The sequence below is a fragment of the Flavobacterium restrictum genome (assembly GCF_007097245.1).
Classification (GTDB): Bacteria; Bacteroidota; Bacteroidia; order Flavobacteriales; family Flavobacteriaceae; genus Flavobacterium; species Flavobacterium restrictum.
Genome location: NZ_VJZT01000008.1, coordinates 115344 through 165598 on the forward strand (window position 1 = coordinate 115344; position 50255 = coordinate 165598).

Annotated in this window: 38 protein-coding genes and 3 pseudogenes (1 of these 41 only partly in view); 25 read left to right on the plus strand and 16 right to left on the minus strand. The window is 36.7% G+C overall.

Annotated elements, in window-relative coordinates; genetic code table 11:
- The 14 genes from FNW21_RS09300 to FNW21_RS09365 form a co-directional block, all read left to right on the plus strand.
- Window positions 1-601: the 3' end of a PAS domain-containing hybrid sensor histidine kinase/response regulator gene (locus tag FNW21_RS09300; RefSeq protein ID WP_144256467.1), read on the plus strand. Its footprint begins 3185 nt before the window's first position; only the last 601 of its 3786 coding nucleotides appear in the window; its start codon lies off the left edge, out of view; the stop codon is at window positions 599-601.
- Between the two features lie 175 nt (window positions 602-776).
- Window positions 777-1211 carry a response regulator gene (locus FNW21_RS09305; RefSeq protein ID WP_144256468.1) on the plus strand — a complete coding sequence of 145 codons (435 nt, stop codon included), beginning with the start codon at window positions 777-779 and terminating at the stop codon, window positions 1209-1211.
- 18 nt (window positions 1212-1229) lie between these two features.
- Window positions 1230-1958: a polysaccharide biosynthesis/export family protein gene (locus FNW21_RS09310; RefSeq protein ID WP_144256469.1), complete on the plus strand. Its 729-nt coding sequence runs from the start codon at window positions 1230-1232 to the stop codon at window positions 1956-1958.
- Window positions 1959-1969: 11 nt separating this feature from the next.
- A complete protein-coding gene (locus tag FNW21_RS09315; protein ID WP_144256470.1) occupies window positions 1970-4126 on the plus strand; it encodes a GumC family protein in 2157 nt (718 codons plus the stop codon).
- Between the two features lie 6 nt (window positions 4127-4132).
- On the plus strand, window positions 4133-5362 hold the full coding sequence (locus tag FNW21_RS09320) for a lipopolysaccharide biosynthesis protein (protein WP_144256471.1): 1230 nt from the start codon (window positions 4133-4135) through the stop codon (window positions 5360-5362).
- The gene (locus tag FNW21_RS09325; RefSeq protein WP_144256472.1) at window positions 5353-6468 is read left to right on the plus strand and encodes a glycosyltransferase family 4 protein; all 1116 of its coding nucleotides are present in this window, start codon (window positions 5353-5355) and stop codon (window positions 6466-6468) included. Before FNW21_RS09320 ends, FNW21_RS09325 begins: the two co-directional genes overlap by 10 nt.
- Complete coding sequence (locus FNW21_RS09330) at window positions 6468-7757, plus strand: O-antigen ligase family protein (protein ID WP_144256473.1); 1290 nt, start codon at window positions 6468-6470, stop codon at window positions 7755-7757. The genes FNW21_RS09325 and FNW21_RS09330 overlap by 1 nt, the downstream gene beginning before the upstream one ends.
- Before the next feature lie 131 nt (window positions 7758-7888).
- On the plus strand, window positions 7889-10252 hold the full coding sequence (locus FNW21_RS09335) for a hypothetical protein (RefSeq protein WP_144256474.1): 2364 nt from the start codon (window positions 7889-7891) through the stop codon (window positions 10250-10252).
- The gene (locus FNW21_RS09340; RefSeq protein ID WP_144256475.1) at window positions 10249-10944 is read left to right on the plus strand and encodes an acyltransferase; all 696 of its coding nucleotides are present in this window, start codon (window positions 10249-10251) and stop codon (window positions 10942-10944) included. Before FNW21_RS09335 ends, FNW21_RS09340 begins: the two co-directional genes overlap by 4 nt.
- Entirely contained in the window at window positions 10937-12178 is a 1242-nt protein-coding gene (locus tag FNW21_RS09345) for a glycosyltransferase family 4 protein (protein ID WP_144256476.1), read from the plus strand. Before FNW21_RS09340 ends, FNW21_RS09345 begins: the two co-directional genes overlap by 8 nt.
- The gene (locus FNW21_RS09350; protein WP_144256477.1) at window positions 12166-13236 is read left to right on the plus strand and encodes a glycosyltransferase family 4 protein; all 1071 of its coding nucleotides are present in this window, start codon (window positions 12166-12168) and stop codon (window positions 13234-13236) included. The genes FNW21_RS09345 and FNW21_RS09350 overlap by 13 nt, the downstream gene beginning before the upstream one ends.
- 120 nt (window positions 13237-13356) lie before the next feature.
- Window positions 13357-14568, plus strand: a complete 1212-nt coding sequence (locus FNW21_RS09355) for a DUF1972 domain-containing protein (protein WP_144256478.1) — start codon at window positions 13357-13359, stop codon at window positions 14566-14568.
- Window positions 14569-14571: 3 nt separating this feature from the next.
- The gene (locus FNW21_RS09360) at window positions 14572-15651 is read left to right on the plus strand and encodes a glycosyltransferase family 4 protein (RefSeq protein WP_144256479.1); all 1080 of its coding nucleotides are present in this window, start codon (window positions 14572-14574) and stop codon (window positions 15649-15651) included.
- Window positions 15652-15854: 203 nt separating this feature from the next.
- Window positions 15855-16433, plus strand: coding sequence for a hypothetical protein (locus FNW21_RS09365; protein WP_144256480.1), 579 nt, complete (start codon window positions 15855-15857; stop codon window positions 16431-16433).
- Between the two features lie 11 nt (window positions 16434-16444).
- Here FNW21_RS09365 and FNW21_RS09370 read toward each other — a convergent pair whose 3' ends face one another.
- The 5 genes and pseudogenes from FNW21_RS09370 to ruvC form a co-directional block, all read right to left on the minus strand.
- A complete protein-coding gene (locus FNW21_RS09370) occupies window positions 16445-16807 on the minus strand; it encodes an MmcQ/YjbR family DNA-binding protein (protein ID WP_144256481.1) in 363 nt (120 codons plus the stop codon).
- A gap of 105 nt (window positions 16808-16912) precedes the next feature.
- Entirely contained in the window at window positions 16913-17674 is a 762-nt protein-coding gene (locus FNW21_RS09375; RefSeq protein WP_144256482.1) for a cyclase family protein, read from the minus strand.
- 111 nt (window positions 17675-17785) lie between these two features.
- Window positions 17786-18163 (minus strand): annotated as a pseudogene (locus tag FNW21_RS09380) (GxxExxY protein).
- A gap of 50 nt (window positions 18164-18213) precedes the next feature.
- Complete coding sequence (gene hemW, locus FNW21_RS09385; protein WP_144256483.1) at window positions 18214-19383, minus strand: radical SAM family heme chaperone HemW; 1170 nt, start codon at window positions 19381-19383, stop codon at window positions 18214-18216.
- Window positions 19380-19934 (minus strand): crossover junction endodeoxyribonuclease RuvC, encoded by a 555-nt coding sequence (ruvC, locus tag FNW21_RS09390; RefSeq protein ID WP_144256484.1) that lies wholly within the window; start codon window positions 19932-19934, stop codon window positions 19380-19382. Before ruvC ends, hemW begins: the two co-directional genes overlap by 4 nt.
- Window positions 19935-20035: 101 nt before the next feature.
- On the opposite strand from ruvC, the gene FNW21_RS09395 reads away from it, so the two are divergent.
- Both FNW21_RS09395 and FNW21_RS09400 read left to right on the plus strand, forming a co-directional pair.
- A complete protein-coding gene (locus FNW21_RS09395; protein WP_144256485.1) occupies window positions 20036-20983 on the plus strand; it encodes a hypothetical protein in 948 nt (315 codons plus the stop codon).
- Window positions 20984-20992: 9 nt separating this feature from the next.
- Window positions 20993-22099: a glycosyltransferase family 2 protein gene (locus FNW21_RS09400; RefSeq protein ID WP_144256486.1), complete on the plus strand. Its 1107-nt coding sequence runs from the start codon at window positions 20993-20995 to the stop codon at window positions 22097-22099.
- Here FNW21_RS09400 and FNW21_RS09405 read toward each other — a convergent pair.
- Both FNW21_RS09405 and FNW21_RS16330 read right to left on the minus strand, forming a co-directional pair.
- A complete protein-coding gene (locus tag FNW21_RS09405) occupies window positions 22092-22805 on the minus strand; it encodes a DUF4184 family protein (RefSeq protein ID WP_144256487.1) in 714 nt (237 codons plus the stop codon). The genes FNW21_RS09400 and FNW21_RS09405 overlap by 8 nt on opposite strands.
- A gap of 3 nt (window positions 22806-22808) precedes the next feature.
- On the minus strand, window positions 22809-23291 hold the full coding sequence (locus FNW21_RS16330; protein ID WP_185963912.1) for a hypothetical protein: 483 nt from the start codon (window positions 23289-23291) through the stop codon (window positions 22809-22811).
- Window positions 23292-23374: 83 nt separating this feature from the next.
- Between FNW21_RS16330 and FNW21_RS09415 the strand changes: the two genes are divergently transcribed.
- Window positions 23375-23875: a DUF456 domain-containing protein gene (locus FNW21_RS09415; RefSeq protein ID WP_144256488.1), complete on the plus strand. Its 501-nt coding sequence runs from the start codon at window positions 23375-23377 to the stop codon at window positions 23873-23875.
- 139 nt (window positions 23876-24014) lie between these two features.
- On the opposite strand, the pseudogene FNW21_RS09420 reads toward FNW21_RS09415, so the two are convergent.
- The 5 genes and pseudogenes from FNW21_RS09420 to FNW21_RS09440 form a co-directional block, all read right to left on the minus strand.
- Window positions 24015-24254: pseudogene (locus FNW21_RS09420) on the minus strand (hypothetical protein); the annotation flags it as partial.
- Window positions 24255-24263: 9 nt separating this feature from the next.
- Complete coding sequence (gene darG / locus FNW21_RS09425) at window positions 24264-25301, minus strand: type II toxin-antitoxin system antitoxin DNA ADP-ribosyl glycohydrolase DarG (protein WP_144256490.1); 1038 nt, start codon at window positions 25299-25301, stop codon at window positions 24264-24266.
- Between the two features lie 12 nt (window positions 25302-25313).
- Window positions 25314-25970, minus strand: a complete 657-nt coding sequence (gene darT / locus FNW21_RS09430; RefSeq protein WP_144256491.1) for a type II toxin-antitoxin system toxin DNA ADP-ribosyl transferase DarT — start codon at window positions 25968-25970, stop codon at window positions 25314-25316.
- A 181-nt stretch (window positions 25971-26151) separates the two neighbouring features.
- A complete protein-coding gene (mfd, locus tag FNW21_RS09435) occupies window positions 26152-29520 on the minus strand; it encodes a transcription-repair coupling factor (RefSeq protein ID WP_144256492.1) in 3369 nt (1122 codons plus the stop codon).
- Complete coding sequence (locus FNW21_RS09440; protein ID WP_144256493.1) at window positions 29513-30115, minus strand: hypothetical protein; 603 nt, start codon at window positions 30113-30115, stop codon at window positions 29513-29515. Before FNW21_RS09440 ends, mfd begins: the two co-directional genes overlap by 8 nt.
- Before the next feature lie 486 nt (window positions 30116-30601).
- On the opposite strand from FNW21_RS09440, the gene FNW21_RS09445 reads away from it, so the two are divergent.
- The 3 genes and pseudogenes from FNW21_RS09445 to FNW21_RS16530 all read left to right on the plus strand — a co-directional run bounded on the left by FNW21_RS09445 (window position 30602) and on the right by FNW21_RS16530 (window position 35433).
- On the plus strand, window positions 30602-31540 hold the full coding sequence (locus tag FNW21_RS09445) for an L-threonine 3-dehydrogenase (RefSeq protein WP_144256494.1): 939 nt from the start codon (window positions 30602-30604) through the stop codon (window positions 31538-31540).
- Between the two features lie 79 nt (window positions 31541-31619).
- Complete coding sequence (locus FNW21_RS09450; protein ID WP_144256495.1) at window positions 31620-33365, plus strand: DUF885 domain-containing protein; 1746 nt, start codon at window positions 31620-31622, stop codon at window positions 33363-33365.
- A gap of 505 nt (window positions 33366-33870) precedes the next feature.
- A pseudogene (locus FNW21_RS16530) lies at window positions 33871-35433 on the plus strand (M3 family metallopeptidase).
- Window positions 35434-35589: 156 nt separating this feature from the next.
- On the opposite strand, the gene FNW21_RS09465 reads toward FNW21_RS16530, so the two are convergent.
- The 3 genes from FNW21_RS09465 to FNW21_RS09475 form a co-directional block, all read right to left on the minus strand.
- Window positions 35590-36027, minus strand: a complete 438-nt coding sequence (locus tag FNW21_RS09465) for a hypothetical protein (protein ID WP_144256498.1) — start codon at window positions 36025-36027, stop codon at window positions 35590-35592.
- Window positions 36028-36291: 264 nt separating this feature from the next.
- Window positions 36292-37221: a bifunctional riboflavin kinase/FAD synthetase gene (locus tag FNW21_RS09470; RefSeq protein WP_144256499.1), complete on the minus strand. Its 930-nt coding sequence runs from the start codon at window positions 37219-37221 to the stop codon at window positions 36292-36294.
- Between the two features lie 36 nt (window positions 37222-37257).
- The gene (locus FNW21_RS09475; RefSeq protein WP_144256500.1) at window positions 37258-37440 is read right to left on the minus strand and encodes a hypothetical protein; all 183 of its coding nucleotides are present in this window, start codon (window positions 37438-37440) and stop codon (window positions 37258-37260) included.
- On the opposite strand from FNW21_RS09475, the gene FNW21_RS09480 reads away from it, so the two are divergent.
- Window positions 37439-40102: a zinc-dependent metalloprotease gene (locus tag FNW21_RS09480; protein ID WP_144256501.1), complete on the plus strand. Its 2664-nt coding sequence runs from the start codon at window positions 37439-37441 to the stop codon at window positions 40100-40102. The genes FNW21_RS09475 and FNW21_RS09480 overlap by 2 nt on opposite strands.
- Window positions 40103-40357: 255 nt before the next feature.
- On the opposite strand, the gene FNW21_RS09485 is transcribed toward FNW21_RS09480, so the two are convergent.
- A complete protein-coding gene (locus FNW21_RS09485) occupies window positions 40358-41041 on the minus strand; it encodes a hypothetical protein (RefSeq protein ID WP_144256502.1) in 684 nt (227 codons plus the stop codon).
- 117 nt (window positions 41042-41158) lie between these two features.
- Between FNW21_RS09485 and FNW21_RS09490 the strand changes: the two genes are divergently transcribed.
- From FNW21_RS09490 to FNW21_RS09505, 4 genes are all read left to right on the plus strand, one after another.
- Window positions 41159-41395 (plus strand): hypothetical protein, encoded by a 237-nt coding sequence (locus FNW21_RS09490; protein ID WP_144256503.1) that lies wholly within the window; start codon window positions 41159-41161, stop codon window positions 41393-41395.
- Between the two features lie 217 nt (window positions 41396-41612).
- Window positions 41613-43304, plus strand: a complete 1692-nt coding sequence (locus FNW21_RS09495) for a T9SS type A sorting domain-containing protein (RefSeq protein ID WP_144256504.1) — start codon at window positions 41613-41615, stop codon at window positions 43302-43304.
- A 12-nt stretch (window positions 43305-43316) separates the two neighbouring features.
- Entirely contained in the window at window positions 43317-46757 is a 3441-nt protein-coding gene (locus tag FNW21_RS09500) for an RHS repeat domain-containing protein (RefSeq protein ID WP_235889615.1), read from the plus strand.
- An 82-nt stretch (window positions 46758-46839) separates the two neighbouring features.
- The coding region (locus FNW21_RS09505; protein WP_221932060.1) for a DUF6443 domain-containing protein at window positions 46840-50255 on the plus strand (3416 nt) is incomplete at its 3' end.

Below are 50255 nucleotides of genomic sequence, written 5' to 3' on the forward strand. Positions count from 1 at the left end.
CGAAATTTTGAAAAAACAAAATTTTGACATCATTTTAATGGACATACAAATGCCTGAAATGGATGGTTTTGAAGCCACCAGAATTATCCGAAACGAATTTAAACTGACCACGCCCATCATTGCATTAACCGCAAACGCCTTCAAAAGTGAAACCGAAAAATGCAAACAAGCAGGTATGGATGATTATGTAACCAAACCCTTTGATGAAATTGTACTCCTAGAAACCATTGCAAAACACACGGTTAATAAAATCGTGATTCCAACCCAAAAGAGCAAAATCATTCAAAATAATAAAAACTACAACCTCAACACGCTTCATAATTTGAGCCGCGGAAACGATGAATTCGTAAAAAAAATGCTCACTATTTTTGTAGAACAAACCACCGATACAATTGCAAAAACAACATTGGCCATTGCCAACAATAATTTTATCGAAGTAAGCAGACTCATTCATAAAATAAAACCGAGTGTAGCAAGTTTAGGCATAAACAGCATACAAACCGAAATAAAAACACTCGAAAAAGTAGCCTTAACAGCTCCGAGTAAAGAACAAATACTAACGCTTTTTATTCCTATAAAAACATGTTGGAGGAAGTTGTAGCGCAGCTCCATGCAGAGGAACTCCATCCATAGCAAGTGACTCTACTCATTTTTCTGGAAATATCTTCCAAAAAATGGAAAAAAAATCAAATTAAAAATTTTGTAAAATACTGATTGTCAAATAATTAATTTATTGGCTTGACTTTGGATTACCTGTTATCAAAATAATTTATAACATGGAAAATCAAAATCAATTTAAATTTTTTATCGTAGACGATGATATTTTTTGTGCCAATGTGTACGAACAATACCTTCTTAATTTGAAATACAATGACATTACCTATTTCAGTAACGGTAGAGACTGCTTACACAATCTAGATCAAAATCCCGACATCATTTTTCTAGACCACAACATGGATGATCTTTCTGGATTTGAAGTCCTAAAAAAAATAAAGCGGTACAATCCAAACATTTATGTAGTCATGGTTTCTGGCCAAGACAATATAAAAACTGCTGTGGATGCTCTGAAATATGGGGCTTTTGATTATGTCATAAAAGATAATACTGTATGTGATAAAATGACGCTTATCATTAACAAAATTATCAAAGTGAAAGCAGCCCTCAAAAAATCGAATCCCAATATGGTGCAACGATTACTTTCATTATTTTAATCTTTTTCAAACTACAACATGAAAACAATTTTGAAAACGACCCTACTATTACTCCTATTTGCTTCTTGCAAGACACAAAACCTATTAGTAAGCAAAACCGAAATCATTGACAAAACAGCCTTTATGTACAATGCTGATTATCAATATAAAATAAGAAAAAATGACAAAATTTCGCTATCCGTTTGGGGCGAAGACAACTTGAGTGTAGGCTCTATTTATGGCATTTACAATTCGAATGAAGTTTACGGAAAATGGCTAATGGTCGATGCAAATGGCACTATCGAAGTTCCCAAAATAGGCACGACACTAGCACTCAACAAAACCGTTCCAGAACTCAAAGCAGAACTCAAAACAGCACTCAAAAAATGGCTTGTGAATCCCATTATTGATGTAAAAATTCTAAATAAAGAAGTCACCATTTTAGGCGAAGTACGAAATCCAAACACCATTACCATAGACAAAGATTATGTTACCTTACTAGAAATGATTAGTAAAACGGGAGGTTTTGACTTTTATGCCAATCTAAAATCTATCAAAATATTGCGTCAAGAAGGCGAAAACGTAATCGTTACCAACATCAATTTGACCGTTGCCGATGCTATTTTGAATACCAATATTCAGCTTCATCCTAGTGATATTGTCATCGTTCCATCCAAGAAAAATAAAGAGTTCGATAAGCGAATTGCAACCATAATCCCATTGACTACCACCATCAGTGCGGCGGCAATTATCATGGGTTTATTTTAAAAACAACAGCTATGAACGAAAACATACGATTACTCAAACCCTTATTTAGAGGATTTCCAATCATCATTTTGGTCATGATTTTGTCCGTTTTAGGTGCCAAAAAATACCTAAATTATGTTACTCCAATGTATGAAAGCACCGCTAAATTAAAGCTAGCCGATGTGCAAGAAGGAGTTCCGAGCGCTAACCTTTTCAAAGATTTGGATGTATTTGCATCCGCTAATAAAATTGCTACCGAAATTGAAGTTTTAAAATCCGCTACTTTGATGCACAAAACCCTTGCTGAATTGCCTTTTGACAAAGAAATTTACCGCAAAGGCGATGTGCAATCCGTAGAGTTATTTGGTAATTCTCCAATTCTAATCGAAGGTACTTTTCAATCTGAAAAAGCATTAGACAAACGCTATGGTTTGCAAGTTATTTCTAGAAAAGAATACTTGTTTTTTTATCCAAATTCCAAGCAAGCCATCAAGAACACCTTTGGAAAACCCTTGTCAATTCAGGGCGGGAAACTGCTTATCACTTTGAACGAACCTTTTATTCAAAGCAAAAAAGAGCTTAAAATTATCGATTCCTATGCGTTCGAATTTTTGAGTGAACAAAAAATAATGGATAAAATCAACACCAATCTTGATATTGTCCCTGTTGATAAAGATGTGCCAGTAATCCGAATTAACCTTAAAAGTAACGTGCCGGAAAAAGCAGCTCTTTTTGTCAACAAGCTTGCCCAAATGTACATACAGGATTATATCGAAAGCAAATTTAAAGCAGCCAATATTACGGTAGATTTTTTGAAGGAAGAAATAACTAGCTCGAACAAAAAACTTTCGGCTTCTGAAGATAACATTCAAAATTTTCGTGACGACAAAAAAATAGTCAATATTCAGCAAGAAACCGAAACAGATTTGCGTAAAATTTCGCAACTAAAAATCGAGCAATCGAACATTAAAATGAACCTGAATGCGATTAAAGACTTGAATAAATATATCGCAGCTGGCAAAACCAATTACCTAGAATTAGCACCAAATTTTGAGGCTTTTACCGATTTGCTTTCGACAGAAATGGTCAAGAATATGAAAAAATTACAGTCCGATAAAAAAGATTTGTTATTGACCTACACGCCCGAAAACGAAAAAGTAAAAATCATCGATTCCAAGATAAAAGACCTAGCCGACTATCAAGTAGAAAGCATCAAAAACACCGAAAGAAATTTACAATTAAAATACAACGACCTTTCAAGCGATATTTCTGAATCCGAAAAAGTATTCATTGGCTTGCCTGAAAAAGAAAAAAAGTTGGAAATTTTAAATAGAGAATTCAATCTCTACGAGAAAAATTACAATTTCTTGAACGAAAAAAGAATCGATGCCGAAATTGCTAAAGCTGCCAAAATTGCTTTTCATAAAGTAATTACACCTGCCGAAATATCCAAAACGCCCGTTTCGCCCATTCGTGCTATCATTATTGTTGTCTCGGCTGTACTCGGATTGTTTGGTTCCATTTTGCTAATTTATGTAGTGCATTTTGCAAAAGCAAAAGTAAATGACGTGTTCACTATCGAAAAAAACAGCACCATTCCTGTCGCTATTGCAACTCCGTTTATCAAAAATGATCAAAAAATAAAGGAAAATTTCCTAAAAGAAGCCATGCAAATGGAACTAAAAGGAATGATTCAGGAACAAAGCATACTCGTGATTAGCTCACCAGACAATGCCCGAGAACACCGTTTTCATGCGCAAAACCTAGCTCTTGCTTTTAAAAATCAGGGCCGTAACGTTTTGGTTATTGATGCCACAGGACAGTTAGAAAACCAGTTTGATGCCAATGCGTATTTTGATTATTCGGATCCTAAATATTTGAGTTACACCAAGACGGTTTTCCAAAAGGAAATCAACGAAAAAATGAAAAATTTCGAGTTGTGTATTGTACACAATCAAGCCTTGAAGGACGATAAGTTAGCCTTGCTTTTTATGAGTTTGGCAACACAAAATATAATGGTCATCGACAGCCGAAAAACTGCCGAAAAAACCATTTTGACCATCGAATTAGTTAAGGATGAATACCAATTTCAAAATGTTTGGTTCGTGTTGAACAAATCGGGTTACAATCCTAGTTTATGGGCATTGGCCAAAAAGTTTTGGAACAAAAAAACAATTAAAAACGCCTAATCAATTATGAATCGCATCCAGAAAATACTGTTTTCTCCTTCCTTCTTGGTTCTCGCGGATCAAGTAATTTGTAGCGGAACCAATTTTTTTTTGACATTGGTTTTGGCTCAAAAACTGGATATCAAAAATTTTGGACTGTTTGCTACACTTGTGCTTTTAAGCTATTTGGCCATGAGCATAAGCAATGCTTTGTTGATTCAGCCTTTTCAAGTTGCTATTGCAAAAATTACACAAAAAAAGGAATACCAAGTGTCATTATTCCTTGGACTAATGGCTTTGCTGCTTTTATTCATGTTGTCAGTGAAGTCGTTAGTCCTTTTTTTACCAAAAACCAATGTGTATGTTTTACAATCTAATGCTATTATTTGTTATATTCTTGGCTTTTTGATCAATGATTTTTTTAGAAAATTATTCTTGGGTTTGTCCAAAATCAAAAGTGCCTTTGTCATGGATGTGCTTTTTACCGCTCTCCTGTGTATTGCTTTTGTGGGCAAACAAAAACTGCAATTGCATGAAGTACTTTGGATTATTGGTCTAGCCAACATGGCAACTTCTTTGCCAGGAATACTATTTATTGTTCGCAATTATACCAGACCTGTTTGCTGGAAACAATTTGCCGCTGCTCATTTTGCACAAGGCAAATGGCTCTTTAGCGTTGCGCTTTTACAATGGTGTTCGAGTAACTTTTTTGTATTGGTATCTGGAATTTATTTAGGAATCGAAGCACTTGGCGCCTTGCGTTTGGTACAATCTTTTTTTGGGGTAATCAATATTGGCTTACAAACGGTCGAAAATTATTACCTCCCAAAAGTGGCGCAACTGTATGCAGATAGTGCTTCCAAAGCCAAAAAATACTTGTTGGAAATTACCACTATTGGTGCCGTTTTTTTTAGTATAATACTCGTTATTTTATTTGTTTTTTCGGATCGAATTATCGTTTTGGCTGGAGGATTAAAATATCAAAATTACGGCTATGTGGTAAAAATTATGTCCGTTTTATACTTCTTTATTTTTTTGAGTTACCCCGTTCGCATTGCCATCCGAATATTAGTTTTAAATAAAATTTTCTTCTTTGGGTATGTGCTTTCATTCGTTTCTTCCTTGGCAACTTTTCATTTTTTGCTGCGGTATTCTGGGCTTTACGGAGCGGTTTCTGGACTTATTATTAATCAAATCATAATGATTTTGTATTGGCAAAATCAATTGAAAAAAAACTCCTTTCAGTTATGGAAATAATTCATGTAGTATTAGGAAAAGCCAATCCGCAACGGATGAATGGCGTCAACAAAGTGGTGCATCAACTGGCAACACAACAACGTAGTTTTGGCGAAACGGTTTCGGTTTGGGGAATTTCAAAAGATGGTAAATATAATTTTGAAACCCGCAATTTTGAAACCCGATTGTTTCAAAAACAACGCAATCCTTTTGCTTTTTCTAAAGAATTAAAGTCGGCTTTAGTAGCTAAAAAAGGGAAAGCCGTTTTCCATTTGCATGGCGGTTGGATTCCGGTTTACTACTCGATAGCCCAATTTTTATACCAGCACACCATTGCATTTGTGTTTACACCGCATGGGGCGTACAACACTATTGCCATGAAAAGAAGCTTTTGGTTCAAAAAAGTATATTTCCGTTTTTTCGAAAAAAGAGTGTTGCAACATACCACTCAAATTCATTGCATAGGAAAAAGTGAAGTTACTGGTTTGAACAAAATTTTTAAAAACAAAAAATCAATTTTACTTCCGTACGGGTATGAAAACAAACAAAAGATAACGCTCAAAGACACGACCAATGGCACTATCGTTTTTGGGTTTATTGGCCGATTGGATATTTATACCAAAGGATTGGATACTTTACTCAAAGGATTTCAAAAATTTCATAAAAACCATCCTGATTCCCAGCTTTGGATTGTGGGCGATAGCAATGAAAAAGCGGCTTTAGAAAAACAAATCAAGACGCATTCCTTAAGCGAATGTGTGACGCTTTACGGAAGTAAATTTGGAAAAGAAAAAGAGGATTTGCTGCAACAAATGGATGTTTTTGTGCATCCATCAAGAAACGAAGGGTTGCCACTTTCGGTTATTGAGGCGGCGAGTTTTGGCAAACCGTGCATCGTTACTGACGCTACCAATATTGGCAATTTGGTCGAAAAATACCAAGCTGGAAAAACAATTTATTACCAATGTAGCAAGCAACTCGAAGCCGCCATGAATGCTGTTTTTAAAGGGTGGCAAATTCCATTAGATTTTTTAGAGATGCAACGCAACTCCATAAAAATGGTCGAAGAAAACTACAACTGGGAAAAATTGATCACACAGTTTCATACTGACTTATACAAAATATAATGACTACAACAGTTCCCAATCACGACGCATTCCTAAAGCGAATCAACACTTATATGTTCCTTATTTTATTGTTGATGGTAGCCTGTTTTTTTACGTGGAGCGAAAACATAAACATAACCCGCGCCATAAAAGTGGTGGGTAGAATGGGGTTAATGCTGTCATCGATTGGGGTTTATTATAAAATTATTAGGTATGGCGCAGTAAACACAATGGGCTACAAAAACATTTTTTCACCGCTGTTTTATCTTTCGTATATGGGACTTGGCTTCTTGTCTTTTATGTGGAGCACCAATCCTGGATTTAGTGCTTTACAATGGTTTATGACGTTTCAAAGTTTGGTTTTTGCTTATTTTTTTATAAAAAGTATCAAAGTACTAGATTCTTTTTTTGAAGGACATCCTATTCGTTTGTACCACCTTTTAGGCAACACGGTTTTTGTATTGCAATTGATTTTTGTGGTTGGAATGTGGATTGATCCTGACACTTTTTTCAGGTTGACAAATGGTGGCGAAGAAGCCCGTTTGGGTGGCGTAATGATGAACCCCAATGAACTTGGAATGCTTGCTGGAGTTGGGGTGGCGTGTTTAATTTTTGATTTGTATCGAAAACAAAGTAAGGTTTGGACTATCGTCAAAATTTTGGTTATTTGCTATGCATTATTCATGACAGGATCGCGCTCTTCCCTAATTGGAGTGCTTCTAATTATCTTTTTTCACATCAATCAAACCAAAAAACAAGGCTTAAAAATGGCCATTATGGGCGGCGTGCTGTTAGTGATTCCCTTTGCTGTTAACCAAATTATTTTGAAAGGTGGCGACAAAGCTAGAATGGAAGAAATCCTAACTTTGACTGGAAGATTGCCTTTTTGGCAAGCACTCATCAGCGAAGGATTGCCTCGAGAACCACTTTTGGGTTTTGGGTATATGCGTATTGATTACAAAGAATTTTTTCAAAGTGTCCATACTTATCCCGGCAAAATGACGCACAATACCTTCATGCAAGTTTTAATGAATTTAGGATTTATTGGACTTTGTATTGCTATTTTTCAAATGTTTTTTACGCTTCATGCTTTTTTTTCGGAGCCTAAAGAAACGCGATTAATGCTCATTGGGATTCTAATTCCGGTAATTATCAATTCGTTTACTGAATTTGGAATTTTTGGCGAAAGTAACTATGGAATCCTGTTTTACCAAATGATTATTTTCTCGGTATCGTTCAAAAATAATGCGCATTTAACCTCGCTACAAAAACTCTATTTGCGAAAAAGAAGACCCGATTTAGTCGTTTAGCGATTCCATTAAAAATAATTTTTCCAAAATATGGAAAAAAAACACTATCATAACACTCAAAAAACCCTTGTGAAATAAGGGTTTTTTGTTTTGGCACGGTTTTCCAAATAGGTATAGTATAAAGAAACACTATGGAAACTATTTTTAAAACTATTGGGTTCACAATTGCCGAAACAACGAACAATGTTGCTGCCAAAAAATTGGATTTGTTGTACATCAAAAACCCTGATGGGACACCAAGATGGATTTGGGAAAAAAACCAAAAGCATCCTTTGTTTTTAAAATTCTACGCTACCAGCAGTTATAGAGCCCAACTATTTGCGGCTGGGATACGGTTTTTGTTTTACCTGAAACTTCAAAAAATAGTTTTTGCGGGAAAATCCTTTTGGGTGACCAATCAAACCAATACTTTGTTCCAGCTACAATCCAATTGGGCTTTGTTTACCGGAACGGTTGGCCCTAATAATAAAGCTATTTTGTATGCCAATGCTTGTTTTTATAAAATAGCCATGACGCCATCGGCTCAACAATTAATTCACAACGAACACGCCATGTTGCAAGAGGTATGTGGGACAATTCCCAACTTGATAACGCCCGAATGTATTCAAATATCGGAGGAAATCATCCAACTAACCGATGTTTCTACCTTAGGAAAACGAACTAACGAATGCACGCTTGCGCACCTCAACCTTTTATCCAGAATGAGTGTTGTTAACAACAGGACGGTTGCGCTTGAAGATTGGGACTTTTTTACTACGCTAAAAAATGAGTTCCAACTCCTAAACGACACCCGAATTCCTGCAAATATGATTCGGAAAATCAATTTACTTTTAGAAAACACCAATCCAAATGAAAAAATAACGCTTTCCCTTTCGCATGGCGATTTCACCCAATGGAACCTATACGAAGCCGATACAAAAATAGCCCTTTATGATTGGGAGTTGGCTAGTTTTGAGCGAACAAAGGCGTTTGATTATTTTCATTTTATGATTCAAAATGGTGTGATGGTCGAGCGAAAATGCTGGTCAGAAATTTACAAAACCATTAAAGAAAATTGTTCTGGTGCTTTTGCAACGACATTGTTCAACAATGAACTCGAGGAATTAAACCGGTATTTAAAGTGGTATTTGTTGCTCAATTGCCAGTATTATTTAAAAGTATATGCCTCCCAACCCAAATGGCATGCGCAAATAGACTGGTTACTATTGGTTTGGAACGAAGCCTTAAACACCTTTTTGACCAATCAAAAATCAGCGAGAGAATTGCTTATTATGGACGTTTTTGATTCCCTTCAAAATCAGGAATATGCAGGTTTAAAAGTGGGTAACTACTATCCCGAAAAACTGCCTGAAAATGCCGATATTGATTTGATTGTGACCCAAAAAACTAGTAAAAATCTGATGAATTACATTCAAAACCATGCGTTGGTCGCCAATAGCACCTTTTGCAAAAAATCATTTATGAATAGTGTTTTGGTTTTTTTGACGGACGGCTCTTTTTTGGCTTTAGACCTCATAACCCAACTAAAAGTCAAAAATCTAGAAATAGGTGACGCCAAAGCAATACTAGCCAACAGTTTTCGCAATAATCACGGCGTAAAAAACGCTTCGGAAAGCGATACTGCTCGATTTATTGCTCTTTTTTACACCCTTAATGGCGCAAAAATTCCAGCAAAATACCTCGCTTTACAAACGTGTATTCAAAATTCAACAGCCCCTTTGGATGTGGTACTCCAAAAAAGTCCAAAAGAAGTGCTTCATTTTATAAAAAAAACCAAACCAAATCGCGCTATGAATTTCATTAAAAACACGTTAAATTACGGAATTGATACCTTAAAAGATAGCAGTAACAATAGGGGTTTTAGCATCACTTTTAGCGGAGTTGATGGTGCTGGAAAATCAACTGTAATCGAAAATATTGCAGTAATTATCGAAAAACGACTTCGCAAGAAAGTGGTTGTTTTGCGCCACCGCCCTTCGGTTTTGCCCATATTGAGTGTTTGGACAAAAGGCAAACAAAAAGCCCATCAAGATGCAGTAGAAAGTTTGCCAAGACAGGGCCAAAACCAAAGCTTGCTTTCGTCTCTTTTGCGGTTCTCCTATTATTATTTGGATTATCTATTAGGGCAATTTGTGGTGTATTTCAAGCATATTTTACGCGGTGATGTGGTTCTTTATGATCGGTATTATTTTGACTTTATAAATGACAGCAAGCGAAGCAATATAGTGCTACCAAAAAACATTTCTGTTTTTGGATACCGCTTTTTATTGAAACCAAAATTCAATTTTTTCCTTTTTGCGGATGCAGCAATCATTTTAAAACGAAAACAAGAATTAAGCAAAATAACTATCGAAAAATTGACTCAAGAGTACCAGCTTTTATTCGAGTCGCTTCAGTCCCAAACTACTTCGACCGTTTATACCAGTATTAACAACGTAGAATTGGAGCTGACCTTGCAACAGATTCTAACCACTATTACTCAAAAAAAATCATGAAAACGCTCTTTTTAAAAATCATTCAATTACGAAATCCAACTTTTTCATTTGATGAAACCTTAAGTTCTCGCCTATTGCTATCTTTTATTTGGATTCAAATGTGGAGTTTTTTGCGGGGATTAAAAGTTCTTTTTTGGTTTCGAAACCCCAAAGGAATGCTCTTGGGAACAGGCGTTTCGTTGACCTACAGTTTTAAAATAAAATGGGGGAAATTCCTAAAATTGGGCAATCAAGTACAGCTATCGGCTTTGAGCAAAAACGGTATTCAACTGGGTGACAATGTAAGTATTGGTGCTTTTAGTCGGGTAATTGTTTCGACTTCGCTTAATGCTATTGGCGACAAAATTGTGATAGGAAACAATGTTGGGATTGGCGAATTTGCTTATTTGGGAGGTGCTGGCGGACTCGAAATTGGCGATGAATGTATTGTAGGACAGTACTGGAGTTGCCATCCCGAAAATCATAATTACAAAGACACAACTATCGCTATCCGCCAGCAAGGGGTTAGCAGAAAAGGCATTAAAATAGGCAAAAATTGCTGGATTGGCAGTAAAGTAACCATTCTGGATGGCGTACAAATAGGCAACGGAAGTATTATTGCGGCTGGAAGTGTAGTTACCAAATCATTTCCTGACAACAGCATACTTGGTGGTGTTCCTGCCCAACTTTTAAAAAATAAAAACCATGAGTAACCCAACTATTGTCGCCACCTGTTATGCCGTAAATCCGTATAAAGGTTCCGAAGACGGAATGGGATGGAATTTTGTGTATCAAATTGCTCGTTTCAATACTGTTTTTGCTATTACTAGAGAAAACAACCAAGAAGCGATAGAAAAATACATGCGTCACAATCCAGATCCTGTTTATGACAACATCACTTTTTTGTATTTTGACTTGCCTTATTGGATGCGTTTCTGGAAAAAAGGAGGGCGTGGCGCAATGCTCTATTATTATATGTGGCAAAAAGGAATTGTAAAATTCATACAAAACAAAAAATTGATTTTTGATATTGCACACAATGTTAATTTTCACAACGATTGGACGCCTAGTTTTTTATATCAATTAAAAAAACCAATGGTTTGGGGCCCCGTGGGACACCATCCTGCTATTCCCAAAACGTATTTACAATTAGCGACCACTACGTTCAAACTTAAAGACAAAGCCACTTGGTACATCAAAAAAGCATTCTGGAAATGGTCGCCTGCATTGCATAAAACCATAAAAAACGCTAGTCATATTTGGTGTATGAATACAGGAGTTCCTGAAGTTTTAAAACTAGAAAATGACTCTTTTTCGGTGTTTCCATCAGTTGCTTCAGAGGATTTTTATACGGATATAATTCCAAAAAAAGCTCATTTTAACCTTATTAGCGTCGGTCGTTTTGTACCACTCAAAGGTTTTGATTTAAGCTTGCATGCTTTCGCTGCTTTTATTAATTCGCTTACGATTTCCGAAAAAAAAGCCTGCCACCTAACACTCGTAGGATCTGGAAATGAGATAGGGTTGTACCGCACTATTATTGCTCAAAATGAAATGGAATCCTATGTAACCATAATAGAATGGATTGACCGAGCCGAGCTAATGAAACTTTACGAACAGTCAGCTATTTTCCTGTTTCCATCCCACGAAGGCGCTGGCATGGTTGTCGCCGAAGCATTGTCATTCGGTTTGCCCGTTATTTGTTTGGACAACCAAGGTCCAGGACAATATATTGATGAAAACTGCGGTTTTGCCATTCCAGAAGCTCCCTATATGGAAACCATTTTAGGTCTAAAAACCGCTATTCAAAAATTATACTCAAGCCCCAATTTGTTGTATCAAATGAGTGGTAATGCTCGAAAAAAATACCAAGAACGCTTTACTTGGAACAGTCGAGGCGAATATTTACAAACCATTTATAATCAATTGCATCCATGCGAATCATAGCCATACATTTATTAAACGATTACAGCGGCAGCCCAAAAGTATTAATGCAATTGCTCAACGGCTGGTGCAAAAAAAACATCGAAACCCACTTGTACACCTGCGGTGGAAGAGACGGATTCTTGTCTGGGGTTGAAAAAGTAAAAACACATTTTTTTTGGTATCGCTTTGCCAAGAATCCGTTGTTGCGACTTCTTTTTTTGATGACAAGCCAATTTATTTTGACCATTCAATTACTGATTAAATTACAAAAAAATGATATTGTTTACATCAACACGGTACTGCCCTTTGGAGCTGCAATCGCAGGAAAAATAAGAGGTTGCAAGGTAATGTATCACATTCATGAAACCACTATGAAACCCAAAATCTTAAAACTATTCCTTTTTGGGATTGTCAAGATAACCGCTACAGAGGTGGTGTATGTTTCTTATTTTCTAGCCAATAAAGAACCCTTAAATGTTCGAAAAAATGTCATTTATAACGTCTTGGAAAGTCAGTTTATGCAACAAGCGCAATTGAATTTAAAATCAGAAAAGAAATCAAAAATTGTCTTGATGATTTGTTCCTTAAAAGCCTATAAAGGAGTTCATGAGTTTTTGAAATTAGCCCAAATAAATCCACAATTCACCTTTAAATTGGTGGTCAACGCTTCGCAAAATCAAATCGAGGACTATTTTATAAAAGATACAATTCCAAGTAATTTAATTATTTATCCAACCCAGAAAGACACCCATAATTTTTATAAAGAAGCCAGTGTGGTCTTGAACTTGTCGGATACAAACTTGTGGGTAGAAACTTTTGGTTTAACCGTACTTGAAGCCATGGCGTATGGTTTACCCACCATAGTTCCTCCAGTTGGTGGCGTTGTAGAACTGGTTAAAGAAGGCAAAAATGGCTTTTTGATTGATAGCAAAAATAGCGTGCTACTATCAAAAAAAATCAACGAATTGTTTCAAAATTCAGTTTTATACCATGAAATGAGTAAAACAGCATTGGAGTACAGTAAATTCTTTTGTGAAGACTATTTCGAAAACGAATCCACCCGAATTCTTTCCAATTAATATTATTTTTCCATATAGTGGAAAATAAAATCGTGTTTTAAATTATTAAAACTTTAAAAATCAGTACTTTAAAAAAACAGTATGATTTTTGGCATAAGACAATCAAACGATTCAATAAAAATGCAAAAAAATAAAATAGCCATTATTGGCACCGTAGGATTACCCGCAAAATATGGCGGATTCGAAACACTTGCAGCGCATTTAGTAACGCAGCTGTCCAGCAAATACAACTTTACAGTGTATTGTTCCAAAAAAAAGTATACCAAACAAGAACGAATTCAAACGTATAAAGGAGCGAAATTAAAATACATTCCGCTCGAGGCCAATGGTATCCAAAGCATTCCGTATGACACCATTGCCATACTTCATGCGGTATTTACATCGGATGTCTTGTTGATTTTGGGCGTTGCTGGCGCTTGGATATTGCCATTTGTACGCTTGTTTACCAATAAAAAAATCATCATTTCGATAGATGGAATCGAATGGAAAAGGGACAAATGGTCAACTCTCGCCAAACTATATTTGTGGTGGGCCGAAAAAATGGCCGTTCGCTATTCGCACATTGACATTTCCGATAATGAGTCCATTCAGGATTATACTGCGCTGCGGTATCAAACCATTAGCAGGGTAATTGAGTATGGTGCAGACCACACTTTGATGGTAAAACCAACGCTAGAAGATGTTCAAAAATATCCTTTTTTACAAGAAGAGTATGCTGTAAAAGTATGCCGCATCGAACCCGAAAACAATGTTCATCTTGTGCTGGAAGCTTTCAAAATGGAGCAAAAAACTAATTTAGTCCTTGTTGGCAATTGGAACAACAGTGCCTATGGCAAAGCACTGAAAAAGCAGTATGAAAATTGCAACAACATTTCGCTATTTGACCCCATTAACAATCAAAGAGAAATTGATTTGATACGTGGAAATGCAAGTTTGTACATTCATGGCCATTCGGCTGGGGGAACCAATCCGTCATTGGTAGAAGCCATGTATTTACAATTACCTGTTTTGTCCTTTAAGGTTTCGTATAACATTACAACTACCGAAAATAAAGCACTTTATTTCTCAAGTTCCGAGGAATTAATCGGCCAATTAAATACCCTTTCGAAAACCAAATTAAAGCAATTGGGCACCGATATGAAAGCCATCGCCAACCGAAGATATACTTGGAACACCATTGCAAAACAATACGATTATTTAATCCAAGAAGCTCTAATTTCCGAAGAGAAAAGCAGTGTATTTTCAAAAATTCAAAAACTAGATCCTCTTTTTTTACAAGAATTTCAATTGTCACATTTACAAAACAATACTTTTTTTTACGAAAACAGTTAACAAATGAAAACACTTATAACTTTGCTCTCCTTTGGGACATTGTCCTTCTTATTAACGGTGGTCTTCATACCACTATTAAAACGAATTGCCATACAAATCAATTTGGTAGACAAGCCCAATTATAGAAAAATCCATACCAATACCGTTCCTCTTATTGGCGGATTAGCCATTGCATCAGCAGCAATTATTGTAGTATTTATATCCGGGAACTTGTTGCCCATACTACAAGAATATGCCACGATACTTACCGCTGGTTTTATCTTACTCATTGTAGGCGCCATAGATGACAAAAATGATATTAGTGCCAAATACAAACTTGTAATCCAAATGCTTTTGGCATTAATAATTGCGTTATCAGAAAATCGAATTACCTCTCTTTACGGTCTTTTTGGCGTGTATGACATTGCCGTTTGGGTGCAATATGTGCTTACAATAGTAGTGATTACAGGTGTTGTAAATGCGTTTAACTTAATGGATGGCGTCGATGGATTAGTGGGAGGATTATCCGTATTGGGTTTTTGCCTGTTTTTACTAACGGCCATTTATTTTAATGATTATTTTTTAGGGTTTTTGAGCGTGATTTTTATTGGAGCGACAATTGGATTTTTAAAATATAATTTATCCTCCAAAAAAATATTTATGGGCGATTCCGGTTCGCTTTTTTTGGGATTTATTTTGGTAACCATTGGCATTCATTTTATGAAAAAACAAACTATAACCCACAATTACGAGTATGCTTATGGTTTTTTGCTTCTAATAACCTTCTTTTCTATTCCGGTTCTAGACTCAATTCGGGTGTATTTGGGACGCATCAAAGAGGGAGATTCTCCTTTTAAAGCAGACAAATCTCACTTGCATCATTTGCTTTTGCGTATTGGTTTAACACATAAAAAAGTAGCGTTAACGGTAATCACTTTTTGCTTACTATTGTTTTTTATTGGTTTTGGTTTAGTAACTTATTTTTCGACCACTTTAATCATTTTGGTAACTTTTCTTGTGTTTTGGACAATTATCAAAATACTGTTTATGATAGCTAATTTACAAGAATGGAAAGGGACACTCAAAAAATTAGAACAACGTTAATTATTTTAAAAAATTGATTTTCAGTGTATTAATAACAAAAAGGAATTCATTTCATAAAATTAATTAGTTAAAAAAGAGTTTTTTTGTCATTTGTTTTTTTTCAAAACTAAAAAAATAGCCAAGTAACTGTAAGTCCCAAAATTGATTCTTGGTTTAAAAGGCAATCCTTTTGTATATTTGCATTTATCAAATCTAAACCACGCATGATTCGATTATATCCAAACGAACAAGTAAAGGAATTCAAAGTACATGAATCCCTAAAATTCCGTTACGCAATTACAAGTCACGGCCGATTAATTAGTTTTAAAGAAACCATCACCAATGGGAGGCTCCTTAATGGCGGGTTGCTAGATGGCTATAGAATTTTTAGGTATAAAGTGACAATGGACACCAAAATTGCAAATAAACATCACTTTTTTTACAAACTAATTGCCGAAGCTTTTTTGCCTAAAACCTCCGAAGACCAACAATACGTCCTGCATTTAGATTATGTGCGCGACAATGATACTTTGCGCAATCTAAAATGGGCAACTCGAGAGGAAATGCTGGAACACGGCAAAAAAAGTCCGCACGTTATCCAAGCCAAAAAAGATTTATTAGCGTTCAATCACAAATCCGATGGTAAAAAATTGACCATTACCAAAGTGATGTTGATCAAAAAACTACTCCAAAATCCAGACCGAAAAACACGTTTGAAGATGATTGCCAAACAATTTGGCGTTAGCGAAATGCAAATTAGACGCATCCAATCTGGAGAAAATTGGGGGTATGTAAAAATATAATTCGGATTAATTTACCCCTTAATTTCGCCTTGTATTTTCTTGGACAAACTGCTTACAACCAAATCGTAGGAATGATTTATCAACTCTTTGAGCAGCAAATCTGGAACATCTTGATTAACGGCAAGGGTATTCCAATGGACTTTACTCATGTGAAAACCAGGTTTTATCCCCTCGTATTCGGCTCGTAATTCCTGTGCTCGTTCTGGATTGCATTTCAAATTGAGTGATGGCGTGCCTTTTTCCCATTGCAATAAGGACGATAGGGCAAACATTTTTCCGCCTACTTTAAAAACCAAAGTCTCTTCATCAAAAGGAAAATGTTCCGTAACGCCTTTTTTCGAAAGGCAAAATTCATAATAGGTTTCTAGGTTCATTAGATTTTAGATTGAAGATTAACGATTTTAGATTGCGGATTTAACCACAAATAAAAGTGACTGCGAAGATTTAAGAGTGTGTTTTCAAATCAAAAATCAGCACTCTTAAATCAGCATTCTTAAATTATATAATAAGGGTTTGCTTGGACTCGCATCATTCTCAAACGAAGCGATTTGCAAATTCAATACATAACTGCCGTCGAGAATGGTATTTGCTACAAAAATCATTTCGGTAATCGTGCAATCCAATCGCGCATCGTCATTAAGATTTTCGATATTTTTTACGTTCCAAAACGCTTTGTGCACCAATAATTTCCCTTCATCGCGCTCTTTATCTACACTAGGCAAATCGATTAACAAATGCTGAATTCCCATTTCTCGAATAAATAGCGCCGCATCTTCAGATAAATAGGGTGGATTAGTATTCGAATATTTTAAGGTTTTTTTTTCGTCTAAATTGGGTAATGTTCTAATGATTATGGCTTCGGGAGTTGTTCCGTTCAAAGCTTTTTCAACTTGATTTTTGGTAATTACAAAATCATCTTCGTGCTTTTCGGGTGAAATAGAAATCAATTCTGCTAGAAAGAAAAACTGTTTCAAACATTGATTGATACTGTAAAATTCTCGTGTAATATGCCCCAAACATTCGGTGTGAGTTCCGTGTCCGTGCGGATTGAAGATGATATTGTTGAAATTTGTCGAAGCTCCTTTTGAAACTTTACCAATCCATTCCCCAAAAACAACAGGTTCAATTACTGGTTTTTCAAGGTACCAAGCAATGGGGTTTTGGTCGGAATTAGTCAACGGAATCGAAATATCAATGGGTTTTGAAAAGTCGATTTCGAAATTGTTTATTGTTGCTTTCATAGTTTTTAACCGCAAAGAGCGCAAAGGTTTACGCAAAGGATTTTATAATTTTATACTTCTATGGTATTTGAGCGCAAAAGATTACGCAAAGTTTGCAAATAAATTGTTTGTCTAAAGATTATTTACCACTCTTCTAATTCCATTTTTAATCAAAACTACATTGAAGTTTATTAGTAATCCTAGCTTACAATCCGTTAATTTTAAATATGTTAAAAGTTGTGCAAAATGAATATCATTCAACGCTTCAACAGATTTGATTTCTAAAATTAATTTATTTTCAATAAGTATATCTATTCTATAACCAATATCTAATTTTACTTCTTCGTATACCAATGGTAATGCTTTTTGCTTTTGAACATCTAATCCAGATTTCTTTAATTCATAGTATTAACATTCTTCATAGGCGCTTTCTAAAAGTCCTGGACCTAAATTTTGATGCACTTTCAACGCACAATCAAAAACAATTCTAGATAATTCATTTTCTGACATAATAAAACTTTGCGGACCTTGCGTAAACCTTTGCGAACCTTGCGGTTAAGTTATTCCAAATTTAGGCAAAAAAGGTCTGATGCAATTCCATCGGTCAAAAACTTTCCTTTCTTGGTGGGTTTTAAAATCTTCTCGATAGGATTCCATCCAAAAGTAGAATCACTCGAAGTGACGATTTCGAGTAACTCATCATCCAGAAATTTTTGCGCCTGTTTTTGCAAATAAATCGAATACTCATTTCCAAATTCGGTTGCAATTCGTTCCAATGAAACACCCCAAATCGTTCGCAAACCCGTCATAATATATTCGTTGTAACGGTCGGTTTTGGACAAAATTTCCGTTTCGCTGGGCAATTTATTTTCGTCTAATGATTTTAAATATAACGCATTATTTGAAATATTCCAACTACGGGAAACGCCATCATAACTGTGTGCCGATGGGCCAATGCCAAGGTATTTTTTGCCCAACCAATACGCCGAATTGTTCTTCGAAAAATAATTCTCTTTTCCAAAATTAGATAATTCGTAATGAATAAACCCTTTTGCTTCCAGCGTTTCTACCAAAATTTGAAATTGTTCTTGAGCAACATCATCATTGGGTTTGGCAATTTTCCCAGTTTGAATAAGTTTGTTCAAAGCGGTTTTGGGTTCGACCGTCAAAGCGTAACTCGAAATGTGTGGTATCCCAAAAGACAATGCGGTTTCAATGTTTTGTAACCACTTTTCGTTGCTCATTTTTGGAATTCCATATATCAAATCGAGCGAAATGTTGTCGAAATATTTGGTCGCTTCTTTCAGGCATTTTCTGGCCTCCGCCGAATTGTGAGCACGATTCATCATCACTAAATCATCCTCAAAAAAAGATTGAATTCCAATGCTTAATCGGTTGATTGGGCTTTTAGACAATGCTATAATTTTTTCTTCGGACAAATCATCAGGATTAGCTTCGAGTGTGATTTCGGGATTTTCTGCAACGGTATAGTTTTTATAAATCACAGCAATCAAAAAGTCTAAAGCTGCAAGCTGCAATACCGATGGCGTTCCTCCTCCAAAATAAATCGTTTCTACGGCTTCGTTAGCAAACTCATTTTTACGAATTTGTAATTCTTTGGCAATAGCCAAAACCATCTCGTCCTTCTTTTTCATCGAAGTCGAAAAATGAAAGTCGCAGTAATGACACGCCTGCTTGCAGAATGGGATGTGAATGTAGATACCGCTCATTTTTTTACTCGGTCTTCATTATTTTTCACAAAAGCATCCCAACCGGTATAGTTTTTTTCGCCCACCACTTTTCCAGAATTGAAAAAATGACAAACCGCTGCCGCCAAACCATCGGTTGAATCGAGGTTTTTGGGTAATTCTTTTAGTCCTAGAAGTTGTTGTAGCATTTTAGCCACTTGCTCTTTACTGGCGTTTCCGTTTCCTGTAATAGCCATTTTTATTTTCTTGGGTTCGTATTCCGTGATGGGAATATCTCTGGAAAGTCCCGCTGCCATTGCCACGCCTTGTGCTCGTCCCAATTTTAGCATTGATTGTACGTTCTTTCCAAAAAACGGTGCTTCAATGGCAATTTCGTCAGGATGATGCGTATCGATGAGTTCGATGGTGCGTTCAAAAATGATTTTCAGTTTCTGGTAATGGTTGTCGTATTTGGACAATTGCAGTTCGTTGAGTTGTAGAAACTGCATTTTTTTATTGACAATTTTGATCAATCCAAAACCCATAATCGTGGTTCCAGGGTCAATACCTAATATGATGCGTTCGTTTGCCATAAATATTTTGCCACAAAGGCTCAAAGTCACAAGGTTTATTTGTTATTTTACGAATTAATTTATTTACCCATAATTCCCCGCCGCGGCGGGGTTGGGGGCTTATGATTTCAATTCCACACAAAACTAAACAATTCCTAGTACTTCTAATCAAACTTTTGGTTGTAGGTGCTGCGTTTTATTTTATTTATGACCAACTGGCGCATAACGACCAGCTTGATTGGGATAAATTCTTGGTTTTATTTCGCAAAAAGCAATCGGTTTTAGGGATTTCTTTTATCTTGTTGTTGAGTATTTTGAATCGGTTTTTCGAAATCTTGAAATGGCAAAATTTAGTTTCTTATTTTGATAAAATATCGGTGTCCGAAGCTACAAAACAAGTTCTGGGCGCACTAACCGCAGGGATTTTTACTCCCAATGGTGTAGGCGAATATGCTGGAAAAGCGATTTTTTTTAGCAAAAAAGAAACTAAAAAAATCATTTTCCTAAACCTGATTTGCAACGGAATCCAGATGATTTTGACGGTTGTTTTTGGTGCATTTGGGTTATGGTTTTTAGGTTATACATTTTGGTTTTTGGTAATTGTAGGCATGACTCTTGGGTTTTGGCTCTTGGCTTTTGGCTTAAAAGGAATTAAAATCAAAGGCTATTCAATTGCGAAATTAATTCAAAAAATCAATGAAATTCCAAAACCGATTCATCAAAAAAACATCTTTTTAGGCACGTGTCGCTACTTGGTTTTTTCGCACCAATACTACTTTTTGTTCGTCGCTTTTGATGTGCATTTGCCTTATTTTATACTCATGGCGACTATTGCAACGGTGTATTTTCTGGCTTCCTCACTACCTAGTTTTCAGTTTTTGGACTTTGCCGTAAAAGGAAGTGTGGCGGTATATTTCTTTGGAATTCTTGGGGTGAACCAATGGATTGTGGTTTTTGTCACCACGCTAATGTGGTTTTTGAACGTAGTTTTACCCGTAATTATAGGAAGTTATTATGTATTTAATTTTAAAATCCTTACCCCGACTCTCGCCAAAGCTGACGAAACTTAAAAAATAATTATGATTACAATTGTTTTATTTTTGATTCTGTTTATTTATGTGATGGCTATTGCACTTTTGATATATGGATATTCCAAAATTAATTCTTTTGAATCTATTGGCTTAAAGCCAAAAACCAAATTCTCAATTCTAGTTCCTTTTCGGAATGAAGCTCAAAACCTGCCTTTTTTATTAGAAAGTTTCTCGAAACTGAACTACCCAACGGAATTATTTGAAGTACTATTGATTGATGATTTTTCAAGCGATAGGTTTGTCGTTCAAAATTTGCCGTTTACAGTTACAGTTATAAAAAACAGTCGGATTTCAAATTCTCCCAAAAAAGATGCCATAACAACGGCTGTGAAATTCGTAAAAAACGACTGGATAATCACTACAGATGCGGATTGTATTGTGAATGAAAACTGGTTATTGACTTTAGATAATTACATTCAAAATCACGATGTTTCAATGCTTGCTGGCGCGGTAACGTATGCTTGCAACAATTCGTTCTTGTATCATTTTCAGCAGTTGGACTTGGCTAGTTTGCAAGGCGCAACGATAGGGAGTTTTGGTTTAGGAAAAGGATTTATGTGCAATGGAGCCAATTTTGCGTACACAAAAACCTTTTTTTTAGCACTAAATGGCTTTGAAGGAAATGATAGCATTGCTAGTGGCGACGATGTTTTTTTGTTGCAAAAAGCCATTGCAAAAAACCCTAAAGCGGTTCATTATTTAAAATCCAAAAACACGATTGTTACAACCAAACCTTTGAACGATTGGAAATCTTTATTTTACCAACGCGTTCGTTGGGCGTCTAAAACGGGTTCGTACCAAAGCCGTTTTGGAAAAGGATTGGCAGTGGTTGTTTTTGCTGGAAATTTGAATTTGGTTTTTGGATTTGGTTTTTTGGTTTTGAGTTGGGTTTCGTTTCAAAATATAGTCTTGTTGTTCCTTTTGAAATTTATTGTTGATACAGTATTAATATATAAGGCAAATATTTTTTTGACTACGAATAGAATCCTTTTTTTAGTTTGGAGTAGTTTGTGGTATCCTTTTTTTAGTGTTTCTGTAGCCTTGTATTCGTTTTTTGGAAAATATGAATGGAAAGGAAGGCGGTTTTCTAAATAATATTCGTTTTTCTAAAAAGCAAACTTGCAACAATTATCCCTAAAATTGTTGTGCCAATTAAACTAACAACAATTGCTCCTATTTGAGAAAATGATAATCCAAAATGCAATCGAATTAGCATAAAAAGGAAACTAAAAAAAACAACGAAAATCCAATATTTCGAGTCTGATTTTACTGCTACAACTTTGTTATCAGGCAACTTATAACCATAATACAAAATAAAAATCATACCGATTAATGAACTCAAATGTTGCATTATTTTGTATAAAGGAATGCTGTTTATTTGCAATCGCAAAAAAGGAATTTGAGCGACAAAATAGCCTGATTTATGAGTAAATGAGTCCCACAAAACATGCGAAATAGCTCCTATTAAAATTGATAGTAAAACATTCAAAAAATTTGTTTTTAAATAATCCATCCATTTTGTGCTCTTCAAAAGGGTTAATTTATTTTGAAAAAACAAAGGCAAATTTTCTATAAATGGTTTTTTAATTATTTGATGAAAAACCAATGCAAATAGTAGTCCAACAGGTAAATTAAAAAAGAATAATCCCAAAAAAGTATGACTACAATCGCTTTGTACTTTCATCCGAATAAAATACTCAAAATCAGGACACAAAGAGCCTATTATTAATCCAGTTGCCGAAAGTTTTTTTTCTTTTAAAAATGGCAAAATAATAGCTGGATGAGAAAAAGTAAACGGCATCAGTTACTCCACTTTTAAAATTACAGGCAAAATAAACTGTGTTTTTACAGGAATTCCTCGTTTGATGGCAGGATTTACTTTAGGAAAATTGACCAAACGCGCTTTGAGGATACTATCAATTTTTGCGGTATCATAGGCTACAGAATCTTTAGGAAATTGTGGTTCAAATTGTAGGCTAGCATTAGGAAAAACAGTCACTTTTACCTCTATAGTGTCTAATTCGGGATACAAGATTGCCAATGTATCTGTGTCTAATTTTTGTTGAATGAGTTGGGTTAGTACTTCAAAAAAACAGTGTTGCCGTTGTTTCTTGTCTACTATTTTATCACAATCGGATACGGATGGATATTCGTCGACTTCTTTCCAATTAATTCCTTTCAATTCCTTTTGCAAAAGAGCCTTTTCGGACGGAATTTGCTTGTCAAAATACTGACAGGAATTAAAAAATAAGGGCAACAAGAATACTATTAGAATTATTTTTCTCATATTCGTTCACAAAACAACTGCTGTTTTAAAATTTGATTTAAAAGTACACTTTTAATTTTTCAAAAATACTAAAAATTAATTTTATGGATATTCTTCTGCTATTTATTGGTTTTTTCTTAATGATTCTGGGGATTTTTGGGAGTTTTATGCCTGTTTTACCTGGCCCAACTTGTAGTTGGATTGGTTTGCTTTTGCTTTATTTTACAAATGCAGTTTTAGCAAATTATTGGGTTTTAGGCATTACTTTACTCATTACCATTGTCCTTACAATATTAGATTATATAATTCCTGCCCAAGGAACCAAGCGTTTTGGTGGGAGTTCCTATGGGGTTTGGGGGACTAATATTGGACTGGTCGTTGGTGTTTTTACCCCTATTCCGTTTGGGTTTCTTATTGGGCCATTTCTAGGCGCATTTTTGGGTGAGCTACTCTATGATTACAAAGACCATAACCGAGCGCTGAAAGCGGCAACGGGATCTTTTATAGGATTTTTGGCGTCTAGTTTTATGAAATTTGTGTTTTGTATGGTGTATTTCGGGTTGTTTATTTGGATTTTTTGGAAAAATCGGTCGGGCTTTTTTTAAGAATAGCTTCCCTAAAATAGGAAATTTTTCTGAATCTTAATTTTCTTAAAAATGGCATTACTTTGCTAATGAAATTTTTAAATCGGACATTTAATCAAGGAAAATCATCCTTTTAAGAATGTTTTTTAATATCCAAAAATTAAGATTTTCCTCCCAATAACTCCATCAATTCCAAAGCTCTCCTGGTAGTTTTTACATTATCAAAAGTCAACAAAAGGCGTAATCCTGCCGGAGTTTGCTTTTCTTTCATGACACAAATACTACTATTTTTTTGGACAAAATCAATCATTTGCTTAAACCGTTTGGACGTATAATAATCCGATTGTTGATTGGTCACAAAATAGCCAATCATCTTGCCTTTTTTCATCACCAGTTTCTCGGCCAACTTTTAGGAGATATTGTTGCCGATTTTTTGTAGATGCTTTATCGATATATGAATATATTTTGGATTAGAAAATAAACTTCTTTTTCTATCACTCCAAAATTCTAGCTTTTTAGTCAATTCATCTATATTAGTGGTATTATACTTTGTTGATAAATAATCTAAACTTGAAAGTAATTCTAAAGCAAAATCAGAATAAAAACCATTAAGAAATTTGGTTGTTTTGTTTGCTATTTCTGATAAATTTTCATTACTTTCTATGTGCTTTTTAACATCATCATAGCCGTCGGCAACTAATGTTATAGGTTCAAATGGTTTTTTGTTCATATCACTATATCCCATAATATAACTGCCATTTAAAATATTAAGTACATATTTAACTTTTCCAGAGTAAGGCCCATAGAAATTAGGTGTAAATTGTAATTTAAAGTACTTCTCTGCGCCTAGTTTTTGTAAAAAATAGCACACTTTTTCACTAGAAAATTCAGACACATACTCACCGTTTTTTACCAAATCATACAATATGTATAATAATAATGCTCTAGCATCAGTTAGTTTAATCCGTTCACTTTTTAGGTGTTCTTTTATAATTGCAGTGGGTTCGTAAACTAAAACATCAATATCAATCTTACTTAATTTTCCTTCTATTATATTTTTTACTCTTTCCCATTCCAAACCACCATTTCCAGCACCAAGTGGTGGAATTGCAATACTTTTAATATTATTTTCTAGTAAAACATTTATTAAATCATCTAAACCCGCCTCTATGAATGAATATTCAGAAGGCTTTCTCCAGCTTTGTTTAGTTGGAAAATTAATAATATACTTTGTACCAGATGTAATGTTACTATCTTTTGTAACGAACAAATTACCAATAGCAACAATTTTATCTTTACAAGCTTGTTGATATAATTTAAAATTTATTGGAAATGCATTTTTAAACTGCAAAGCAATACCTTTACCCATAACCCCATCAGTGTTTACAGTATTAACGAGTGCTTCAGCATCACTATCGAATATATTTCCAGTTACGTATTTTATCATAGTTGCAAGATATTAAAAATATCCTTTTGGAATAACTTTTACTCTACTTTCTTCAACTCCCATTTCTACCAGTATGTTTTTTGCAGTTTCATTATAACATCCAAAGCCAATTATTAGCTCTGGATTTAAGTCATCTGAAATTAAAAATTCAGCTTGCTTTTTTCGTTTAATATTTAAATTTTCATTCCCCGCCCAATATTGTGCTTTAATAGAATTCCAATCAATTATTTCATTTAATGTATGGATTTTACTTTTATCATAAAATGAAGTATAATTGTTAGTTCCGTGTCCGTCACTAAAATAAAAATCTAAACCTGCTTCGATAATTTTATCAATTGAACAAACCAAATAAATAATATCTTCTGGTTTAGTAGCTTTTTCAACAAAATTACCTCCAATTTGAATAATGTAAAGCATTGGCATTTTTATACCAAAATAGAAAGGTATAAAGTCTCCAAGTTTTATACTTTTTGAATTTATATTCAAGAAATCACCATTATCAATAATTACCATTTTATTATCTCTGTTGTCTATCAAGCTTAAATCACCAACTTTAACAAAATTAGGGTTAGCATTTTTAGAATTTTTTTGAGTAATTCCAAATTCAAGAATATGCGGTATATTCTCAATATGTGTCATTCTATAAACAGCAGTTTTGATTCTATCCATAATCTTTCTGTTAAAAAAAATTTATTAAAATAATTTTCATTGAAAAAATTATTTGAGAATTATTTCCACAATATTAACTAATTCTTTTGTTTCCAAAACTCAAAAAAAGCGAAAATATATTTTAAAGCACTGATTATTAATCAAAATCAATAGCATAGTTTTACAACAAGAAATCCAGCATTTATTCCCCCCCCAATAACTCCATCAATTCCAAAGCTCTCCTAGTAGTTTTTACATTATCAAAAGTCAACAAAAGGCGTAATCCTGCCGGCGTTTGTTTTTCTTTCATGACACAAATACTACTATTTTTTTGGACAAAATCAATCATTTGCTTAAACCGTTTGGACGTATAATAATCCGATTGTTGATTGGCCACAAAATACCCAATCATCTTGCCTTTTTTCATCACCAGTTTCTCGATTCCCACTCGGGTAGCAATCCATTTGATGCGAATACTGTTCATCAACGCATTGGCTCTAGGCGGCATAGGACCAAAACGGTCAATCAATTTATTCTGGAAAACAACCAATTCTTCCTCGTTTTTTACCGTTCCTAATTCGTTGTACAAACTCAACCGTTCCGAAACATTATTGATGTATTCGTCCGAAAACAAGAGCTCAAAATCAGTGTCAATTTGTAAATCTTTAACGTATTCCTTTTCGACTCCACTATCTTCTGTTTCATACAAATCCTTGAATTCGTTTTCTTTCAATTCCTCGATGGCTTCGTTCATAATTTTTTGATAAGTATCAAAACCAATTTCGTTGATAAAACCAGATTGTTCGCCTCCCAATAAATCGCCCGCTCCCCGAATTTCGAGATCTTTCATGGCAATATTAAAACCGCTTCCCAATTCACTGAATTGTTCCAAGGCCTGAATGCGTTTTCGAGCATCATCGGTCATGGCAGAATACGGCGGACAAATAAAATAACAAAACGCTTTCTTGTTGCTACGTCCCACACGTCCCCGCATTTGATGCAAATCCGAAAGTCCAAAGTTATTGGCATTATTGATAAAAATCGTGTTGGCATTGGGTACGTCCAAGCCACTTTCGATGATGGTTGTTGCCACTAGAACATCAAATTCGCCATTCATAAAAGCCAACATCAATTCCTCGAGTTTCTTGCCTTCCATTTGGCCGTGACCTATTCCAACTCTGGCATTGGGCACCAATCGCTGAATCATTCCAGCAATTTCCTTAATGTTTTCGATGCGGTTATTGATAAAAAAAACCTGTCCGTTGCGCTGAATTTCATACGAAATCGCATCCCGAATTGTTTCTTCGCTAAAACCTACCACATTCGTTTCGATAGGATATCTATTAGGTGGAGGCGTCGTTATTACGGATAAATCACGTGCTGCCATCAACGAAAATTGCAGCGTTCTCGGGATGGGTGTTGCCGTTAAGGTCAGCGTATCAATATTGGCAGCGATGGTTTTGAGTTTGTCTTTTACGTTGACACCAAATTTTTGTTCCTCATCTACAATCAATAAACCAAGGTCTTTAAAAACTACATTTTTGTTGACCAATTGGTGGGTTCCAATCACAATATCGAGTTTTCCTTCGGCGAGTTGTTTGAGGGTTTCTGCTTTTTGTTTGGCGGTTCGAAATCGGTTTAAGTAGCCTATAGAAACCGGCATATCCTTCAATCTTTCGGTAAAAGTGCGGTAATGCTGGTATGCAAGAATTGTCGTTGGGACCAGAATTGCCACTTGTTTCGAGTTGTCTACCGCCTTGAAAGCCGCTCTGATGGCAACTTCGGTTTTACCAAAACCCACATCACCACAAACCAGCCTATCCATTGGGCGGTCGCTCTCCATATCGGCTTTTACCTCGGCGGTTGATTTAGTTTGGTCGGGCGTGTCTTCGTAAATAAAGGAACTTTCCAATTCGTTCTGTAAATAACTATCGGGTGCAAACTGGAATCCTTTTTCCAATCTGCGTTTGGCGTATAATTGGATCAAATTGAAGGCAATATGTTTGACTCTCGCCTTGGTTTTTTGTTTTAAAACTTTCCAAGCATTCGAACCCAACTTGTAAATTTTGGGAGGCGTTCCGTCCTTTCCGTTGTATTTTGAGATTTTATGTAGCGAGTGAATACTCACATAAACAATGTCATTATCAGCATACACGAGCTTGATGGCTTCTTGAGTTTTGCTTTCGACTTGTATTTTTTGTAAGCCTCCAAATTTCCCAATTCCGTGGTCAATATGCGTTACATAATCGCCAACCGAAAGTGTTGTCAGCTCTTTTAAAGTAATATTTTGCTTTTTCGAATAGCCATTTTTGATGCTAAATTTATGATACCGTTCAAAAATTTGATGGTCTGTGTAGCACGTAATCTGGTTTTCTTCGTCAATAAACCCTTGGTATATTGGCAAGACAACGGTGTGGTATTGCTTGCGAATATTCTCGGAATTGGCTTCGTCTAATGTTTCGAAAATGTCATGAAACCGTTTGGCTTGGGCATCATTCGAACAAAATAAATAATTTTTATAGTCGTTAAAATGGTTTTCGTTCAAATTATTCAATAACAAATCGAATTGTTTGTTGAACGACGGTTGCGGCTGAATGTGAAATTCAAATTTTTTGGTCGTTCTAAAAATAGCTTTTGAACTCCATTCCACTACCGAAAAATGGACTGCTCGCTGGATAAAAGCCGTTTGATTCAAGAATAATTCTTCCGGTTTGGCGTGTTTGATTTCTTGAGATAATTTCTCAAAAGCTTCGCCTGCTTTGGTAAATTGTTTGTCTAATTCGGCACATAAATTCTCGGTATTTTGGATAAAAAGCACCGTTTTTTCCGAAATATAATCCAAGAAACTTTCTCTACTCTGTTGAAAAACCTTGTTTTCGACATTTGGAATTATCGTGATTTTTTTTTGGATTTCTAATGACAATTGCGTTCCCACATCAAAGCTTCGAATACTATCGACTTCGTTACCAAAAAACTCAATGCGGTACGGATTATCATTCGAAAACGAAAACACATCGACAATCCCACCACGTACCGAAAATTCGCCCGGTTCGGTAATAAAATCTACTCTTTTGAACTCGTATTCGAACAACACTTCATTGATAAAATCGATAGAAATCTTATCGCCAACGCTCACTTTCAAGGTGTTTTTATCTAATTCTTTCCGAGTGACCACTTTTTCAAAAAGGGCTTCGGGATAAGTGACAATAATAGCTGGTTTTTTGCGGGAATTAATGCGGTTTAGGACTTCGGCACGGAGCAAAACATTGGCATTATCGGTATCTTCAATTTGGTACGGACGGCGGTAGGAGCCGGGATAAAACAGGACATCTTTGTCGCCCACGAGTGCTTCAAAATCATTGAGATAATAAGCGGCTTCTTCTTTGTTGTTCAAAATGACTAGAAAAGGCAGTTCGGTTTTCTTGAAAATGGCTTGTGTGACAAACGAAAACGCCGATCCCAAGAGCCCTTCGAGTTGCATTTTGGGAGCGGTATTATCCAGCAAAAAAGCCGAAATCTGTTTGACTTTCGGCGAATTAGTGTAAGTATTGTATAGAACGGTTTTACTCAACGTGAGGAATATTTTTCATGGTTAATCCATCTGGAATGGCTCGTGTGGTATCCTTCATTTTCAATAAATCGGATTCGCCTTCTTCTTTTGGAATTTTACTTTTTTCAACAATTTTATCCATTTGTCTTTGCAAAGAAGCCAATTGGACATTGATTTCGGAAACCAAAACCACCACTTTTTTCTCGGGGATATTATCCAAATGAATGTATAAATCGAGCAATCGTACTTGGGTAATCAACGCCGAAATTCTACTTTTTATAGCGGGATTGCTGTATTGTGGCGGAATGTTATCGTTGAGCGCTATTGCTTTTTTCGAAAGTGCTTTGGCTTTTTGCTGAAAAGCACCTATTGTTTTTTGGGGTTTTTGAGCAATTTCTTCCATAAAGGAACGCCATTGCACCCAAAAACCCATCGTAGATTGGGCAACATCATTAATAGGAGTATCATAAAACACCCAGCCTTTGTTGATTGTTGTGTAAATAACTTCCTTTTTTTTAGCGTCTTTTTCGTTTTCTATTTGGCGTTTTTGGTCGTCGTTTTTACACGAATTTAGTGCCAAAACTAACAAAAAGAACCCTAGTATTGTAACCCTCATGTTCGAATGTATTAAAGCGCAAAGTTACAAAGTAAATTTACAATATCGAATGCTGAATTATGCCATTCCTTTTAAAAAAAATAGTTCATTTTTTTTGGCAAAACAGCTTAATTGGTGACGGATCATTCGGAATGTAACCAGGGCATTCGCTTTTAAAAATTTTTCACCACAAATTCCACAAATTTTCACAAATTCAAAGTCTGTTTTTGGTATGTTTGAGTTAATTATGATGTTATTGACGGGTTCATTTTTGCGTAAATTTGTGTGATTTGTAGTTAAAGAAAATTATGCTTTTTAAAAGCGAATGCCGTGGAATGTAGCAGTAGAATCCAGTATCCTTTTATTTTTTTGTAATCGAAAAAAGAGAAACCATTGAAGCAAAGTCAATTTTTACCACAATTATTTTTTTTATTAAAATATAACAATTTTTAAAATATTGTTATATTTCTACAAAACGTTATATTTGTTCCTGATAAACGAAAGGGTATGAATCCAAAAATTTTAATCATTGGTGCATGCGGGCAAATAGGAACCGAGCTCACGCGCCAACTCCGGGAACTGTATGGGGTCGAGAACGTAATCGCTTCGGATATTCGGAAATTGAATAACGATGTGGTCAATTCGGGGCCGTTTGAGGTTATTAATGCGTTGGATTTTAATCAAATTGAGCATTTGGTCGAAATCCATAACATCACGGATATTTATTTGATGGCAGCTTTACTATCGGCAACAGCCGAAAAAAATCCTGCTTTTGCTTGGGACTTGAATATGAATTCGTTGTTTCACGTTTTGAATTTGGCGAAAGCCAAAAAAATAAAAAAGATTTTCTGGCCATCGAGTATCGCTGTATTTGGCCCTACAACTCCCAAAGAAAATACGTCGCAGTATACCATCATGGAGCCTTCGACGGTGTACGGAATTAGCAAGCAATCCGGCGAAAGATGGTGCGAATACTACAACCACGTTTTTGGGGTAGATGTACGTAGCGTGCGGTATCCCGGTTTAATTAGTTGGTCAACACCTCCCGGCGGTGGCACTACGGATTATGCGGTGGATATTTTTCACAAAGCACTTTTGGACAAAAAATACGACTGCTTTTTGACTGCCCAGACCAAAATGCCTATGATGTACATGGAGGACGCCATTGCCGCAACCATTCAAATTATGCAAGCACCCGCTGCTAAAATCAAAATCCGCTCTTCGTATAATTTGGCTGCCATGAGCTTCTCGCCTGCCGAAATTGCTAGGGAAATTCAAAAACACATTCCAGAATTTACAATTACCTACCACGCTGACTTTCGTCAAAAAATTGCCGATAGTTGGCCTGCCAGCATAAATGACGTTCAAGCCAGAGAAGATTGGGGCTGGAAACACAAATTTGACCTAGAAAGCATGACAACCAATATGTTGGGAAATTTAAAATAATCAAAAACCTCTTTTTTTTAGGGTATTTATGTCAAAAACGGTACTTTTAGATGCGCATTAATTTTAAAACCAATACACCATGAAAAAAATTATTCTACTGCAATTGGCACTTCTTTTTACTTTATTTAGTTGTACCAAAAAAAATACTGCAACAGGCGACACTGCTTTTGAAAAAGCATCCGAAGAATACCTCAAAGGCTATTTAGACTGGCGTCCGCAAACGGGAGTTTATCTAGGATTACATGATTATGACGGAAAAATAACCAACTATAGTAAGGCTTCAATTGCCGCGGAAGTCCTGCGTTTAAAAAAATACGACGCTCAATTTGCTGCGATAGATTCGAGTACTTTGAGTCCAAAAAAATACTACGATTGGAAAATGCTTCGTTCCAGCATCAAAAACGAGTTGTTCTCGATAGCGGATTTAAAAATATACACCAAAAATCCCATGACTTATGCCGGAGCTATTGATGTAAATATTTATGTGAAACGAAATTTTGCACCTATAGAGCAACAAATAAAATCGATTATCGCTATCGAAAAGGAAGCGCCAAAATTATACGAAGAGGCCAAAGCGAATTTGCAAGACACATTAGCAATTCCGCACACACAATTAGCCATTGCTATTGCCAGAGGTTCGGCTTCATTTTTGGGCAACGATCTTTTGGTGGCTTTGAAGGACGTCAAAAACGACTCTTTGATGAACGCTTTTACAGCAGCCAACACCAAAGCAATTGCTGCAATTAATGGGTATGCTGCTTTTTTGGAAAAAGAAAAACTGGCCAAAGCCAATAACAAATACGCCATTGGAAAAGAAAATTACCAAAAAATGTTGTTGTATGGCGAAGGAATTACGATGTCTGCCGATGCAATTTTGACCATTGGAATGCAAGAATTACAAAAAGAACAAACCGCTTTTAATGCTGCTGCAAAAATTATAAATCCCAACAAAAAACCCGTTGATGTCTATAACGAAATGCAAAAAGAACATCCCACAGCACAAAGTTTAATTCCGGGTGCCAGAAAAAATCTTGAAAATATTCGTCAGTTTTTACTCGATCATAAAATCATTACTATGCCATCCAAAGTGCGGGTAAAAGTAACCGAAACCCCCGCCTATGCTCGTTCTACTAGCACTGCCTCTATGGATACGCCGGGCCCATTTGAAACCAAAGCCACCGAGGCCTATTATTACATCACTCCCGTGGATCCTAAATGGACACCGCAACAACAGGAGGATTGGTTGGCACAATTTAATTTTTACACCACCGATGTCGTTTCTATACACGAAGCGTATCCTGGACATTACACCCAGTTTTTGCATCTAAATGCATCGGATGCTTCAAAAATTCAAAAGATTTTTGGCAGTTACGCCTTCATCGAAGGATGGGCACATTATACCGAAAAAATGATGCTTGATGCGGGTTATGGCAATACTGGTGATCCTATAAAAGCGGCAAAATACCGTTTGGCCCAATCAGGTGATGCGTTGTTGCGTATTTGCCGTTTGTGTGTTTCGGTCAAAACGCATTGCCACGGAATGACCGTTGATCAAGCTACTCAATTTTTTATGACTAATTGGTACCAAGGCGACAAACCTTCTCGACAAGAAGCGTTGCGTGGCACGTACGATCCGGGTTATTTGTTTTATACTTTGGGTAAATTGCAAATTCTAAAACTCCGTGACGATTATAAAAAACAAGAAGGAAGCAACTACAGCTTACAAAAATTTAATGATGCTATGCTGGATAATGGCATGCCACCCCTTCAAATAATGCGCGAGCTGTTGTTGAAAGACCCAAAATCGTGGCAAGCGATCTTATAGTTTTTGAGAAAAAAATAACCCCATTACCATTCCCATGAAAAAAATAATTATTAGCTCATTGCTGTTCCTAACCCAAGTTGGTTTTGCACAAAATATCCTGTTGCAACACGACAACAAAGCGATCAATTTTACCAAAGTGACTCCCGCAACGCTGCAGGAATCGGTTACTCTTGTCATAAAATCGTCCGATGAAAAAATCAAAAAAATAACCACTGTCAAAACCCAAACAATCGCAAATACGCTAGTAGCTTTTGATGATTTGCAGTATGAAATCACCGATTTATCAATGAAATTGGGTTTGATTTCATCGACCTATTCGGATGATGCTATTCGCAATATGGCGTATTCCGAAAGCGAAAAACTATCCGTTTATTCCAGCAATTTGAGTTTGAACGAACCGTTGTATAAAGCCCTAAAAAAGTTTGAAACTTCCCAAAAAAGCAAGTTGTCTGGCGCTCAAAAAAAGTTTCTATCGGAGGCGGTTATTTCTTTTGAAAAAAACGGAATGAAACTCAACAGTGCCCAAAGAAAACCCTTGGAAGCACTCAATAAAAAACTTATTGAACTAGGCAATGCCTTTGACAAAAACATAGCCGAAAGCAAGGATAGCTTGGTCTTTGATGCCAATGATTTAAAAGGAATTGATCCTGAAACCTTACTTTCGTGGCAACGACCTAACGGAAAATATGTTGTTGTCATTACTGGACCAAACGCCATCACCATCAGCGAAAATGCCGCAAATAGTACCACCCGAAAAAAAGTCTATTTGCACTACAAAGACAGAGCGTATCCGCAAAATATTGCCGTGCTGGACAGTTTGTTGTATTACCGAAACGCTTTTGCAAAAACGCTAGGATTCTCCTCCTACGCAGCCTATGCTTTGGTCGACAAAATGGCCGAAAAACCCGAAACGGTTTGGTCATTTGAAAATAATTTGGTTACCAAAATTACGCCTTTGGCAACCCAAGAAGTACAAACCATCACCAATTTCAAACACGAAATAGATCCTAACGAATCACCTGAATTTAATGCTTGGGATTTTGGGTATTACAGCAAAAAAATGCTGACCAAAAACTACCAGCTCAATAGCGATGAACTCAAAGAATACTTTGAAATGAATGCTACCCTAAAAGGAATGTTTACCGTGTATGAATCTTTACTCGGAATTCAAATAAAACCAGCTAGTAACATGCCTGTTTGGGACGCCAAAGTGCAAACGTATGAAATGTGGAGCGAAGGACACAAAATAGGTAGTTTTTATTTAGACCTTTTTCCTAGAGCCAATAAATACACCCATTTTGCCTGCTTTCCTATTAGCCAATACCTAAAAAGAGAGGCCAACGAATCCTTGCCACAAGCCGCCCTAATTTGCAATTTCCCAGAAGGAACTACGAATACACCGTCCTTGTTAGAACATCAAAACGTGGTAACCTTGTTTCATGAATTTGGTCATTTAGTGCATTAGTTGTTGTGCCATCCTGCTATTGCTTCTCAAAATTCTTTTGCCGTTAAAGGCGATTTTACCGAGGCACCGTCCCAGTTTCTTGAAAATTGGTGTTGGGAATATGATGCTTTAAAACTATTTGCCAAGAATTATAAAACGGGCGAAACGCTTCCTGTGGCTTTATTTGATAAAATGAAAAAAACCCAATTGGTCAACATTGGATCGAGTTATGTGAGACAAATGAGCTTGGGACTTATTGATTTCACCTACGAAGACCATTATCCCGAAACGCAAAAAAAAGGGGTGCTTGCCGTTTCTAAAGAACTTTCGGAATTAAGCCAAATTCCATTTGATGACAACAATCATTTTATATGCAGTTTTGGACATTTAAACAGTTACGGCGCTAATTATTATGGCTATTTATGGTCCAAAGTCTATGCACAAGATATGTTTTCGATATTCAAAAAAACGGGTGTAATGGATAAAGCAACTGGTATTAAATACCGAAAAGAAATCCTAGAAAAAGGAGCAACACTTCCTGAAATCGATATGGTCAAAAACTTTTTGGGAAGACAACCCAATTCCGATGCTTTTTTGTCATCGTTAGGAATCAAAAACGAGTAGTAATAGCATTAACAGAACAATAGTACCATTATCAATTCGAGCGCAGTCGAGAACCATTAAAGCCTCTCAACTTTTGCCCGTCTTGAGCGAAGTCGAAAGGCTCGATGTGACAAAAAAATTATTGGGCTATTTTATACGAGGACTGTTTATAAAATCTTAATCAGCTTTATGGCGGTCGTTGTAATACAATAACAGGAGCATGGTAACCACAACCGAAGAAGCAACTCCTTCAAAAAACAAACAAATACTATAGGTTTCAACAGATGGATTGCCACCAAACAAAAAAGTTTTGGATAAGGATTGCACATACGCATCTCCACCTTTCATGTAACTGTACACGATGAGCCCAATGATGCTCAAGAAAACACCAATTAAGGAGGTCAACATCGCTGATTTGGCATTATTTACAAGGTTTGTTTGACCGTCAGCAAGGTTCATAACAATTGTTTTGTTGACGCCATACAATACAAAAAGTGTATTGAAAAGCCGTAAATAAAACACATCCGAAAGTCCTAAAAGATTCATGATCAAAAAATAAACGCCAATCCCAACAAAAATACTGCTGCCGTTATACCACTCTCTAGATAATTTCATGTGATTGTTTTTTTTAGTTAATAATTAATTGATAAACAGTAAAGTACCTATCAAATTTACTAATAAATCAAACAACAAAATAGATTAATGGAATATAATACCAATACTGTTATAAAATAGTCGAATCTACTAGTACTTTTTCTCCAATACTTCCTAAAAAAAATAATTCGATAGCGAAGGCTATACAATGATTTTTTTCGTTGTCTTGAAAAAAAATAACTTCGCATCTTTGGGCTATTTTATAACAGTATTGGTATTAACAGTTTAAACGCGGGCTAAATAATCCAAAGCGGTTTCTTGATCTTGATTCAATTGCTCTTGAAGTGCCGCAACCGATTCGAATTTTTGTTCTGACCGGATTCTGTGTAGTACTGAAACGGTTATTTTTTGGTCATATAAATCGGCATCAAAATCAAAATAATGGATTTCTATAGTTAGTTGAGTGCCCTGAACAGTGGGATTAAAGCCTATATTCATCATCCCAAAAACAGTTTTTTGAGTCAGAATACTTTGTACCACATATACCCCATTTTGCGGAATGAGTTTGTAATCCTCTTCGATTTTTAAATTGGCAGTAGGAAAACCAATCGTTCGACCCAGTTGTTTGCCCTTGCTAACCGTTCCTGTTAATGGATAGTTATATCCTAAATAATCGTTGGCGAGTGTTATATTTCCGGCAGTAATTGCGTTTCTAATTTTGGTAGAACTAACTGAAATCGCATTTATTTCTTGCACCGTTATTTGTTCTACTTCAAAATCATATTGTTGGCCAAATGCCACTAGATCATCAATATTTGCGGTACGATTGCGACCAAAACGGTGGTCATGGCCAATGATAATTTTATGAATATGAAATTGATTGACCAAAATATTTTTGACAAACTCCTCGGCAGTAAGTCTTGAAAATTGTTCGTCAAAAGGATGAATTACCAGATTTTGAATCCCAATTTCTGTTAATAAATCGATTTTCTCTGGAATGGTATTGAGGAGTTTTATTTCTGATTTTTCCTGTAAAATCATTCTTGGATGCGGAAAAAAAGTAAGCACCAAACTTTCGTACGTATCGTTCTGGGTGTTTTGAGTCAGTTTTTCAAGAATTTTTTTGTGACCAAAATGAACTCCATCAAAAGTCCCCAAAGTAAGAATCGTTTTCTTGCTAGAGGTAAAATCGGTAATAGAATGAAAAATCTTCAAAGCAACTGTTTTATGATTTTGCAAATTTATACTATCTTATCTTAAAAGTGATGTATCGGTTGCGATTTTAGATGCTTTTTGATTGTATTTTAGAAAAATAGCAATTAAAATCACAACCTCTTGGCTTGAATTTGGGAATTTATGCACTAAATGTAACAGGCAACCAATTCCGTTTGAAATAAATGCCTTATTTTTGAAGTTCAAAATAAGATATATCATGAATAAAGTAGTCCTTTTTATAGTATTTATTGGTTGTTCTTTTGGGCTTCAAGCACAAAACAATGCCATTTGGAAAAGCGTGACCCGTGACCCAGCGTCAGTTTCAGCACGAACCGATTCAAAAGAAAACCCTGATGTTAAATTGTATTTTGAGTTGGATGCTGTTGCTCTTGAAACAATACTCGAAAAAACGCATACCAAAACCGAAAAAAACAGTGCAGTTGAAGTTGTAATTCCTAACATGAAAGGTGTTTTGGAACGGTATTTAGTTCGTGAATCTTCCAATTTTGATGCGCAACTACAAGCAAAATATCCCGAAATTAGAGCGTATGTAGGCACTGGAATTACCGATGCTAAAGCGTCCTTACATTTTAGCCTATCGCCAAAGGGAATTCAAACCATGGTTTTGAGAGCCGATAATGCTACCGAATTCATTGAGCTCAACGAAAATACTACCAAACAATATATTCTTTTTGATTCAAAAAACAGAAAAACAGGAACGCTCCCTTTTACATGCAAAACCGAGGATAAAGTCATAAGCAAAAACTTATTTAATAAAACTGTAGGCACAAAGGCGAATAACAAAGTGTTCAAAACACTTAAATTAGCCTTGTCCTGCACAGGTGAATATGGCGTGTATCATGGCGGTACCGTTGCCCTTGCACTTGCGGCGATGAATGCTACCATGACTAGAGTAAACGGTATTTTTAATAAAGATTTGGCTGTAAAACTAGTATTAGTTGCTAATAATGAGTTGGTTATTTACACCGATCCGGCAACAGATCCGTACACAACCGTTGTTAAAAATGCGCCTGCAGCTTGGAACGATGAATTAGAAACCGCTTTAAATGGTGCTATTGGAGTAGGTAATTATGATATTGGTCATTTATTTGGTGCCACAGGTGGTGGTGGTAATGCAGATTGTATTGGTTGTGTGTGCGATACAGGCAAAGGAAGAGGGTACACCTCTCCTTCAAACGGAGTGCCAAAAGGAGATACCTTTGATGTCGATTTTGTAGCACATGAAATGGGACATCAATTAGGAGCTAACCACACATTTTCATTTGACGGTACCGAAAGATCTGGGGTAAATGTAGAACCTGGAAGCGGCTCTACTATTATGGCGTACGCTGGAATTACCGATTATAACGTCCAAAACAATTCCGATGATTATTTTGCTTATGCTAGTATTTTACAAATTCAAAACAACCTTACTAACAAAGCTTGTCCCGTAAGTGTTGCCATCAATAATGGTACTACTACCGTAAGTGCAGGCGCTGATTATACGATACCAAAAGGAACTGCTTTTAAATTAACTGGGACTGGTGGCGGTACCAATGTAAATTCCCTCTCCTATTGTTGGGAAGAAAATGATTCGGCTTTGACAGCGGATAGCGGCGGAGCCAATAGCATTACGTACAGCACCAAAACCGACGGATCACTATTCCGATCTTTCAAGCCTAATAGCTCCCCCGTTCGCTATTTTCCAGCGTTGAGTAGAGTGGTTGCTGGTCAATTGAGCAGTACATGGGAATCTGTTCCTACGGTTGCCAAAACCCTCAAGTTTGTGCTGACCGTTAGGGATAATGCCGCTTTGGGTTTAGGACAAACCGCTAGCGATAATGCAGTCGTTACCGTAAGTGGAACTGTAGGTCCATTAACCATAACTTCACAAAATGTGGCTAATACGACTTGGGCACCAAGTTCCAGTCAAACCATAACTTGGGCTGTAAATAACACCAAAAATTTAGTTGGTTCAGCCAATGTAAATATCAAACTTTCTACTGATGGCGGTTTGACTTTTCCAACTGTTTTAGTTTCGAATACCCCAAATGACGGTGCAGAAACAATAGTAGTTCCTACAACAACAGCTACAAATTGTAGGATTTTGATAGAGCCAACAGCCAATATTTATTACGCCATAAACAGCAGTCCTTTTTCTATAGGGTACGCAGCCGTTTCATCTTGTGACACCTATACCTTTCAAGCCCCGTTTGCTATTCCGGAATCAGCAACATATACCACTAGAACAATTGTTGTCCCTGCTACGACAGCAACGATTGTAGATGTAAATTTCAATGTTGATTTTACACATTCGTATATGGGTGATGTGCAAATGGAAATTGTGAATCCGCTAGGAACAACCGTTAAATTGTTTGACAGGGATTGTTCGAGTACCAATAGCAGTTTATCTTTAAAGTATGATGATCTTGGCGGATTGATTTCCTGCAATGATGCCATTACACAAACGATTGCTCCTGCTAATCCTTTAAGTGTTTTTAATGGTTTAAACCCAAGCGGAACTTGGACTTTTAGGATTCGGGATGCTTTTGTAGGAGACACAGGAACTTTAGATGCTGCATCGGTTTCAATTTGCACCAAAACCTATACGTTAGGCGATGCTGATTTTGAGATAAATGATTTTGTTTTATATCCAAATCCAAACAAAGGAAATTTTACCATCCAATTTAATAGCACGTCAAATTCTGGAGTCAAAGTACAGGTAACTGATTTGTTAGGAAGAACCATTTATGACAATACCTTTGCGGGAAAATCTAATTTTAAGGAGCAAATCCAACTAAAAAATGCCACTACCGGAATATACGTATTGACGGTACTAGACGGTCATCGCAAAGTAGTAAAAAAGATTGTTGTGGAATAAAACACTGTTTTTTGTTTCCAAATCAGTTCGCTGGAGTTTCAAAATTAGGCAGGTGGTAAAACAGCAACTGGAATACGCCTATTTATATCAAATACAAAACATTTATTGAATGTTTAAAACAGTAGTTTTATATAAAAATGTATCGTTAAGCAGTATTGGTATGAATCCCTAAATCCCTCAAATTTTCATAAAAAAACCCTTCCCATCTTAAATGTAGACGGAAAGGGTTTTTAATTTTAAAACTTGTAACCAAGTCTATGAGGTCACACTAACAGTAACTACATCACTCCACAAACCAACTTTTTCGTCGTTGAGCAAGTAGATGGCTCTGTATTTCCAAACAGCACTTTGACCTTGTGCGGGCATGGTGGAATTGTCTATAAAATCAGGGTGAAAATCTTTATCAAGGGTTACAAAACCTGCACCGCTGTCTTTCTCGATTAGGATACCACCGAATTTTCCTTTCTTCCAGAGTAGGTTTACTTGTCCGCCACGCATAACGGTTTTTAGGGTAGGTTGAGCCGAATCTAAATTTACTCTTTGGGTGTTTGTCATTTCGATTCCTAAATTCTGACCAATAGCAGTAGTGTAGCTTTGGTGGGCTTTGATGCGGTTAACCATCGTAGTAAAGCGGGTGACCACCCCAGGAGGTACAACGGGCTGCGTGGCATCTAGCACGGGAGCTGGAGGCGCAGTATTGCTCGTTACGTTCGATTCTCCTTTTTTGAGAATGTTCTTGAAGGTAGTCCAATTCTTTTTGTAGGTTTCAATTTTTTTGAAATTGGTAACGGACCAAGCCAAATAAATCCCGTCGGCTTTGATGCTCGTTACTTCGGCAGCAGTGATGCCAAAAGCAACATTGTAAGTGTCAATTTTTGAAGTAAAATTAGTCAACTGAAGGGCTAATTTCTCATCTGTTTGTTCTAAATACGAATTCATATAATTTTTTTTAATTGTTAATAGTGCTAGACAAAAATCAATAACTAAACCAATATGCTGTCATAAAACATAATTTATTGTTAAAAATACTACATTACGATTATTAGCTTATTTTGTATGTATTTCACGATCAAGTCTATTGCGAAAAGATTTTATACACTCAAAAACTATTTCATAGCACTCAATAATCATTTTGTAGCACTCAAAAACTATTTTATAGCGCTCAATAATCATTTTATAGCACTCAAAAACTATTTTGTAGTGCTCAAAAACAATTTAGTACTGCTCAAGAATCATTTTGTAGCACGCAATACCTTTTTTGCAGCACTCCAGAATTATTTTGCAGTGACCTAAAAATAGTTTCCACCCATTGGTTGCAAACCAAAACCGCTGTAATCCTAGTCATACCTTGGATAGTTAGCTTTAAAACGGGATAATTTGCAATTGTATCGCATGTTAAAAAATCACTAATTTCCGGTATTGTGTACCTGTTTTATTAGCAATACTTTAGCGTCGAAACAATAGCTTCAAACGAACCCTACGATGCTATACCTACCCTAAATATCTAACCATGAAAAAAAATTACCTACTGCTATTCCTTTTTCTTACCGCTTACTGCATTCAAGCCCAAGACATTCTCTGGGAGAAATCCTATGGAGGCAAGAACCCCGAATATTTATTTGATGCCCAGCCCACGGCTGATTATGGTTTTATCCTTGCGGGGAGTTCGCTCTCTAATAAAACGGGTAATAAAACCGAGGACAACCATGGTGACTTGGATTATTTTATTTGGAAAATGAAAGAAAACGGCGATCTTGATTGGCAAAAAAGCATAGGCGGTAGCGGTTTTGACCTTTTGCAAAGCATCAAGAACACTAGAGATGGCGGCTTTATTCTGGCGGGTTCCTCTACCTCCTCTGTGAGTTTTGAAAAGAAAGACAGCTGTAGAGGCAATACTGATTTTTGGGTAGTCAAACTCGATGCCAAAGGCAATGAGCAATGGCAAAGAACACTAGGTGGTAGCGGACAGGACGAATTAGTATGTGCTTTTCAGACCAAAGATGGTGGCTATGTGTTGGGTGGATCGAGTAGTAGCAGCCCAAAAGGCAGTTCCAATTCCAATCTCAATGACAATTCCAATTCCAATTTCAATTTCAATTCCAATGACAACAAAGAAAAGGGAATAGACACAAAACCCGATGGATTTGCCAAAACAGAAAAAAGCCGTGGCAATATGGATTATTGGATAGTGAAGCTAGACAAAATGGGGGTGGTCGAGTGGCAAAAAACATACGGTGGGGAATATGCTGACTTGCTCCGAAGTATGGAACAAACCAAGGACGGTGGCTACATACTAGGCGGGTATTCGAACTCCGCCATCTCGGGCGATAGAACCGAAGCTCTACACGGCATAGGCGATTTTTGGATTCTAAAAGTCAGTAGTACGGGGGTTGTCGAATGGCAAAGAGCCTATGGCGGCGATGGCGACAATCAATTGTATGTCCTGCATCAAACGGAGGATAACGGCTATATAGCTGGTGGCAACTCCAATAGCACTACCCCACTAACGGCCAAAGGCGGTACAGTAAGCAGCGGTACAGATTATTGGGTTTTGCAACTCGATACCACGGGAAATGTGGTGTGGAGCAAGACTTATGATTTTGGCAAAGTAGATATTCTCACCTCATTGGTCGAGAACAAAGACCATACCTTCTTGATAGGAGGCTATTCCTGTCCTTCCACCTCACTAGGAACGGGACTGAAAATTGCCAAAGACAAAAACGGAATTAATGATTACATCGCCCTCAAGATTAGTGCTACTGGCGAGTCACTCTGGGACAAAACGGTAGGAAGTAGCGGCGAAGATATTTTGCGCAAACTCATTGAAACCCGAGATGGGGGCTACCTCTTGGCAGGCACCTCTAATGGGAATGCCTCCAAAGACAAAAATGGATCCTTGGGGAGCAATGATTTTTGGGTAGTAAAACTCAAAGACAAGAAAAAACCGCTAGAGGTCAAAGCCAACATCGAAGCCATCCCAAATCCTGCCGCAACCTTTACCAACATTATCATTGGGTATGAGTTCGAAAGCGGAACAGCAACAGTAGTAGACCTCGCAGGACGCATTTTGCAACAATTTGCCATTAGCAGCCGCACTGTTCCTGTAGACATGAGCCGCTACCCTGATGGGATTTATGTGGTCAATATCAAGACCAATGTGCAAAGTGACGGGGTTAAAGTGATTAAAAAAGGAGGGAATTAAAAGCAACTACCGATGAAAAAAAATAAAAATAGACAAACACCAACAATGAAAAAAATAGTCAACCATTCCTGTATTGCAACCCTACTCTTTTGTATGCAAATTGCAGTAGGTCAGGTCAACACTGATTTGCGTCCCGCAGTCAAATCCCCAGAGGTAAATAAATTTGAGCAATACCTCAATATGCCCGTAAACCTAGTCTCGGGAACACCACAAGTGAGTATTCCTATCTACACCCTAGAATACGGAGGTATGTCCTTACCCATTTCGTTAGAGTATGACGCTAGTGGGGTAAAAGTAGAAAGTATAGCCTCCTCTGTGGGGCAAAACTGGAGTTTGAATGTGGGTGGCGTAGTGAGTAGAATAGTAAAGGGAGCACCTGATGAGGGATATGTAGGTAATGCCTCTAGTCAATTAAATGTAAGCGGCTATTATAAAGATTATGGATTGACAAAACTGGATTCTGAATTGGCTGTTTTTCCAGCAGGGCTTGGCAGTAGGTATTCGCAATTTAATTGGTGGCTGGAAGATGTTAATTTAGGATTAAAAGATTCTCAACCTGATTTGTTTTATTTTAGCACACCAGAAGGTGGAAGTAAGTTCGTTTTTAATGAATTACGAGAAATTGTTTATACTGAAAATACCGATTTTATTATTAAAGAAGATTTTATTCCCAATTATTTCAGGACTTGGCTTGTGACCTCCCCAAATGGTAATAAATATAAGTTTGGTTTAAGCACAGGAACAAATTTTGGGTTAAACAATGCTGTCGAAAAAAATTATACAAATCAATCCATCGATGAAATCGTTTTTGATAATAATTTCACCATAAATTCTTGGTTCTTAACAGAAATTTCAAATTACACGAATCCTAATGTAATTCAATTAGAGTATGTTACTAATAATTACTCACATACAATAATTAACAAACCAACATCTAAAGGTCCTTTATGTACTCCAAAACTGATTCCCAATGTTTGTCCTTTAAGCGAGTCAGCTTATAGTCAATTTGCTGAAAACCCTGTGAATTCAACTTCACAAAATCACATTGTCTCGAAATTAATTAGCAAAATTAAAGCAGGTAAAACCGAAATTAATTTTATTTATGGCAATCGTGATGATTTAACACCTGAATTAGGAGTTACCCCACAAAGGCTAAATGAAATTCAGATAACAGTAATTGATCCTGTTGCCGCAATTGCAGTATGCGTCAAGAAAATAAAATTCAATTACACTACCGTTCAATCATCAATAACAAATCAATCCGTTAATATTACTGACTTAAAAAGATTGCAACTCAACAGTATGGCAGAAATGAGCTGTGACGAAAAAGTAGTAAAAACACATACGTTTGTTTATAATACCACGTCATTGCCTAGTAAGCTTTCTTTCGCTCAAGACAAATGGGGGTATTATAACGGTAAAACAAATCCCTCCCTGTATCCCGCAAATGGAATAACAATTAGTTCTAATTTGTATGCAGATAGAAATGTGGATTTCGTGTATGCTAAAGCAGGAGCTTTAGAGAAAATAATTTATCCTACAAAAGGGGCAGTTGAGTTTAAATATGAACAACATAAAACGGAGGAGCCACTTGATTATTATTATGACATTAACAATCCTTTATTACCCTTTTTAACAACAGCTACATCAACACAATCTACAACGGGTACCTATTCTTCTGTTTTCACTTATAATTCAGCTGCTGCAGAGACATTACTTTTACAAGCCTCTTTTTCTTACAATCCAACAGGAGGAGCAGGTTGTGGTCCAAGTAATGATGTTGCGGCTCAAGTAATGGATAATGTGACAAATACAATTGTAGCGCAAATTAATTACCAAAGTTTAACCTTTTCAAAAACAGTATTGCTCCCTATTGATAAAAAGTTGTTAGTCAATCAGAGACAATATACGCTAATAGTAAAAGGATATGGTGGGGCAAATGGGATGAATTACATGTGTAATATTTGTTCAGGAACTGTTAAAAGGATTCCTATAATTCCTATTTATGATGTTGGGGGGTTACGTATAAAAAATATAATTCATAGCGATTTTGACAATTCGATTATAAAACAAACTAGCTATACTTATTTTCAACCTAAAATTGTCAACAATCCAAAACTTTTTTATAAAACAGAATGGAATGTTAGTAATAGTAAATTTTTAACTAATTTTTTTAGCGCTGTTCCCGCAAATGCTTTAGCGTTTAATCAAATTTTGGTTAGTGAGAGTAATAGAACAGGATTTGATATAGGTTCGTATTACGATTTTTCAACAGGGACAGATCCTTTAGACATCAATTTTATAGGACCAAATATTTCGTATGCAGAAGTTGATGAAACAGATGGTAATGGAATAACAAAGCATTTGTTTAATAGATATAAAAATTATTTTGAATTGAATAGTTTTAGTTCTGATTATGGACTGCCAGCTGAACCTAAATTTCAGTCGATTTTAGCTGGTGAGAAACAAAGTGTTACAAGGTATGATGCAAATGGAAATGTTGTAAAACAAAATAATTATGATCATAATTATTCTACTACTGAAACAAGTGTAAAAGGACTAATTACAAAAGTAAGAAATGATAATCAAGGCCTTGTGTTGCTTTTTAATATATATAAAATCCAAGGCCAAATAAAAACCCTAAAAACCGAAACCGAAACAACCCGACTAGGCGGACAAGACGTAACAACGACTATGGACTATGAATACCGTCCCGATAACAAGCATTTTCAGCCTATAAAAACAACCCTGACCGATAATGCAGGTACTCAAAAACTCATTACCCAAATGTATTATCCAGATGATATGGGAACGGCACCTTATATGGCGGATTTATTGATTCAAAATAGAAAAGCGACCCCCATACGAGTAGAAACTTTTAGAGGGACAACCGCCGCTACAGACAAACTATCCGAGCAACAAACCGTTTATGCCATGGACGCCACAACAAGTAATCTCGTATTGCCCAAGAGTGTTTATGCTGCTAAATTCCCTAATTTCAACACCCCCATTACAACGCCAAATGTAGGCGCATTAGAGAAAAAAGTAACCTCGGATTTGTATGACGCTAGTGGGAATCTACTGCAATTCACTCCTGATAGCGGTGTGCCCGTAGCCCTAATCTGGGGGTACAATAAAACCCAACCCATTGCCAAAATTGAGAATGCTACTTATAGCCTTGTAGCATCTCTAGTAGCTAATTTACAAACCATTTCAGATACGGGTACCGAGGCCAGTTTGCTTGCCGCACTAACCACTTTTAGAAATACTGCATCCCTGTCAAGTGCTATGATTACCACTTACACCTATATTCCCTTGGTTGGTGTGAGTACCATTACAGATCCCAAAGGCGATAAGATAACCTACACCTACGATGCGTTAAACCGCTTGAAATGGGTAAGGGACAAAGACGGCAACATTTTGAGCGAAAACCAGTACCATTATAAAAACTAAAAAATTCATTTCTTCTAATACATTAAACCTTTCGGAGCTGTAATTAGCAAATAAGCAAAGACAGGAAAAAAAACTGACAAATATGAAAAAAACAATAGTTACTTTGTTGTTACTTGTATTTACGTGTACTATTAGTGCACAGGACTATTTTTTGGACAGTGATCACGATGGCTATGGCAATCCTGGAGTAAGACAAACCCAGCCAGTTAATGGCTTTGTTTCTAATTCAGGAGACCCAGACGACAGCAATCCATGCGTGCCCAATAGCAGTAATTGTGGTTATTTCCATGTAGATAATGATGCCGATGGTTTTGGTGCAGCCGCTACATCCTACGGACTTTTAACCACTGCCAATCGGCTTGTTAATGGTCTTGATTGTGATGATACCAATGCGGCAATTAATCCCAACACCATTTGGTATCTTGATGCTGATTTAGATGGTTTTGGTACTGGAATCGCAATACAACAATGCGTGAAACCTACTAATGGAGTCTTAAATAATTTGGATTGTGATGACACAAAAGCAACTATCAATCCCAATACTACCTGGTATATTGATGCTGATTTAGATGGTTATGGCACAGGAACTGCGATAAAACAATGTGCTAAACCTACTAACGGTGTTTTAAATAATTTAGATTGTAACGATGCGTTAGCTACTATTGGAGTTGCTAAAACTTGGTATATCGATGCTGATGCAGATGGATTTGGAGAAACAACAACACAAGTATCCTGTACCCAACCAGCAGGTTATGTGGCTAACGGTTTAGACAAATGCCCTGGGATAAAAGGAACAATATTGGGTTGTATTGTTCCTACGGAGAGTAGTGGTTTTGCTAGTGATCAAAATTACATCATTACAGCGATACCCAAAATTGCAACAACTAGTTTGCAACAACTAACCAATGGTCAAGATGTAAATATGAACATCACTTATTTTGATGGCTTGGGTCGCCCCAAACAACAAATTGCAAATGCCCAATCAGGCACAGGTACTGATGTGATTACACACATAGAATACGACACCTACGGGAGACAAACCAGAGAGTACCTGCCCTATGTTTCCTCCCAAACCTCCATGGCGTATACAGATGGTGTAACCCTAAAAAACAATACGGTAACTAAATATGGTGTGGCAAACCCATTCTCGGAAAAACTCCTCGAATCCTCGCCACTCAACCGAGTCCTCAAGCAAGCCGCACCCGATACCGATTGGAAATTAGGAAATGGACACGAAATAAAGCTAGACTATCAAACCAACACAACCACCGATGCCGTCAAGCGGTATACAGCGAATGCGACCACACCAGCAGCAGGCGTATGTACCATTGGACTTGTAACGTATGGCGATTATGCCATAAACCAACTCTACAAAACCATAACCTACGACGAGAACACCGCCGCAACACCCAGCGAAGCCAACGGCTCCACCGTAGAGTTCAAGAACAAGGAAGGACAAGTCGTACTCAAACGCACCTATGATAACCTCATAAAACACGACACCTACTACGTTTATGATCAATACGGCAACCTAACGTATGTGTTGCCACCGCTCGTAACAGCTCCCGCCACACAACTAGACGATTTATGTTACCAGTACAAGTACGATTCCCGCAACCGCCTAGTCGAGAAAAAAATCCCTGGCAAACAATGGGAATTCATTGTATACGATAAACTGGATCGTGTGGTAGCTACTGGACCAGCGTTTTCGCCCTTTAGCGATTCAGCCGCAGGAGTAGTAGGCTGGATGATTACAAAATACGATGTGTTCAATAGACCCGTTTACACCGGTTGGGAGCAAGCTACAACGGTAACGAGTACGGGTAGAATGGCCAAACAAACCACCATGAATGGACTCACGACCATCAGCGAAAGCAAAAGTACAACAGTAAATAATACCTTTGATGTTACCGGAGTAGCCTATTATAGTAATGCGGTAGTGCCTACCACTTTTAAGCTATTAACAGTCAATTATTATGATGATTATGCTTTTTTTTCCTTTTCGCCTGTCATAACCTATGCTGCTCCTGTAGCCTACAACAACAGTACCCTAAAACCCAAAGGCTTGCCCACAGGTTCGTGGGTACGGGTACTCACAACACTAGCGTCTATGACAGGTGAAAAAAGTTATGTTTTGTACAATGCCAAAGCCAGACCCGTACGCACCTACAGCACCAACTATCTAGGTGGGTACACTCAAGTAGACAATTCCCTTGATGCGTTTTCAGGCAAGCTGAACTATACCGAAACCCGACACAAACGGCTATTTGCTGACCCGACAGAGTTATACACAAAAGATAGTTATACCTACACCCCACAAGACCGTATAGTCACCCACACCCATCAAATAGGGACAGGAACACCGCAACTTTTAGCAGCCAATACCTACAACGAACTCGGGCAATTAATTAGCAAAAACGTAGGGAATACAGTAGCCTTGCCTTTGCAAAAAGTAGATTATAGTTATAACATACGGGGGTGGCTCACGGGAATAAATAATGTTGCTGATTTAAAACCAAGTTCAGAAAAAGATTTGTTTGGGTTTAAGATTAATTACAACAAAGTCGAGGGTGATGCCAGCGTAGCGAACAAACTCTATAACGGCAATATTGCCGAAACTTCCTGGAGTACATCAGCAGTAGTGCGCACCTATGGCTATAAATACGACAACTTGAACAGATTAAAAGACGCAACCTATCAAAAAGCGGGAGCAGTCACTTATGGCTTTGACGAAAACCTAACCTACGACAAAAACGGCAATATCCTAACCTTAAGGCGCAAAGGCGGTAGTGACCCACAAGCGGGAGCTATGCTCATAGACGACTTGACTTATGTTTATAAAGCTACAAGTTCTAACCAACTCCTAAAAGTAACAGATGGTCCAAGTGGTAATGATGCCCAAGGTTTTGTTGACGGGAATAAAACAGGCGATGATTTTACGTATGACAATAATGGCAATTTAATAAGCGATAATAACAAGACCATTACTGCCATAACCTACAACCACCTCAATTTGCCTACCAAAATTACATTTGCAACAAAAGGAAACATTGTCTATATTTACAACGCTCTAGGGCAAAAGGTGGCAAAAACGCTAACCAATATGACCGCACAAACCATAACAAGTACGGATTATTTGGGAGGGTTTCAGTATCAAGCAATGAATGTTTTACCCACACCAAGGCTTCAATTTTTCTCAACTGCAGAGGGATATGTAAATAATTCTGCTGCACCAGGTGCAGCATGGATTTTTAAATATGTGTACAACTACACAGATCATTTAGGCAATGTAAGGTTAAGTTATAGCGACGCAAATAATGACGGTGCAATTGCAACCACCGAAATCGTTGAGGAAAATCACTATTACCCCTTTGGGCTCAAGCATAACGGGTATACAACAGCAGTTAGTAGTAATTACAAATATCGATATAACTCCAAAGAATGGCAGGATGAGCTTTCTTTAAATCTATATGACTATGGTGCAAGGAATTACGACCC

Bases quoted from the DNA above. Each gene is read 5' to 3' on its own strand.
- FNW21_RS09305 (WP_144256468.1), top strand. From the start codon at position 777: ATGGAAAATCAAAATCAATTTAAATTTTTTATCGTAGACGATGATATT.
- FNW21_RS09310 (WP_144256469.1), top strand. From the start codon at position 1,230: ATGAAAACAATTTTGAAAACGACCCTACTATTACTCCTATTTGCTTCT.
- FNW21_RS09315 (WP_144256470.1), top strand. From the start codon at position 1,970: ATGAACGAAAACATACGATTACTCAAACCCTTATTTAGAGGATTTCCA.
- FNW21_RS09320 (WP_144256471.1), top strand. From the start codon at position 4,133: ATGAATCGCATCCAGAAAATACTGTTTTCTCCTTCCTTCTTGGTTCTC.
- FNW21_RS09325 (WP_144256472.1), top strand. From the start codon at position 5,353: ATGGAAATAATTCATGTAGTATTAGGAAAAGCCAATCCGCAACGGATG.
- FNW21_RS09330 (WP_144256473.1), top strand. From the start codon at position 6,468: ATGACTACAACAGTTCCCAATCACGACGCATTCCTAAAGCGAATCAAC.
- FNW21_RS09335 (WP_144256474.1), top strand. From the start codon at position 7,889: ATGGAAACTATTTTTAAAACTATTGGGTTCACAATTGCCGAAACAACG.
- FNW21_RS09340 (WP_144256475.1), top strand. From the start codon at position 10,249: ATGAAAACGCTCTTTTTAAAAATCATTCAATTACGAAATCCAACTTTT.
- FNW21_RS09345 (WP_144256476.1), top strand. From the start codon at position 10,937: ATGAGTAACCCAACTATTGTCGCCACCTGTTATGCCGTAAATCCGTAT.
- FNW21_RS09350 (WP_144256477.1), top strand. From the start codon at position 12,166: ATGCGAATCATAGCCATACATTTATTAAACGATTACAGCGGCAGCCCA.
- FNW21_RS09355 (WP_144256478.1), top strand. From the start codon at position 13,357: ATGCAAAAAAATAAAATAGCCATTATTGGCACCGTAGGATTACCCGCA.
- FNW21_RS09360 (WP_144256479.1), top strand. From the start codon at position 14,572: ATGAAAACACTTATAACTTTGCTCTCCTTTGGGACATTGTCCTTCTTA.
- FNW21_RS09365 (WP_144256480.1), top strand. From the start codon at position 15,855: ATGATTCGATTATATCCAAACGAACAAGTAAAGGAATTCAAAGTACAT.
- FNW21_RS09370 (WP_144256481.1), bottom strand. From the start codon at position 16,807: ATGAACCTAGAAACCTATTATGAATTTTGCCTTTCGAAAAAAGGCGTT.
- FNW21_RS09375 (WP_144256482.1), bottom strand. From the start codon at position 17,674: ATGAAAGCAACAATAAACAATTTCGAAATCGACTTTTCAAAACCCATT.
- hemW (WP_144256483.1), bottom strand. From the start codon at position 19,383: ATGAGCGGTATCTACATTCACATCCCATTCTGCAAGCAGGCGTGTCAT.
- ruvC (WP_144256484.1), bottom strand. From the start codon at position 19,934: ATGGCAAACGAACGCATCATATTAGGTATTGACCCTGGAACCACGATT.
- FNW21_RS09395 (WP_144256485.1), top strand. From the start codon at position 20,036: ATGATTTCAATTCCACACAAAACTAAACAATTCCTAGTACTTCTAATC.
- FNW21_RS09400 (WP_144256486.1), top strand. From the start codon at position 20,993: ATGATTACAATTGTTTTATTTTTGATTCTGTTTATTTATGTGATGGCT.
- FNW21_RS09405 (WP_144256487.1), bottom strand. From the start codon at position 22,805: ATGCCGTTTACTTTTTCTCATCCAGCTATTATTTTGCCATTTTTAAAA.
- FNW21_RS16330 (WP_185963912.1), bottom strand. From the start codon at position 23,291: ATGAGAAAAATAATTCTAATAGTATTCTTGTTGCCCTTATTTTTTAAT.
- FNW21_RS09415 (WP_144256488.1), top strand. From the start codon at position 23,375: ATGGATATTCTTCTGCTATTTATTGGTTTTTTCTTAATGATTCTGGGG.
- darG (WP_144256490.1), bottom strand. From the start codon at position 25,301: ATGATAAAATACGTAACTGGAAATATATTCGATAGTGATGCTGAAGCA.
- darT (WP_144256491.1), bottom strand. From the start codon at position 25,970: ATGGATAGAATCAAAACTGCTGTTTATAGAATGACACATATTGAGAAT.
- FNW21_RS09440 (WP_144256493.1), bottom strand. From the start codon at position 30,115: ATGAGGGTTACAATACTAGGGTTCTTTTTGTTAGTTTTGGCACTAAAT.
- FNW21_RS09445 (WP_144256494.1), top strand. From the start codon at position 30,602: ATGAATCCAAAAATTTTAATCATTGGTGCATGCGGGCAAATAGGAACC.
- FNW21_RS09450 (WP_144256495.1), top strand. From the start codon at position 31,620: ATGAAAAAAATTATTCTACTGCAATTGGCACTTCTTTTTACTTTATTT.
- FNW21_RS09465 (WP_144256498.1), bottom strand. From the start codon at position 36,027: ATGAAATTATCTAGAGAGTGGTATAACGGCAGCAGTATTTTTGTTGGG.
- FNW21_RS09480 (WP_144256501.1), top strand. From the start codon at position 37,439: ATGAATAAAGTAGTCCTTTTTATAGTATTTATTGGTTGTTCTTTTGGG.
- FNW21_RS09475 (WP_144256500.1), bottom strand. From the start codon at position 37,440: ATGATATATCTTATTTTGAACTTCAAAAATAAGGCATTTATTTCAAAC.
- FNW21_RS09485 (WP_144256502.1), bottom strand. From the start codon at position 41,041: ATGAATTCGTATTTAGAACAAACAGATGAGAAATTAGCCCTTCAGTTG.
- FNW21_RS09490 (WP_144256503.1), top strand. From the start codon at position 41,159: ATGTATTTCACGATCAAGTCTATTGCGAAAAGATTTTATACACTCAAA.
- FNW21_RS09495 (WP_144256504.1), top strand. From the start codon at position 41,613: ATGAAAAAAAATTACCTACTGCTATTCCTTTTTCTTACCGCTTACTGC.
- FNW21_RS09500 (WP_235889615.1), top strand. From the start codon at position 43,317: ATGAAAAAAAATAAAAATAGACAAACACCAACAATGAAAAAAATAGTC.